47 protein-coding genes (2 of these 47 running past the window's edge) are annotated in these 57,671 nt (G+C 61.2%); 15 read left to right on the forward strand and 32 right to left on the reverse strand.

Annotation, left to right across the window (positions count from 1 at the left end):
- From retS to cpaB, 19 genes are all read right to left on the reverse strand, one after another.
- Positions 1-2,264, reverse strand: the 5' portion of a protein-coding gene (gene retS, locus BLT55_RS24870; protein ID WP_055002054.1) for a hybrid sensor histidine kinase/response regulator RetS. 526 nt of this gene lie to the left of the window's left edge; only the first 2,264 of its 2,790 coding nucleotides appear in the window; the start codon lies at positions 2,262-2,264; the stop codon falls past the left edge of the window.
- Between the two features lie 90 nt (positions 2,265-2,354).
- A complete protein-coding gene (purD, locus tag BLT55_RS24875; RefSeq protein WP_055002053.1) occupies positions 2,355-3,650 on the reverse strand; it encodes a phosphoribosylamine--glycine ligase in 1,296 nt (431 codons plus the stop codon).
- 198 nt (positions 3,651-3,848) lie between these two features.
- Positions 3,849-5,453 (reverse strand): bifunctional phosphoribosylaminoimidazolecarboxamide formyltransferase/IMP cyclohydrolase, encoded by a 1,605-nt coding sequence (gene purH / locus BLT55_RS24880; RefSeq protein WP_055002052.1) that lies wholly within the window; start codon positions 5,451-5,453, stop codon positions 3,849-3,851.
- 82 nt (positions 5,454-5,535) lie between these two features.
- Entirely contained in the window at positions 5,536-5,856 is a 321-nt protein-coding gene (gene fis, locus BLT55_RS24885; protein WP_007250933.1) for a DNA-binding transcriptional regulator Fis, read from the reverse strand.
- Positions 5,853-6,866 (reverse strand): tRNA dihydrouridine synthase DusB, encoded by a 1,014-nt coding sequence (gene dusB, locus BLT55_RS24890; RefSeq protein ID WP_057414805.1) that lies wholly within the window; start codon positions 6,864-6,866, stop codon positions 5,853-5,855. Before dusB ends, fis begins: the two co-directional genes overlap by 4 nt.
- A 318-nt stretch (positions 6,867-7,184) precedes the next feature.
- The gene (locus tag BLT55_RS24895; RefSeq protein WP_055001241.1) at positions 7,185-8,501 is read right to left on the reverse strand and encodes a DUF3426 domain-containing protein; all 1,317 of its coding nucleotides are present in this window, start codon (positions 8,499-8,501) and stop codon (positions 7,185-7,187) included.
- Between the two features lie 24 nt (positions 8,502-8,525).
- Positions 8,526-9,404, reverse strand: a complete 879-nt coding sequence (prmA, locus tag BLT55_RS24900; RefSeq protein ID WP_055001240.1) for a 50S ribosomal protein L11 methyltransferase — start codon at positions 9,402-9,404, stop codon at positions 8,526-8,528.
- A 137-nt stretch (positions 9,405-9,541) separates the two neighbouring features.
- Positions 9,542-10,885 (reverse strand): acetyl-CoA carboxylase biotin carboxylase subunit, encoded by a 1,344-nt coding sequence (gene accC / locus BLT55_RS24905; RefSeq protein WP_002555371.1) that lies wholly within the window; start codon positions 10,883-10,885, stop codon positions 9,542-9,544.
- Positions 10,886-10,902: 17 nt separating this feature from the next.
- Positions 10,903-11,358, reverse strand: coding sequence for an acetyl-CoA carboxylase biotin carboxyl carrier protein (gene accB, locus BLT55_RS24910; RefSeq protein WP_055001239.1), 456 nt, complete (start codon positions 11,356-11,358; stop codon positions 10,903-10,905).
- A gap of 77 nt (positions 11,359-11,435) precedes the next feature.
- Positions 11,436-11,888 (reverse strand): type II 3-dehydroquinate dehydratase, encoded by a 453-nt coding sequence (aroQ, locus tag BLT55_RS24915; protein ID WP_007250928.1) that lies wholly within the window; start codon positions 11,886-11,888, stop codon positions 11,436-11,438.
- A gap of 129 nt (positions 11,889-12,017) precedes the next feature.
- The gene (locus BLT55_RS24920; RefSeq protein WP_259641226.1) at positions 12,018-13,805 is read right to left on the reverse strand and encodes a protein-disulfide reductase DsbD; all 1,788 of its coding nucleotides are present in this window, start codon (positions 13,803-13,805) and stop codon (positions 12,018-12,020) included.
- Between the two features lie 99 nt (positions 13,806-13,904).
- Complete coding sequence (locus BLT55_RS24925) at positions 13,905-14,177, reverse strand: DUF3613 domain-containing protein (protein ID WP_007250926.1); 273 nt, start codon at positions 14,175-14,177, stop codon at positions 13,905-13,907.
- A complete protein-coding gene (locus BLT55_RS24930; protein WP_055001237.1) occupies positions 14,174-14,914 on the reverse strand; it encodes a tetratricopeptide repeat protein in 741 nt (246 codons plus the stop codon). Before BLT55_RS24930 ends, BLT55_RS24925 begins: the two co-directional genes overlap by 4 nt.
- 49 nt (positions 14,915-14,963) lie before the next feature.
- On the reverse strand, positions 14,964-15,848 hold the full coding sequence (locus BLT55_RS24935) for a type II secretion system F family protein (protein ID WP_055001236.1): 885 nt from the start codon (positions 15,846-15,848) through the stop codon (positions 14,964-14,966).
- 1 nt (position 15,849) lies between these two features.
- Positions 15,850-16,734, reverse strand: a complete 885-nt coding sequence (locus BLT55_RS24940) for a type II secretion system F family protein (protein WP_055001235.1) — start codon at positions 16,732-16,734, stop codon at positions 15,850-15,852.
- Between the two features lie 18 nt (positions 16,735-16,752).
- Positions 16,753-18,009 carry a TadA family conjugal transfer-associated ATPase gene (locus BLT55_RS24945; RefSeq protein WP_055001234.1) on the reverse strand — a complete coding sequence of 419 codons (1,257 nt, stop codon included), beginning with the start codon at positions 18,007-18,009 and terminating at the stop codon, positions 16,753-16,755.
- Positions 18,009-19,199, reverse strand: coding sequence for a CpaE/TadZ family protein (locus tag BLT55_RS24950; RefSeq protein ID WP_055001233.1), 1,191 nt, complete (start codon positions 19,197-19,199; stop codon positions 18,009-18,011). Before BLT55_RS24950 ends, BLT55_RS24945 begins: the two co-directional genes overlap by 1 nt.
- A complete protein-coding gene (locus BLT55_RS24955) occupies positions 19,196-20,446 on the reverse strand; it encodes a type II and III secretion system protein family protein (RefSeq protein ID WP_074801066.1) in 1,251 nt (416 codons plus the stop codon). Before BLT55_RS24955 ends, BLT55_RS24950 begins: the two co-directional genes overlap by 4 nt.
- Before the next feature lie 20 nt (positions 20,447-20,466).
- Positions 20,467-21,426, reverse strand: coding sequence for a Flp pilus assembly protein CpaB (gene cpaB / locus BLT55_RS24960; protein ID WP_055000852.1), 960 nt, complete (start codon positions 21,424-21,426; stop codon positions 20,467-20,469).
- Between the two features lie 323 nt (positions 21,427-21,749).
- Here cpaB and BLT55_RS24965 point away from each other — a divergent pair, with 323 nt between their 5' ends.
- Both BLT55_RS24965 and BLT55_RS24970 read left to right on the forward strand, forming a co-directional pair.
- Positions 21,750-21,968 (forward strand): Flp family type IVb pilin, encoded by a 219-nt coding sequence (locus BLT55_RS24965; protein ID WP_055000851.1) that lies wholly within the window; start codon positions 21,750-21,752, stop codon positions 21,966-21,968.
- 43 nt (positions 21,969-22,011) lie between these two features.
- Positions 22,012-22,419: a response regulator gene (locus BLT55_RS24970; RefSeq protein ID WP_055000850.1), complete on the forward strand. Its 408-nt coding sequence runs from the start codon at positions 22,012-22,014 to the stop codon at positions 22,417-22,419.
- 104 nt (positions 22,420-22,523) lie between these two features.
- On the opposite strand, the gene pbpC is transcribed toward BLT55_RS24970, so the two are convergent.
- Positions 22,524-24,872 (reverse strand): peptidoglycan glycosyltransferase PbpC, encoded by a 2,349-nt coding sequence (gene pbpC, locus BLT55_RS24975; RefSeq protein ID WP_055000849.1) that lies wholly within the window; start codon positions 24,870-24,872, stop codon positions 22,524-22,526.
- 95 nt (positions 24,873-24,967) lie between these two features.
- Here pbpC and BLT55_RS24980 point away from each other — a divergent pair, with 95 nt between their 5' ends.
- Positions 24,968-25,261: a hypothetical protein gene (locus BLT55_RS24980; protein WP_002555356.1), complete on the forward strand. Its 294-nt coding sequence runs from the start codon at positions 24,968-24,970 to the stop codon at positions 25,259-25,261.
- Positions 25,262-25,718: 457 nt separating this feature from the next.
- On the opposite strand, the gene BLT55_RS24985 is transcribed toward BLT55_RS24980, so the two are convergent.
- Positions 25,719-30,668, reverse strand: a complete 4,950-nt coding sequence (locus tag BLT55_RS24985) for an alpha-2-macroglobulin family protein (RefSeq protein WP_055002112.1) — start codon at positions 30,666-30,668, stop codon at positions 25,719-25,721.
- Positions 30,669-30,847: 179 nt separating this feature from the next.
- Here BLT55_RS24985 and BLT55_RS24990 point away from each other — a divergent pair, with 179 nt between their 5' ends.
- Complete coding sequence (locus tag BLT55_RS24990; RefSeq protein WP_055002111.1) at positions 30,848-32,188, forward strand: MATE family efflux transporter; 1,341 nt, start codon at positions 30,848-30,850, stop codon at positions 32,186-32,188.
- On the opposite strand, the gene BLT55_RS24995 is transcribed toward BLT55_RS24990, so the two are convergent.
- From BLT55_RS24995 to BLT55_RS25025, 6 genes are all read right to left on the reverse strand, one after another.
- Positions 32,182-33,075, reverse strand: a complete 894-nt coding sequence (locus BLT55_RS24995) for an alpha/beta hydrolase (protein WP_055002110.1) — start codon at positions 33,073-33,075, stop codon at positions 32,182-32,184. The genes BLT55_RS24990 and BLT55_RS24995 overlap by 7 nt on opposite strands.
- Positions 33,076-33,154: 79 nt before the next feature.
- The gene (locus BLT55_RS25000; RefSeq protein WP_055002109.1) at positions 33,155-34,249 is read right to left on the reverse strand and encodes a contractile injection system protein, VgrG/Pvc8 family; all 1,095 of its coding nucleotides are present in this window, start codon (positions 34,247-34,249) and stop codon (positions 33,155-33,157) included.
- 218 nt (positions 34,250-34,467) lie between these two features.
- Complete coding sequence (speA, locus tag BLT55_RS25010; RefSeq protein WP_007250910.1) at positions 34,468-36,381, reverse strand: arginine decarboxylase; 1,914 nt, start codon at positions 36,379-36,381, stop codon at positions 34,468-34,470.
- Positions 36,382-36,469: 88 nt separating this feature from the next.
- On the reverse strand, positions 36,470-36,841 hold the full coding sequence (locus BLT55_RS25015; protein ID WP_007250909.1) for a translation initiation factor Sui1: 372 nt from the start codon (positions 36,839-36,841) through the stop codon (positions 36,470-36,472).
- Positions 36,842-37,094: 253 nt separating this feature from the next.
- Positions 37,095-37,640, reverse strand: a complete 546-nt coding sequence (locus BLT55_RS25020) for an NUDIX hydrolase (protein WP_055002107.1) — start codon at positions 37,638-37,640, stop codon at positions 37,095-37,097.
- A gap of 1 nt (position 37,641) precedes the next feature.
- The gene (locus tag BLT55_RS25025) at positions 37,642-38,721 is read right to left on the reverse strand and encodes a DUF2333 family protein (protein WP_007250907.1); all 1,080 of its coding nucleotides are present in this window, start codon (positions 38,719-38,721) and stop codon (positions 37,642-37,644) included.
- A 272-nt stretch (positions 38,722-38,993) separates the two neighbouring features.
- On the opposite strand from BLT55_RS25025, the gene BLT55_RS25030 reads away from it, so the two are divergent.
- On the forward strand, positions 38,994-40,637 hold the full coding sequence (locus BLT55_RS25030; RefSeq protein ID WP_055002106.1) for a response regulator: 1,644 nt from the start codon (positions 38,994-38,996) through the stop codon (positions 40,635-40,637).
- A gap of 6 nt (positions 40,638-40,643) precedes the next feature.
- On the opposite strand, the gene BLT55_RS25035 is transcribed toward BLT55_RS25030, so the two are convergent.
- Complete coding sequence (locus BLT55_RS25035; RefSeq protein WP_055002105.1) at positions 40,644-41,438, reverse strand: response regulator transcription factor; 795 nt, start codon at positions 41,436-41,438, stop codon at positions 40,644-40,646.
- 145 nt (positions 41,439-41,583) lie between these two features.
- Positions 41,584-42,054 (reverse strand): A24 family peptidase, encoded by a 471-nt coding sequence (locus BLT55_RS25040; RefSeq protein ID WP_055002104.1) that lies wholly within the window; start codon positions 42,052-42,054, stop codon positions 41,584-41,586.
- Positions 42,055-42,136: 82 nt separating this feature from the next.
- Between BLT55_RS25040 and BLT55_RS25045 the strand changes: the two genes are divergently transcribed.
- Together BLT55_RS25045 and BLT55_RS25050 are read left to right on the forward strand one after the other, a co-directional pair.
- Positions 42,137-42,592 (forward strand): TadE/TadG family type IV pilus assembly protein, encoded by a 456-nt coding sequence (locus BLT55_RS25045; RefSeq protein WP_055002103.1) that lies wholly within the window; start codon positions 42,137-42,139, stop codon positions 42,590-42,592.
- Positions 42,582-45,350, forward strand: a complete 2,769-nt coding sequence (locus tag BLT55_RS25050; RefSeq protein WP_055002102.1) for a PAS domain-containing sensor histidine kinase — start codon at positions 42,582-42,584, stop codon at positions 45,348-45,350. The genes BLT55_RS25045 and BLT55_RS25050 overlap by 11 nt, the downstream gene beginning before the upstream one ends.
- Here BLT55_RS25050 and BLT55_RS25055 read toward each other — a convergent pair.
- The 3 genes from BLT55_RS25055 to BLT55_RS25065 form a co-directional block, all read right to left on the reverse strand.
- A complete protein-coding gene (locus BLT55_RS25055; protein WP_055002113.1) occupies positions 45,347-47,377 on the reverse strand; it encodes a pilus assembly protein TadG-related protein in 2,031 nt (676 codons plus the stop codon). The two genes, BLT55_RS25050 and BLT55_RS25055, sit on opposite strands and share 4 nt — an antisense overlap.
- A gap of 102 nt (positions 47,378-47,479) precedes the next feature.
- Positions 47,480-48,796 carry a bifunctional DedA family/phosphatase PAP2 family protein gene (locus BLT55_RS25060; protein WP_055002101.1) on the reverse strand — a complete coding sequence of 439 codons (1,317 nt, stop codon included), beginning with the start codon at positions 48,794-48,796 and terminating at the stop codon, positions 47,480-47,482.
- A gap of 3 nt (positions 48,797-48,799) precedes the next feature.
- Positions 48,800-49,471, reverse strand: coding sequence for a DNA-3-methyladenine glycosylase (locus BLT55_RS25065; protein ID WP_055002100.1), 672 nt, complete (start codon positions 49,469-49,471; stop codon positions 48,800-48,802).
- Positions 49,472-50,114: 643 nt separating this feature from the next.
- Here BLT55_RS25065 and BLT55_RS25070 point away from each other — a divergent pair.
- The 8 genes in view from BLT55_RS25070 to BLT55_RS25105 are tightly spaced (at most 59 nt apart) and all read left to right on the forward strand, a layout consistent with a single transcriptional unit that may run on beyond the window.
- Positions 50,115-51,380: a glutamate-5-semialdehyde dehydrogenase gene (locus BLT55_RS25070; protein ID WP_055000265.1), complete on the forward strand. Its 1,266-nt coding sequence runs from the start codon at positions 50,115-50,117 to the stop codon at positions 51,378-51,380.
- Positions 51,381-51,402: 22 nt separating this feature from the next.
- Positions 51,403-52,062: a nicotinate-nucleotide adenylyltransferase gene (nadD, locus tag BLT55_RS25075; RefSeq protein WP_055000268.1), complete on the forward strand. Its 660-nt coding sequence runs from the start codon at positions 51,403-51,405 to the stop codon at positions 52,060-52,062.
- Between the two features lie 59 nt (positions 52,063-52,121).
- Positions 52,122-52,508 (forward strand): ribosome silencing factor, encoded by a 387-nt coding sequence (gene rsfS / locus BLT55_RS25080; protein WP_007250896.1) that lies wholly within the window; start codon positions 52,122-52,124, stop codon positions 52,506-52,508.
- A 9-nt stretch (positions 52,509-52,517) separates the two neighbouring features.
- On the forward strand, positions 52,518-52,985 hold the full coding sequence (rlmH, locus tag BLT55_RS25085; protein ID WP_003313894.1) for a 23S rRNA (pseudouridine(1915)-N(3))-methyltransferase RlmH: 468 nt from the start codon (positions 52,518-52,520) through the stop codon (positions 52,983-52,985).
- Positions 52,986-53,013: 28 nt separating this feature from the next.
- Positions 53,014-54,909 (forward strand): penicillin-binding protein 2, encoded by a 1,896-nt coding sequence (gene mrdA, locus BLT55_RS25090; RefSeq protein WP_055000264.1) that lies wholly within the window; start codon positions 53,014-53,016, stop codon positions 54,907-54,909.
- Between the two features lie 31 nt (positions 54,910-54,940).
- The gene (gene rodA / locus BLT55_RS25095; protein ID WP_007250893.1) at positions 54,941-56,044 is read left to right on the forward strand and encodes a rod shape-determining protein RodA; all 1,104 of its coding nucleotides are present in this window, start codon (positions 54,941-54,943) and stop codon (positions 56,042-56,044) included.
- Positions 56,045-56,061: 17 nt separating this feature from the next.
- Positions 56,062-57,069, forward strand: coding sequence for a lytic murein transglycosylase B (gene mltB, locus BLT55_RS25100; RefSeq protein WP_007250892.1), 1,008 nt, complete (start codon positions 56,062-56,064; stop codon positions 57,067-57,069).
- Positions 57,069-57,671, forward strand: the 5' portion of a protein-coding gene (locus BLT55_RS25105; RefSeq protein ID WP_007250891.1) for a septal ring lytic transglycosylase RlpA family protein. Its footprint extends 429 nt past the window's final position; only the first 603 of its 1,032 coding nucleotides appear in the window; it begins with the start codon at positions 57,069-57,071; the stop codon falls past the right edge of the window. Before mltB ends, BLT55_RS25105 begins: the two co-directional genes overlap by 1 nt.

Genomic DNA, 57,671 nt, shown 5'->3' on the forward strand with positions numbered 1-57,671 from the left:
GTGTAGCCCGCGACCGGTTTGGCCAGAATGCGCTTGATACCGGAGTTGCGGGCGATGATCTTGCTGGGCGCATTGCTGATGCCGGTGAGCATGATCAGCAGGATGTCGTGATTCAGGCTCGGGTCTTCCTTGATCTTGGCGGCCAGTTGCATGCCGGTCATGCCGGGCATGTTCTGGTCCAGCAGGACCACATCGAAATAGTCACGCAGGTGCGCCTTGGTGCGCAGCAGTGCAAGTGCTTCCTTGCCGGACGCCACGGCACTGACATTCAGGCCCCAGGCGCTGCATTGCTGGACCAGCACCATGCGACAGGTATCATTGTCGTCGACCACCAGCACCCTGGCATCCTTCAACGGGCTGTCCAGGTCGATGGTCGGCTGTTCCAGCAGCTTGGCGTCCAGCGGCAGGGTCAGCCACAGTGTATTGCCTGGGGTGCCGCTGTTCTGGATGCCGAACTCGCCATCCATCAGCACGATCAGCTGGCGGGCAATCACCAGCCCCAAATGGCCGCCCAGCCTGCTGCTGGCGAGGAAGTTTCTGCTGTGCAGCTCGGCATGCAGCAGTTCGTCGCGCTCTTCGTCGGACATCGACTCGCCGCTGTCCTGCACCGCAATGCGCAGGCGAACCGGGCCAGTTTTCGACGTTTCCAGCGCCACTGCCAGCAGGATTTCGCCTTCGTCGGTTTTCTTCAGGGCGTTTTCCAGCAGGCTCAACAGGGTCTGACGCAAGCGGGTCGGATCGCCACTGATGACACGCGGCACCTGCGGCTGGATCAGGCTGATCAGTTCGACCTGCTGCTGTTCTGCCTTGGCGCGGAAAATGTTCAGACAGTCCTCGACCAGCGCGCTGATGTCGAACTGCACGTCGTCGAGCTCGATCTGCCCTGATTCCAGCTTGGTGATGTCGAGAATTTCGTTGATCAGTGTCAGCAGCTCGTTACCGGCGCTGTGGATGGTCTGAACATAATCGCGCTGCTTGACCGACAGCGGCGTGCCAAGCAACAGTTCGGTCATGCCCAGCACGCCATTCATCGGTGTGCGTATCTCATGGCTGATCTTGGCCAGAAATTCTGCCTTGGCATTGATTTCTGCGGTGCTGGCGGCCTGGTCGCGACTGAGGCTGAAGCGGTCTTCAGTGATGCTGCGATGGCGTTCGCTCAGGGCCAGGCTCATCAACAAGCCGCTGATGCAGAATACGCTCAGCAGCGCGAGGATCAGCCATTGTGGCGGGATCAGGCTGAGCCACAACAGGCCTGGCAGCACCACCATGTAACCGATATTGAAGGTGATCATCCCCAGCACGAACAGGCGTGCTGAACGATAGCCTTTCTGCCAGTGCCACACTGACACCGCAAGAATGCTCAGGGTGGTAATCGACACCAGAACGAAGGTAAGGATGTTGATCGGCAGTGTGCTGTCGAACAGTACCAGCAGCGCGCCGAGCCCCATGAGTACGGCGTTGCCCAGCAGCAGCCGATCAAGCTTGCGCACATTGCGGTGGACAAAGAAGTAGTAGGTGTAGATCAAGCCTGCCACCGCAGCCAACAGCAGAGCCAAGTGCGCGCTTGGCGTCTGGGCGATGTGCCATGGATCGATCGGGCGCAGCAGGTTGAGCAACAGCAGGGCGCTGAGCCCGAGCAACGACTCACAGGCCGCCAGCCACAGATTGCTGCGTGAGCGGGTATGCCCATAGCGCGTCAGGTTCTGTACGATCAGCATCGACAGCGCACCGAACAACAGGCCGAACAGAAACGGTTCGGTCTCGTCTGCCGCGCTCTGGATCGCTGACTCCAGCGTGATGCTGGGACGCATTTTCTGGGCAGACACCAGCCTCAGGTAGATATCCAGAGAGGCCGAGCTTTGCGGAATAGGCAACAGAAAATCGTTGGAAGGCAGGCGCTGATCTTCAATGGGCACCTCGTTACCGGTGCGCAGGTGATCGATCAACTGGTCGCCATCCATGACATACATGTCAGCGCTGACAAGGTCTGGCGCGAAGATGCGTAGCAGTTGCTCGTGCTGGGTGGGTTGCAACCGGTAATGCAGCCACACCGCGCCGCTGCGCTCGGTGGCAGCGACACGCTCCAGTTCGGTGGGGCTGAATTGATTCTGATAGCGCGCCGAACGGATTTCATCCAGCGACAGGCTGGCTTTTTCGTCGAGCAGCGTTGACCAGCCTGCGCCATGCTCTGCCTGAGCCGACAGCATGCACAGCAAGGTCAGCAGGCCGACCGTTGAGGCTATGGCAATCCTGAGCCAACGCACTATGAAATCCCTTCGTGAGTGAATGCCTGGTAAAACCGCGCAGCGCAGGATAGCCGGCCAGAGCCTTTGGTCAGGCGCTGGCCGGGTTGATCATTCTTGTTCTTCGCCACGCTCGCGGGCAATGGCACGGTAGCCAATGTCATTACGGTAAAAACAACCTTCCCAATTGACCTTCGATGCCAGCGCGTAGGCATTATTCTGCGCGCTGCCGACACTGTCACCCAGTGCTGTGGCACACAGTACACGACCGCCACTGGTCACGACACGATCATCCTGCAAGGCGGTGCCTGCGTGGAATACCTTGCCTTCCAGTTGCGCAGCGGCATCCAGCCCCTCGATGACGGCACCTTTGGCGTAATCGCCAGGATAACCACCGGCCGCCAGCACGATACCCAGGCTCGGGCGTGGGTCCCATCGGGCTTCGACCTTGTCCAGCGCTTGTGCCAGAGCCGCTTCGATCAGCAACACCAGGCTCGATTGCAGACGCAACATGACCGGCTGGGTTTCCGGATCGCCAAAGCGGCAGTTGAACTCGATCACCTTGGGGTTGCCAGCCTTGTCGATCATCAGACCAGCATAGAGGAAACCGGTGTAAACGTTACCTTCTTCAGCCATGCCACGGACGGTCGGCCAGATGACCAGGTCCATGACCCGTTGATGAACCTCGGCGGTGACCACCGGGGCAGGGGAGTAGGCACCCATGCCGCCCGTGTTCGGGCCGCTATCGCCGTCGCCGACGCGTTTGTGGTCCTGGCTGGTGGCCATTGGCAGCACATTCTTGCCGTCGACCATGACGATGAAGCTGGCTTCTTCGCCATCCAGAAACTCTTCGATTACAACGCGTGAACCGGCATCGCCAAAAGCATTGCCGGCCAGCATGTCGCGTACCGCGTCTTCGGCTTCGGCGAGGGTCATGGCGACGATGACGCCCTTGCCTGCCGCCAGACCGTCGGCCTTGATGACGATCGGCGCGCCTTTTTCACGCAGATACGCCAGTGCAGGCTCGATCTCGGTGAAGTTCTGATAGTCGGCCATCGGGATCTTGTGGCGCGCCAGAAAATCCTTGGTAAATGCCTTGGAGCCTTCCAGCTGCGCAGCGCCGGCCGTCGGGCCGAAGCAATGCAGGCCGCGGCTGCGGAACAGATCGACAACGCCTGCAACCAATGGCACTTCAGGGCCGACGATGGTCAGCGAAACGTTCTGCTCGGCGAAATCCGCCAATTGCTCCATCGCCAGCACGTCGATGTTCACGTTCTCGCACTTGGCTTCAATCGCCGTGCCCGCATTGCCGGGTGCAACGAACACCTTCTGGACACGCGGGTCCTGAGCGACTTTCCAGGCCAGAGCGTGTTCACGACCGCCGCTGCCAATGATCAAAACATTCATTTCAAAAACCTCGATGACGCTGATTCTGGAGTACGCGGTGTGTCTGCAAGGATCAATACCGCAATACGAGGTCGCAATGGCGTTGGTGTATGCAAGGCGGATGGGGCTTCGCTGAGCGGAGTTGCCTCTTGGCAATGAGCATCAGCGGAGCCCCATTCAACGCAGCAGACGCCTGCGGCAGTGCGGCCGTTTTTCTGATTAGTGCCTGAAGTGGCGCATGCCGGTGAACACCATCGCAATGCCGGCTTCGTCTGCCGCGGCAATCACTTCGTTGTCGCGCATCGAGCCGCCCGGCTGGATAACGGCGGTGATGCCGACCTTGGCCGCGTTGTCGATGCCGTCACGGAACGGGAAGAAGGCGTCGGACGCCATCACCGCACCCTGCACCTGCAAGCCGGCATGCTCGGCCTTGATGGCTGCGATGCGTGCGGAGTTCACGCGGCTCATCTGGCCTGCGCCGACGCCGATGGTCTGGCGGTTGCGGGCGTAGACGATGGCATTGGACTTCACGTACTTGGCGACTTTCCAGGCGAAGATCAGGTCATGCATTTCGTGTTCGGTCGGTGCACGCCGGGTGACGACCTTGAGGTCGGCTTCGGTAATCATGCCGATGTCGCGGCTCTGCACCAGCAGACCGCCATTGACACGCTTGTAGTCCCAGGCCGGCAGACGCTCGTTCCACTGGCCGCTGGTCAGCAGGCGCACGTTGGCTTTGCTGGCGATGATGGTGCGTGCTTCGGCGCTGACGCTCGGGGCGATGATCACCTCGACGAACTGACGCTCGACGATGGCCTTGGCGGTTGCCGCATCCAGCTCGCGGTTGAAGGCGATGATGCCGCCAAACGCCGATTCCGAGTCGGTGGCATAGGCCAGTTCGTAAGCCTGGCGGATGCCGCCTTCGTCATCCGGGCAGACTGCAACGCCGCACGGGTTGGCGTGCTTGACGATCACGCAGGCCGGCTTGACGAAGCTCTTGACGCATTCCAGTGCCGCATCGGTGTCGGCCACGTTGTTGAACGACAGCTCTTTGCCCTGCAACTGGGTCGCGGTGGCGATGCCGACTTCGGCAGGTTTGGCTTCAACGTAGAGCGCCGCGCTCTGGTGCGGGTTCTCGCCGTAGCGCATTTCCTGAGCCTTGACGAACTGGGTGTTGAAGGTGCGCGGGAACTGGCTGCGGCCTTCGGTGCTGAGGGTTTCGGCCGTCTGGTCGACGCCGCCCAGGTAGTTGGCGATCATGCCGTCATAGGCGGCGGTGTGCTCGAACGCCTTGAGCATCAGCTCGAAACGCTGCGCGTAGGTCAAGCCACCTGCCTTGAGGCTTTCCAGCACCCGGCCGTAGTCACCGGCGTTGACCACAATAGCGACGTCCTTGTGGTTCTTGGCAGCGGAACGGACCATGGTCGGGCCGCCGATGTCGATGTTTTCAATAGCAGTCGGCAAGTCGCAACCCGGTTTGGAAACCGTGGCTTCGAACGGGTACAGGTTGACCGCGACCAGATCGATCGGCTTGATGCCGTGCTCGTTCATGATGGCGTCGTCGACACCGCGACGGCCCAGAATGCCGCCGTGGATCTTCGGGTGCAGGGTCTTGACCCGGCCGTCCATCATTTCAGCGAAGCCGGTGTAATCGGCCACTTCGACCGCCGCAACGCCGTTGTCCTTGAGCAGCTTGAATGTACCGCCAGTGGAAAGAATCTCGACGCCAAGCGCTTCAAGCTCGCGGGCAAATTCGAGGATTCCTGTCTTGTCGGATACGCTGATCAGAGCGCGGCGGATCGGCAGGCGGGTAGTCTGGTCGGTCATCTCGGTTTCCATCAAAAGCAAAAGAAGTCAGCAAAAAAAACGACCGGGTGCAGGGAGGGCCGCTTTTTCTGTTTTGAATGCTTTAAAGCAGATCGTACTGTTTGAGTTTCTTGCGCAGCGTGCCGCGATTCAGCCCCAGCAGCTCGGAAGCCTTGGTCTGGTTGCCCTTGACGTAGTTCATCACGCTTTCCAGAAGCGGGGCCTCGACTTCCGACAACACCAGGTTGTAGACGTCAGTGACGGATGCGCCTTCGAGGTGGGCGAAATAATTGTGCAACGCCTTCTCGACGCTTCCGCGCAGGGTCTGACCCTCTTCGCTCGGCGTGTTGAGGTGCTGTTTCAAATTGACATTGTCGCTCACAGGGGCTGTTCCACTCACTAAAGTCTCGGTCATCAACGTCATGCGGCCACCTCTTTATCATTCTGGTTATCCGGGCCCTTGCAGCCTTGGCTGAAGAACTCCCGAACGTTGGCGCACTGTGCTTCCGTATCTTCCAAACGATTGAAAAGGGCGCGAAACTCTCTGGCGCCCGGCAGGGTTGCGAGATACCAGCCGACATGCTTGCGCGCGATACGCACACCCATCACGTCGCCATAGAAAACGTGGAGCGCTGCCAGATGCTCAAGCAGAATGCGTTCCACTTCACTCAACTGCAGGGCCGGCAGTGTTTCCCCGGTGCGCAGGTAGTGTTCTATCTCGCGAAAAATCCAGGGGCGCCCCTGGGCGGCCCTGCCAATCAGTAATCCGTCCGCGCCGGTGGCCTGGAGCACGCGCCGGGCCTTTTCCGGTGAATCGATGTCGCCATTGGCAAAGACCGGAATCGACACCGCTTGCTTGATCGTGGCGATGGTGTCGTACTCGGCTTCACCGGTGTAAAGGTCAGCCCGGGTGCGTCCGTGTACCGCCAATGCCTGAATGCCGGCCTGTTCGGCGATTTTCGCCACGGTCAGACCGTTGCGGTTGTCGCGATCCCAGCCCGTGCGGATCTTCAGCGTGACGGGCACATCGACTGCCGCCACCACGGCCTGCAGGATGTCATTGACCAGTTGTTCGTCTTTCAGCAGCGCCGAACCGGCCGCCTTGTTACAGACTTTCTTGGCCGGGCAGCCCATGTTGATGTCGATGATCTGGGCGCCCAGTTCGACATTGGCACGTGCCGCATCGGCCAGCATCTGCGGATCACCCCCGGCGATCTGTACCGAGCGGGGCTCGGGATCGCCTTCGTGGATCATGCGCAGACGCGATTTGCGGCTGTTCCACAGGCTCATGTCACTGGTGACCATTTCCGACACCACCAGCCCCGCACCGAGTTGTCGGCACAGCTGACGGAAAGGCTGGTCGGTGACGCCCGCCATCGGGGCGAGAACCAGGCCGTTGTGCACTGTATATGGGCCGATGCGTACTGCCGACATAGCCTTACCTGTTGTGGAGGCCAAATCATCCGCAGGCCGTGTAAAAAAAACGTTTCACCCGGTCTGCAACGGCCCGTCCAGCCAGCCGCTTGCGCCACCGTCAGATCGAACCGAGAGTTTGAAAAAGGGTTGACATGATACCCGCTCTCGATGACTGGATAAAGGCTGAATTGGATAAAATCTGAACAGCTGTCTTCGGCCCTTGAAGAACGTAATCAAGCGCCGATTCATAGAAAAACTTCGGTGATCATGCTGCGTTCTATAGCGCAAATCAGGCCAGTCAGGGCCGTTAAGGGAGTGGGTTGCGGTAATCGCCTGTCATTCGGGAGAGCGGAAGTTCAGGCTGTAATTCACCGCTTTGGCGCCCGGATCAAGGATGTCCAGCGCAATATGGATCGGCGTCTGCGGCGGCATCTCATCCTTGCCGGCCAGCTCGCCACTCAAGTATTCGCTCGGTTTGAACCGACGACTGGCAATCAACTGGCCGCTGGTGTCGGAAAAACGCAGCTCCAGCAGCGGGAATGGCTGAGAAAACGGTGCGCGGTTGTAGATGATCGCGTCGACCACCAGCGCCCCCTGAAAATCGGGGTGGCTGCGCACCACCAGATTGCTGCTCTTGAGTTGGGCAATGTCGACTTTACTCGGCACCTTGCAGCCAATCTGCGGGCAGATTTCCTGAAACCAGGGGCGGTATTGGTCTTGGCGCGCCAGTTGGTCGAAGTGATACCAGATGTATTGACCCGCCAGACCGGCCAGCGCCAGCACAACCAGCACGATCCAGGCGAGGCGCCGGCCCCAGCGCGGCTTGGGCCGCTGCCAGTCCAGCTGCAAAGGGTCGTCGGTGAGGTCCAGCAATGCCTGATCGCGCACGGCCGGTTCGTTGCGGGCACGTTTGCTGCGCAGATCAGGCTCGGGCTCATGCTCGTCATCCTGATCGTCGTCATCCACTGCGGACCAGCGCTCGGCCTTCTCGACAGGCAGCGCCTTGCGCTGAATGATGACGGGCACGTGTGGCTCGTCATCATCGAGGTCTTTATCCAGCGACAGCGAGGGCTCGGTACGGTCGTTGTCCGACACGGGTTCTGGCTCTTCGGTGGAATCTTGCGAAACGACCTCGGCGTGCAGCTCCGGCAAATGCTCGACGTCGTCGTTGTGCAGCGTGTCGACCCAGGCGGCCTCGTCGGTCTGACGGGTGTCGCGCTTGGCGGTGAGGCTTACCGTGTCGTTATCGGCAGGGCTGGCCGTTTGCTCGAAGGTGTCCGGCCGGCGGGTCTCGCGTTGTTCGAGGCGCGCCAGCTCTTCGTCCAGATTAAGGTTGTCCAGGTCCATTTCGCTGACCTGCCAGATGTCATCGTCGTCCTCGACGGCCTTGGCCTGCGAGGGCTGTGGCGTGAATGCCGGCTGCGGCGTGACGGGCTGTTCAGGCAGCGATTGCTCGGTGACGGCGGGTAGCGGCGCAACCACCGTGCGCCCGGAGTCGTCGATGGCACGCTGTTCCAGCAACTGCCGGGCGGCGTTGAAAACCTGCAGGCAGGCGCCGCAACGCACCACGCCGCGCGCCACGCTCAATTGTGCGTGGCTGACTCGGAAACTGGTTTGGCAGTGCGGGCACTGGGTGACAAAGCTGTCGGTCATGCGGCAGTCCGGTTCAGGCGGCGATTAACGGCGGCGGCCCGTGATGCGTACCCAGCCATCACGGTTTGCGATCGGGTCAAGCTCAAAGTTTTCAGCATAGGCTGCAGCGACTTCTTCGCCCTGTTCGGCGAGAATCCCGGACAGCGCCAAGCGACCACCGGTCTTGACCAGCGTGGTCAGCTGCGGCGCCAGCGACACCAGCGGGCCGGCCAGAATGTTGGCCACCAGCACGTTGGCCTGCTGAGCGGGCAAGTCTTGCGGCAGGTACAGCGGGAAACGTTCGGCTGCGATGTTGTTGCGCCCGGCGTTATCACGCGAGGCTTCCAGCGCCTGCACGTCGATGTCGGTGCCGACTGCCTGGCTGGCACCCAGCAGCAGCGCCGCGATGGCCAGAATGCCCGAGCCGCAACCGAAATCCAGTACGTTGCAGCCTTTGAGGTCCTGACCGTCCAGCCACTCGAGGCACAGGGCGGTGGTCGGGTGCGTGCCGGTGCCGAATGCCAGGCCCGGGTCGAGCAGCAGGTTCACGGCATCCGGTTCCGGCGCAGCGTGCCAGCTGGGTACGATCCACAGGCGCTGGCCAAAGCGCATCGGCTGGAAGTTGTCCATCCAGCTGCGTTCCCAGTCCTGATCCTCGATGACTTCGGCGCTGTGCTCAGGCAGTTCTGCGCCGGTCAGCAGGCTCAAGTGGGCGAGAACCATTTCGGCATTGGTGTCGGCTTCGAACAGCGCCAGCAAGTGGGTGTGCGTCCACAAGGGCGTGGTGTTGAGCTCGGGCTCGAAAATCGGCTGGTCTTCGGCGTCCATGAAGGTCACAGACACGGCACCGACTTCAAGCAGGGCGTCCTCGTAGGTTTCGGCTTGTTCTGGGCTGATGGCGAGACGGACTTGCAGCCAAGGCATGGCGGATTACCTTCGATTCTGAAATAGGTGCGGCTTGCGCGGCCCTTGAGGCCGCAGGAAGCGGGCAAGTTTACTGCTATGCGCTGCAAACAACAAAGCCGCATCACTGCGGCTTTGTCGTTGTGAAACACACTGGCTTATTGATTGGCCAGTTTATGCTCCAGGTAATGGATGTTGACGCCGCCTTCGCAGAAGCCTTCATCACGGGTCAGATCACGGTGAAGCGGGATGTTGGTCTTGATCCCGTCGACCACGATTTCATCCAGGGCATTGCGCATGCGTGCCATGGCTTCTTCGCGAGTCGCGCCCCAGGTGATCACTTTGCCGATCAGCGAGTCGTAGTTCGACGGCACTTTGTAACCGCTGTACAGGTGCGAATCGACCCGCACGCCATTACCGCCCGGCGCATGGAAATGCTTGACCAGACCCGGGCTCGGAACGAAGGTTTTCGGGTCTTCAGCGTTGATCCGGCATTCCAGCGCATGACCCTTGATGACCACGTCATCCTGGGTGTACGACAGTTTGTTGCCGGCGGCGATGCTGAGCATCTCCTTGACGATGTCGATACCGGTGACCATTTCCGAAACCGGATGCTCCACCTGAACACGGGTGTTCATTTCGATGAAGTAGAAACGACCGTTCTCGTACAGGAACTCGAAAGTCCCCGCGCCGCGATAACCGATGTCGATACATGCCTTGACGCAGGCGGCCAGTACATCAGCGCGTGCCTGTTCGTCGATGAACGGTGCCGGTGCTTCTTCCAGAACTTTCTGGTGACGACGTTGCAGCGAGCAATCGCGGTCGCCCAGATGAATCGCCTGACCCTGGCCATCGGAAATGACCTGGACTTCCACGTGACGCGGGTTGGTCAGGTATTTTTCCAGATAGACCATCGGGTTGCTGAACCAGGCGGCCGCTTCGGCGCGGGTCTGGGAAGCGGCCTCGATCAGGTCCTCTTCACGATGAACCACACGCATGCCGCGACCACCACCGCCACCGGCGGCCTTGATGATCACCGGATAACCGACTTCGCGACCGATGCGCAGCGCAGTCGCTTCGTCTTCCGGCAGCGGGCCGTCAGAACCCGGAACGGTAGGCACATTGGCCAGCTTCATGGCGTCCTTGGCAGAAACCTTGTCGCCCATCAGGCGAATGGTGTCTGCTTTCGGGCCGATGAAGGCAAAGCCGGATTTTTCGACCTGTTCGGCGAAATCGGCATTTTCCGCGAGGAAACCGTAGCCAGGGTGAATCGCCGTGGCGCCGGTCACTTCGGCAGCGGAAATGATCGCCGGAATGTTCAGGTAAGACAGGTTGGCCGGTGCCGGACCGATGCAGACGGTTTCGTCTGCCAGGCCCAGGTGCATCAGCTCGCGATCTGCCGTGGAGTGTACAGCGACGGTCTTGATGCCCAGTTCTTTACAGGCACGCAAGATGCGCAAGGCAATTTCGCCGCGGTTGGCGATCAGAACTTTTTCCAACATCGCAGGCTCTCCCCGGTTCAAACGATAGTGAACAGCGGCTGGTCAAACTCAACCGGCTGACCGTTTTCTACCAGGATGGATTCGATCACACCGCTGGCTTCTGCCGTGATGTGGTTCATCATTTTCATCGCTTCGACGATGCAGATGGTGTCGCCTTTCTTGACGGTCTGGCCGACTTCGACGAATGCTGGCGAAGTAGGCGCCGGGGTACGGTAGAACGTACCGACCATTGGCGACTTGACCACAAAACCGTTCAGCTTGGGAGCCGATGGCGCTTCTGGCGCAGCCGGAGCGGCGGCAGGTGCCGGGGCTGCTACCGGAGCAGCCACTGGAGCAGGAGCGTAGTAGGGCTGTGCCGGGGTCTTGCTGTGGCGGCTGATCCGTACAGACTCTTCGCCTTCACGAATTTCCAGCTCGTCAATGCCGGACTCTTCCAGCAATTCGATCAGTTTCTTGACTTTGCGAATATCCATTAATCAACTCCCAAGGTTCTGTAAGGGCATTTTGCCGGCTGCTTCAGGCCGCGTGGTCAGCTTCAAGGCTGAACGCGTCACGGCCTGGCATTGGCGGCCAGTTGTTCCAGAGCGGCTTCCAGGGCCAGACGGTATCCACTGGCGCCCAGGCCGCAGATCACTCCTACCGCGACGTCTGAAAAGTAGGAGTGATGACGGAAAGGTTCGCGTTTGTGCACGTTCGACAAGTGCACTTCGATGAATGGGATGCTCACTCCCATCAGCGCGTCACGTATTGCGACGCTTGTATGCGTAAAAGCAGCCGGATTGATCAAAATAAAATCCACACCCTCGTCACGGGCAGCGTGAATCCGGTCGATCAGTTCATATTCGGCATTGCTTTGCAGGTACATCAGATGGTGACCGGCATCGCGTGCGCGCTGCTCTAGGTCCTGGTTGATCTGTGGCAGGGTAATGGTGCCGTAGACCCCGGGTTCCCGAGTACCGAGCAGGTTCAGGTTGGGCCCGTGAAGGACCAGGATAGTCGCCATTGCGTGTTCCTTTTGTTGTCTGCGAGCGGGTTACGCCCGGCGACTATGCCGGAAGGGCAATGGACTGTCCAGTTAACTACAGTAGCCAGCACGATGAGCGATATTCGCGCAAAGTTTGTGACTCACCGTTTAGTTTTGGTCATTTGCTCTATTCAGACGCTCGATCATGCCTGCCACGTCTATTTCGCCGACGACGCGTACGTTTTGCAGTTCTTCGCCGTTTTTCGCGAAAAAAAGCATCGCGGGCGGGCCGAAGAGTTTGTAACGGTCGAGCAAAGCGCGTTGTTCTGCGTTGCTTTGCGTCATGTCGAAACGGATCAGGCTATAGCCTGCCAGCCCGGCGACGACACCCGGGTCAGGCAGGACTTCGTGTTCGATGACCTTGCAACTGATGCACCAGTCGGCATACCAGTCGAGCAGCAGGGGCTTGCCGGCGTTGCGGGCTTCTTGCAGCACACGGTCCAGCTCGGCCGAGGTGGTGATCGTCTGCCATTGCGCAGAAGCCGTGGACGCTGCTGTCCCGTTGTTTGCAGGGGCGTACTCGCGGCCCAGCGGGCGCATGGGGTCGGTTTGCCCGGACAGCGCGCCGTACCAGCAGGCCAGCGCGTAGACCAGCAGCGCCAGCCCGAGCAGTTGGGCGAGTTTTTGCCGGGTGGTTTTTTCGGTGAATTCCAGTGCGCCCAGAAACAGCGCTACGCCAGCCGACAGCAGGCCGACCAGCAGCAGGGTGATCTGCCCCGGCAGCACGCGGCTGAGCAGGCCGATGGCCAATGCCAGGAGTAGCACGCCAATGGCATTCTTCACAGTGACCAGCCATGGCCCGCTTTTCGGCAGCCAGGTGGCGCCGCCCGTGGCGATCAACAGCAATGGCGCGCCCATTCCCAGCCCCAGGGCAAACAGTTTCAGCCCGCCACCGACGGCGTCGCCGCTGGCGCTGATGTACAGCAGCGCGCCCGCCAGCGGAGCGGAAACGCAAGGCGAGACCAGCAGGCTGGAAACCACGCCCAGCACCGCCGCGCCCCACAGTGACCCGCCTTCGGTTTTGCCGGCGATACGGTCCAGACGCGAGCTGATCGCTTGCGGCAGACGCAGTTCGAACGCGCCGAACATGGCGATGGCGAAAATCACGAAGAACGCCGAGAAAGGCACCAGAACCCAGGCCGATTGCAATCGTGCCTGGAGATTCAAGCCTGCACCGAATACACCCATCAGCGCGCCCAGCAGCGCAAAACAGGCCGCCATCGGCAGCACATACGCGAGGGACAGGCTCAAGCCGCGCAAGCCGCCGACGTGGCCGCGCAGGACCACGCCGGACAGAATCGGCAGCATCGGCAATACACACGGCGTAAAGGTCAGACCCACACCGGCGAAGAAAAACAATGCCAGCTCTTTCCAGCTCCAGGTGGCTGCGGTGGCCGGTGCGGACAGGTTGGCGGTCGGGCTGGCCGCCACGTCGCCGATGCTCAGGCGCTCGGTCTCAGGCGGATAGCACAAGCCTTTGTCGGCGCAGCCCTGATAGGTGACGACCAGGGTGAAGGGGCGCTGTTCTCCGGGCTTGCGTGGCAAGTCGATATCGAGAATGCCGTGATAGACCTCGACGTCGCCGAAGTACTCGTCATGCTTCTGTTCGCCCTTGGGCAATTGCGCTTCGCCCAGGCCGATATCTGCGGGCTCGGTGCGGAACTGGAAGCGATGCCGATACAGATAATAGCCTTCGGTGGCGACCAGGCGCAGCTTGATCGACTCCGGCGTGGTATCGATCAGGCTCAACTGAAACGCCTGACGAACGGGCAGAAAATCTTTGCTGTTATCCAGCGAGGTGCCGCCCAGCGTCGATGCGGGACGGCTGTCCAGCAGGCCCGCAGCGGAAACGGGCAGGGCCAGGATCAGTAATATCAGGCAAAGCAAACGGCGCATGGCAATCTCGAATCTCGAAAGTCCGCGCATGATAACGGAGTGCTTCCCGGCCTGCTGAGCTGTGGTTTGTAAGGGGCGGTTTCAGGGCGTCTGGCTGGGCTATTTGCCATCCGAGGAAAAACTGCCGCCCGCGTCCCGCTCATAGAATTCCGGGATGTTGTATTTGTAGGTCTCAAGCCAGCGTTGCAGGCTCAGGTCGCGTTCCGTGGACGTATTGGCCTGCGGCGTTGGCGACGCTGCCTTGCCGCTGGCCTGTAGTTGCAGCCAGGTCTCGGCCTGGGTTGGCGCGGGGGGCGACGACTCACCGTTGTCGGCCCAGCCGTTTCCTGCAATCACCAGTGAGGTGATGCCTGCCAGCACGATGCGTTTCATGGCTGTACCTCGGGTGTCGGGCGATGTGGTTGTCCGGCCAGGCGTGCGACAGGTCTGGCGGGTGGCGAGGCAGTGGCGGGGTTTTTCCTGAGTTGTTCGGCGCGTGCCTGGGCATCGGTGATCTGCTCTGGCGTCAGGCCCGCGCGGGATGCGAGCTCGGCAGCCTGTGTCCACTTGTTCTGATAAATCAGTAGCGTGGCCAGATTCATCGCTGCCAGTGAGTCGGACTGTTTGAGCTCCATGGCCGTCAGGAATTGAAAGCGTGCCTGCTCCAGTTGCAGCTGATTGAGGTACACCACACCCAGGTCGTTACGGATCTTTTCGTCGGTCGGTTGCAGTTTGCTGGCCCTGAGCAAATGTTGCTGAGCCAGCACATTGTCGCCTCGCGCCGCGGCCAACTGGCCCAGGCCATGTTCACCCTGCGCGGCGCGGCACGTGCCCAACAGGCTGCGATACAATGGCTCGGCTTCATTGCTGCCCAGCAGGCGCAACACCCGGGCCTTGCGCAGACGCACTTCGCCAAGGCTGTCCGGCAACCCTTCGAGATTGGCCAGGCTGGCATGCAGGCGGCCTTCATCGGCCATGTTCTGCGCGAGATTCAGGGCGAACTCCTGATCGGAGGTTAGCTTGGGGCATTCGCTGGCGTGTAGCGAAGACGTTGGCGTCCACAGTGCCCGCCCGTCGCTGGCACACCCGCTCAGCGTGAGGATGCAAAGCATCGCAATGGCTGTTTTCATCAAACCTTTTTCCTCCTTGTGTGGGCGACGCAGCGACAACGCACGCTGATCAGCCGCCCAGAGCGCGACTGATGGCGATGAATCCGGGACCGGCCAGAACGATCAGCAGGGCCGGAAACAGGAACGCCATCATCACCATCGACATTTTGGCCGACAGCTTGGAGATGTATTCCTGCAAGCGGGTCAGGCGCCGGTCGTCGATCAGTTGTTTGAGCGTCAGCAGCGATTTCAGGGCACCGCCGCCCTGATGGATCAGTTGATTGAGGATCACGCAGGTATCGCTCAACTCGTCGACTGCCAGCAGGGCAGCGGTTTTGCGCAGTTCTTCACCTAGCTCCAGCCCGGAATCGACGCGCGTCAGAACCACGCGGATTTCATCGGACAACACCGGCAGCAGCTCTTTGCCCTCGCTGCTCAGCACGCGCAAGGCCTGTTCGACCGCCATGCCGGATTCGAAGAGGATGCGCAGCAGCGGAATGAACGTGGAAATTTCGAGCACCACCTGTTTCTGGCGACGTTTGGCGGCCACCGCCAGCACTCTCTTGGGCAGCAGATAACCGACCCCCAGCGCAAACACCGGCGCGATCAATGGCTGCTCGATATTCTTGAAAAACAGCAACTGGACCAGCGCGACCACACACATCAAACCGACAGGCACGCCGATCTGGCAGGCGGCGAACAGCGAACGTTTGCTGGCGCGGCGCCAGCCAATGCGGTTGAGCAGTATCTGGGTTTCCGAATCAAGGCTGATGCTGCGCTGGCCGACGTGCGTGTCACCCAGCAGTCGCAGCAGGCTGCCGAATCGACTTTCGCGCAGCACAATGCCGCGCAGGCGTTGCTCGACCAGACGCTCGTCGCGACGTCTGCGAGCGATGCCGGACAGCAGAAGAAATGCGGCGGCGGTGAGCATCAAGGCGCTGAACAGCAGATCCATTTCAAATGCTCCTCAGCATGCGCCACAACTTCAGACAGCCCAGCAGTTGCAGGCCAAACGCCATGCTCAGCATGATTCGCCCGCTGCCGTCGTTCCACATGTGCAATAAATAGTCGGGGTTCACGACCATGAAATAACCGGCCATTCCCACCGGCAGCAGCCCCAGTACCAGCGCGGTCATGCGCGTTTCGCCGGTCATGGCGCGCAGTTGGCGACCGGCCTGCTCGCGCTCGCGAATCAGCCTGATCAGGTTTTCCATCAGTTCGCTGGCGTTGCCGCCATAACGATGGTTGACCCGCAGGCCCAGGGCAAACAGGTGAAACTCGTCGCTTTCGTACAGTTCGGCAAAATCCCGGGCGGCGTCCGGCAGGCTGACCCCCAGTTGCACGTTGCGCTCGATGCGGCTCATGCCGTCCTTGAGCGGCTGGTCTGCGGCTGCGATGCCGTAAAGCACCGCGTCGGACAGGGTTCTGCCTGATTTGAGACTGCGCACGCTGTGGTCGAGCAATTGCGGCAGTTGCTCGATCATGCGCCGCACGCGCACCCGATAGCGCCACGAAACGAACAGGCGCAGCATCAAGGGCACGCCAAGTAGCGCGCAGACTGCGCCGATGCCGCCGCCCAGTCCGTAACCGATCAGGACCACCAGCGCATACAGCGTCAGCGCCAGCCCCACGCGTTCGGTCGGATGGCCCAGTCCGGCGCGGATAAACGCGCGGTCGAGCCTGGCCCAGCCGGGTTTCTCGACGACCGGCGCGACCTGCCCGGCGGTCAGGCGCTGCCTGACCCGCTCGCTGGCTTCCTGATTGAGCGCCAGATAGAACAGGCGGATGGACGCCATCAATTGCAGCACGGAAATCAGGCCCAGTATCAGCGATGCCGTCATGCTGCCTCCCTGGCCAAATCAGTAGCCCGGCCGCAGTTTGTCACCGGCCGCGTGCGTCGCTTCACGCATGAAACCGACTCCGGTGCGCCGGTCCAGACGAAACAGCGTGTTGGTGACATAAATGTCGTCGCGCACCCCGACCACCTCCACCACTTCGCTGACGCAGCGTCGGCCGTCCGGCAGGCGGGCCAGCTGGATGATCACGTCCAGTGCCGCGCAAACCATTTGCCGCAGGGTTTTCTCGGGGATCAGGCGTCCGGTCAAGCCGACCAGGGTTTCCAGGCGCAACAGTGCGTCCTGCGCATTGTTGGCGTGGACAGTGCTCATCGAGCCGTCATGGCCGGTGTTCATCGCCGTCAGCACGTCCAGCACTTCGACGCCACGAATCTCGCCGAGGATGATGCGGTCCGGGCGCATCCGCAGCGAGTTGCGAATCAGGTCGCTGGCGCGTACTTCGCCATGCCCTTCGGCGTTCGGCGGGCGGGTTTCCAGACGAACCACGTGCGGGTGGCTGAGTTGCAGCTCGGCCACGTCTTCGATGGTCACCAGCCGCTGATGACTGTCGATCAACTGGCTCAGGACGTTGAGCATGGTGGTTTTGCCGGTGCCGGTGCCGCCGCTGACCAGAATGTTGCAACGCTTGCCGACCGCTTCCTGAAAGAACTCGAAGATCGGCTGGTCGATGGTCTGCATCGCCACCAGATCGGCGCTTTTGAGCATGTCCTTGCGAAACTTCCGGATCGACAGGCAAGGGCCGTCCAGCGCGATGGGCGGAATGATGGCGTTGACCCGGCTGCCGTCGGGCAGGCGTGCGTCGACCATGGGCGAAGACTCGTCCAGCCGCCGGCCCATCGGGGCGAGAATGCGCTGCATCACGCGTTCTACATGGTGCGAGTCCATGAAACGCAGGTCGGTGTGATGCAGCACACCATCGCGCTCGACGAACACTTTGCTCGGCCCGTTGACCAGGATTTCCGTGACTGAAGTGTCGCGCAGCAGCACTTCCAGCGGCCCGAAGCCGGTCAGCTCGTCGACCAGTTCTTCAGCCAGGCGCTCCATTTCGTAACGGGAAATGGCCACCCGCAGGCGTGCGACGTACTCGGCAACCTTGTCGATGACAAATTGCGCCAGCGCCGGTCGTGATCCTTCGAGCAGGTTTTTGCCGCTCTCTTCGATACCGTCGATGATGTAGCGGTGCAATACCAGTTTCAGGCCTTGCCCGTCATCGCCCTGACCTGGCGAACGTGAAGACACGCCAAACAGTTTTTCCGCCACTATTTATTCCCCCACAGTCGTGCGAGCCAGCCTTTGTCGGATTTTTCCTGAGCCTCTGAATGGCGCGCGAGGTGTTCGCCCAGACGCCGCACGCCGGTGCACAAGGCGTCGCGCGACGCCAGTTCGAACAGCGTGATGCCCTGATTCTTGGCGTTGAGGCGCAGTTCTGCGGCGAGCGGCAGCACCGCAAGCACCTGCAGGCCGAAGGTCTTGCCCAGGGTTTCCGAATTGGGCGCGACCGAGCGCAGGTAGCGGTCCACGAGCAGGCTGGCGTGCTGCATTTTCATGCCTTTCTCGCGCCAGTTATTGAGTACCGTCAGGTTGCGGCGGCAGCCCAGAACGCTCTGATCGGTGTACCACAGCAGTTGATCGCAGTGGCTGACCAGCGAGCGCAGTGCTTCGTTGTCCGGTTGGCCCACGAGGTTGACGATAACGTGCTGGAAGTGCTGGCGCAGCGCGCTCAGCAGCATGTACAGCTCGGCGGCGCTGGACTGTTCCAGATGATCATCGGCTTCGGCGTAGGCCAGAATGCGCAGGCCGCTCTCGCTGGTGGTGAAGGCACTGTCGATCAGCGTTGCGTCCAGCCTGCGCAAATGGCGCAAGGCATCGCCGAAGCTGAACGTGGATTCCAGGCCGAGCAACGACAGGCTGTCGCCGCGCGGCACGCCCATGTCCAGCAGCAGCGTGCGTTGCCCGGTCTTGTGCACCACCATCGCCAGGTGCGTCGCGATCAGTGCGCCGTCATCATCGCTCTGCGCGCCATACAGCACCGACAGGCCGCTCATGTTCGGGTTTGGTGTCACGGCGGGCAGGCGCTTGCTCAGGCGCCGGACCAGCCCGGCGACCTCGCTGGAGCGCGAGCCATAGGCGACGAAATCCCGCGCCCCCGCGCGCATGGCGTTGAGCACCAACTGGTTGTCCATGCCGTCGCCCAGCGCCACGATGGCCAGCATCGGCTTGGCTTCCAGTGCGCTTTCGATCAGCGCGCTCTGAGTCATCAGGTGCTCGCGGTCCAGGCCGACGAACACCACGCTGGCAAAGGTCACGTCGACCAGCGCCAGCAAATCGTCGAGGCTGCCGGTGCCAGCGCTGACTACCTGGCCAAGCGAACCCAGCGCGCTCTGCAGCCACTCCAGGTCGGTGTTGTTGCGGGTGATTGCCAGAAACGTCTGGCTCAGCGCCTGGCTCATTGGGATAACCCGCTGCGCCGGTCGAAATCGCCGCTTTCCAGGAAATACAGGCGCGGAAAGCTCGGGTCGTAATTGCGCAGACCTTCGCCCGGCAGCGAGGGCAACTGGGCGTTGGCGGCCAGGGGTTGTACCAGATGCGGGGTGACAATCATCAGCAGTTCACGCTCGTCACGCTGGATCTGCGAGCTGCGAAAAAAAGCGCCAAGAATCGGGATGTCGCCCAGCCCGGGAAACTTGTCCACCGAGCCACTGTTGCTGGAACTGATCAGCCCGCTGACCACGAAGCTTTCCCCGTCGGCCAGCGCGATGCTGGTGTCGGTGCGGCGGATATTGAGCGCGGGCACGGTGGTTCCAGCGATGGTGATACCGGCAGAGAAGTCCAGCTCGCTGACCTCCGGCGCGACCTTGAGCAGAATCCGGTCGCGTCCTACCACTGTCGGCGTCAGGGTCAGACGCACGCCGAATTCCTTGTACTCGATGGAAATGCCGTTGCCTTCACCATTGGGTACGGGCACCGGGAACTCGCCGCCAGCCAGAAAGCTCGCGCTCTGGCCGTTGAGCGCGACCAGGCTGGGACGCGCCAGTGTGTAGGCGTAGCCGCTGTTTTCCATGGCGTTAAGCATGCCCAGCACCTTGCTGCTGCCGCCGCCCCAGACGATATTGAAATTGCTGTTGTTCAACGGAATGCTCGGCCGGGTTGCGCTCACGGTGCCGGGTGTGACGTTGACGCCCGGCACCGTGCCAGGCGCGCCGAACAGAAAGTTGTTCGAGCCTTTACCGAAGATCGACGTGCTGGCTTCCTTGAGTTTGCTGCGGCTGACCTCGACGAAGCGGATGTCGGTCTGCACTTGACTGGGCAACTGTGCGTCGCCGGACGGCACGGATGCCGTCTCGACCATCGACGCAGTCGCCCGCCCACGGACGAACACCATGCTCTGGCGCGGCGCGCTGGAACAGGCGGTCCAGACCATCAGGCTGGTGGTGCCCTGGGCGACGCCGGTCAGCAGAAAGCCATCGTTGCCGCTCACGTGTACGTCGGCAATTTTCGGGTCGCCTACGGCGATACGCGTGATCGCCACTGGTGAGCTGATGTTCTGCTGAATCCCCTGATCGATTTCCACCGCCGCTGGCATCGCAGCGAGCGTGCTGCAACTGCCCGGCGCGGCCCAGACTGAGTCCATGGACAGGGCGGTCAACAGGACGACCAGCCACCTGCTTTTTTTAACTGGCACGAAACAGCAGCTCATCAAATGCAATCCTTGCTCTGTCAGGGAGTTTGTTGCGTGATCTGGTTACCGCGTATGACTTCGACGGGGCGCGATGTGCGTGAGGCTGCACCGGGAGTCGAGGCGCTGGCCGGGCTCAGGCTCAGTTGGCGAAAGCTGACCAACTGACGACTGGCTGAATCCAGCCGCTCGGCGACGTCGCGACGGCTGCCGTCGCCAGCCCAGTAATCCTGCAGATTGCCTTCGTCAGCGCTGCGCACGGCCAGGCGTAATACGCCGGTTTGCGAGGCCAGCATCAGGCGCCCCAGCAAAGCCTCCGGCACGGCCACCGAGACGGTCCGCGCGCTGCTGCGGCGCTGCTCCTGCTGGAGGCGTTCGTCAGCGGTGACGTGCTGCACCGGCTTGCCGTTGCGATCCGGGCCGAGCAATTCGCCGACACTGAGCACGCGCAGGGCAGGTACCACCACTTGGGTGGAGCGAACGGGGTTGGCAGTGTCTTCCGCCAGATAGAGCAGCACGTCGACGTAGTCGCCGGGGCTGAGTTGCCCGGACGCGCCGATCACTTCATCCACTTGCAACGCCAAGGCGCGCTCATGCGGGCGGATCATTCGCGCCAGCGTGCCGCCCGCCTCGAAGTTGCTCTCGCTGAGCCAGGTTCCGGCGTTCAGCGTTCGCCAGCTGCTGCGGCCCACCAGTTTATCGATGGTGTCAAAGCTTCCGGGCGGCGCTACCTTGAGGCGCTCAATCACTAGATCTTCCGGTGTGATCGGCGTGTAGGCAGGGACGTCCCGAGCGACCACCACGACATCGTGGCGCAACGCGTCCTCGACGGGCGGTGTCGGAACGGCTTGGGGGGGTAATTCAGCGGTGACGGTGGGGGCCGGCGCAGGAACGGCAGCAGGCTCTTCAGCCGGCCTGCCGACCACGATTCCCAGATACCCGGCGATCAACGCGCCCAGCAAAAACAGTACAGCGAGCACCATGGTGATACGACTGCTCATGGCAACTTTCCCTTTGTCATCGCGAGACAATCTCGAACCGGTGCGTCAACTTCGCAATAAGGCAACGGTGAACGGCATACAGGCTTTTGTGTGACGTTAGCTCATTGTTGCAAAAGCGCCATAGTGCTTTGGTCTGAAAGGGTTTTTGGATCGATGGGGTTGTGCTGGAAGTGTCTGTTTCGGGGGGCTTTGCCGGGGCTATAACTTTCCGGTTAATGCTTTTTTGCGATTGTGGGTTTGGGGTTTGGGGACAATGCTGAGGGTGCAGACGGTTTCGCATGTGTCGTGCATGTTCGCGCCTTGAAGGCGCAAGGAGAAATGAGATGTTCCTTACCAAGGTTTATGTGGGTGCCTATACCCGGATCAGTTGTTTACTGAAGGACCGTGAGGCGGCTTCGGGTATCGAGTATGCGTTGATCGCTGCAATGGTTGCTGTTGCAATCGTTGCGTTTGTGCCGGATATAAGTAAGAACGTGGCTACAATTTTTACAAAGCTTCAAAATGCATTGGTTACTACTAGCGCGACGCCAGCCGCAGGGTAGTTTATGATCGTGCTTCTGAGCTCATCCCTATTGAGATAACTACATGGCTGTCCATCCCACCCGCCAGCAATTGCTTCTGGTTGACGACGAAGAGGACGCGAACGAGGAGCTGGCGGAACTGCTCGAAGGCGAGGGGTTCTGCTGCTTCACGGCGTCCTCCGTCAAGATGGCCCTGCATCAGTTGACGATCCACCCGGACATTGCGTTGGTTATCACCGATCTGCGGATGCCGGAGGAGAGCGGCATCCAGCTGATTCGTCACTTGCGCGACCACACCTCCCGCCAGCACCTGCCCGTCATCGTGACCTCTGGCCATGCCGACATGGACGACGTCAGCGACCTGCTGCGCCTGCACGTGCTCGATCTGTTCCGCAAACCCATCTACCACGTCCGCCTGCTGGAAACCCTCAATAACCTGTTCCCCGAGCCGAAGATCTTTCAGGTTCAGTAACGGCTGGCCATCTCTCTGTTTCTGTGGGACCGGACCGGGCAACGCTTCGCTTGTCCGCGATCTGCCGGGAACCGGCAGTGAAACATGCCGCCGCGCTAGCCCAATCACTCCACCACACTGAATTCAACCCTCGCCGTCTGGCCGCTTTCGTCCAAAACGCTCAATTGATAGCGACCCGGCTTGTTCAGGGTCGGGGTGAAGTCTTGCTGGGTGTCGGTGTCGGCCAGTGGTGCGCCATCAATGAACCACCAGCGTCGTCCGCTGCCACCCAGCGCCGTGAGGTTCAGGCGCAGCGCCTGGCGGCTGGAGGCGGGCAGGCGCAGGTTGTCACCTTCGCGCACGCCGACGATGCTCAGTGGCGGCGCGAGGTTCAGGTTTTGTGGCGGGCAGTCCGGGTCGGCGGGCGGCAGGCGTGTTTCGCGGCGTTCCGCCTTGGGCAGCCAAGGTTCCAGTGGCGCGGGCCAGAGGGCGATCTCCTGCGACTGGGCATCCGGGCAACGGCTGCCGACCCGCAAGCCCTTGGCATTGACCCATATACGCTCCTGCAAACCCAGCCCGAGCGGTTGATCGGCCGCTTGCAGGGTCGGCGGCGTGGTGCCGTCCAGTGTCCAGGCGAAGCGCTGGCGGCGGCAATTGGGGTCGCTCTTGCTCATCGGCTGACCCAGCGGCCAGCAGATCGCCGCCACCCCGACATTCGACGGTACCGCCTGAACCGGCGCAGCAATCCCGCGCTGGCTGTCGCGATTGACCAGCACATCGTGCACCTGCAGCATCAGCGGCGCAGCCGAGGCCAGCCCGAACTGCCCTGGCACCGGCGTACCGTCCGGCCTGCCTATCCACACACCGACCAGAAAACGCGGCCCGACGCCAATCGCCCAGGCATCGCGAAAACCATAACTGGTGCCGGTCTTCCAGGCCAGTTGCGGGCGCTGCACCAGCTCTGCACGCGGATCGATGTCCGGCCGCGATTGACCGCTGAGAATACGCCGGATAATCCACGCCGCCCCCGGTGACATCATCCGCCGCTCGCGCAGCCGGTCCTGTGGTTGCAGTCGCACATCGGCGCTGCGTCCTCCTCGGGCAAAGGCGCTGTAGCCGGTCACCAGATCTTCCAGCCGACTGCCCGCGCCGCCCAGAATCAGCGCCAGATTCGGCTCGGCCAAGGGAGGCAGGGTCAGCGGCACGCCGCCATTGCGCAGTTCGGCGGCAAAGCGTTTCGGGCCGTAAACCTCAAGCAGCTGCACGGCAGGCAGGTTGAGGGACATCGACAGCGCGGAGCTGGCGGCGACCGGCCCGCCGAAACCGGTCGAAAAGTTGCCCGGCCGATAATCGCCATAGCGACGCGGCACGTCCTGCATCAGCGATTCGGAGTGAATCAGCCCGGCGTCCATCGCCATACCATAGAGGAACGGCTTGAGCGTCGAGCCCGGCGAACGCAGTGCGGTGACCATGTCCACATGGCCAAAACGTTTGGCATCGCTGATGTCCACCGAGCCTACGTAGGCGCGCACCGCCATGTTTTCTGCTTCAACCACCAGAATCGCTGCGGAGGTACGCTCCGGCAATCGCGCCCGCCAGCCCATCAACAGGTCTTCCATGCGCCGTTGCAGCGAGGCATCCAGTGTGGTGCGGATCAATGGCGGGCTGTTCGGCCGATTCAGGCGTCGGGCCAGCAGTGGCGCAAGGCTCGGTTCCTGACGCGGTGCCAGCCACAACGGCTCTTCCAGTGCTTCGTCGACGCTGCCCTGCGGCCACACCTTGAACTCGGCCAGCCGCTTGAGCACCTTGTCGCGGGCCAGTTGCGCACGCTGCGGATGACGATCAGGCCGCAAACGGCTCGGCGCCTGCGGCAATACCGCCAACAACGCGGCTTCAGCGCGGGTCAGGTTTTGCGGGGACTTGCCCAGATAGGCCCAACTGGCGGCGGCCACCCCTTGCAGCGTGCCGCCAAACGGCGCGCGATTGAGGTACAGGTCAAGGATCTGTTCTTTCGATAGGTGCCACTCAAGCTGCAAGGTGCGCCACACCTGGCGAAACTTGCCGGGCAGGGTGCGCGAATGTGGGTCAAGCAGCCGCGCAACCTGCATCGACAGCGTGCTGCCGCCGGACACCACGCGGGTCCCGCTGAGGTTCTGCCAACTGGCGCGCACCAGCGCCAGCGGGTTGATGCCCGGATGGCTGTAGAACCAGCGATCTTCGTAGGTCAGCAGCGCTTCGAGGTAATACGGCGATACCTGAGCGTGCGTAACCGGGTAGCGCCACACGCCATTGGCGTCGGCGAAACGCCAGAGCGGCGTGCCGTCTTCGGCGAGCACGACACGGGCCAGATCGTCCTTGGGCAGTGGTAACGGCCAAATGCGATCAGCCAGCCAGAGCAGGGCGATGAGCAGCAAAATACCGCCTGCCAGCCATTTGATTTTTTGCACGAGGCGCAGAAGAAATTCAGGTTTCAACGCAAAGAGCCTTTATGATCCACGGAACCTGGCGCCCCTGGCGATAGCCAAAGCGGACAGATCATTTTCTTCACGACCCCAATCAGGACGTACATATGCAGGTAGAAGGCTTTTTTGAATGGCTCGGGCAGGCCATCGGCGCGGTGATTCGTTTCTTCGTCGACGGTCTGGCGTGGTTGTTCAACGGGTTTACCCATGCCGGGGGAAATTTTGTCGACGGCCTGTCGCGCACGCTCGGTATGGACACCTCGCTGATCAGCATCGTCGCACTGATCATCGGCCTGATGCTGCTGTACTCGGCCGTCCGCGCGTTCATGCGTGCGTCAATCATTCTCGGGATCATCTGGCTGGCGCTGGGCCTCTGGTTGCTGAGCTGGATTATTCATTGATGGGCTAACTTCGCCTCCCTGTGGGAGCGGACCGGGCGACGCGTCGCTTATTCAAGAAGCCTCCATTTCAGGCAGTACATTTTCAGCGGATGTACGCTTTCCCTGTGGGAGCGAACTTGTTCGCGAAGGCTTTATTCCGGACGATACATCTTAAGGGGATGCACCGGCCTCTTCGCTTGTTCGAGAAAGCTTTATTTCAGGCGACAGATCTTCAGCGGATGTACGCTGTCCCTGTGGGAGCGAACTTGTTCGCGAAGGCTTTATTCCGGACGATACATCTCAAGCGGATGCACCGGCCTCTTCGCGAACAAGTTCGCTCCCACAGAACCGCGTCGTGTCAGACCATTTCGGGTAAAAGGCGACCGAAGGCTCCATGCCGGACGGCACATCTTCAGCGGATGCACCGGCCTCTTCGCTCCCACAAGATCGCATTCCAAGCAAGCAAAGCAGTCAGTGATCACTTGCCTTTGACCACCATCTGCGCTGGCGCATCACCCAGGGCCTGCCAGTTCGGGCGGTACATCGATTCCACTTGTGGCGGCGGTACGCGGTAGGTGCCGGGTGTAACGGCTCGCGCCAGATACAGCAAGTGCACGCTGTTGCCGCCGTCGATGTCCAGCGCGGCCACGTAGCGGTCGCCGCGATATTCCTGATGCTTGATCCCGGCGTTCTGCATCGATTCACGGATGGTTTTCACCTCTTCGCTGGCGTCTTCCAGGCTGGCCGAGCTTTGCGCGAGGTTCTGGTTTTCCAGTTCCAGACCTGCGGGCAGCAAGTCCACCACCAAGGCGTCCGGAACGCGCTGTTTGGCAGCGATCTCCAGATGCACCAGCACCAGTTGCCCGGTTTTCAACGCGCCGACATTCAACGGCGCGCCGCTCAGGGTCAGGTATTCGCGCCGGATGCTCAGGTTTTCACCACCGGCCGCAGGCGGCTGGGTCGGATAGCCAGAGACGGTCAGCTGCTGATAGAGCGGCTCGCTGCCCTGATTGTGAACGGTAAGCGGCGAGCCCAGCACGGTGCCGTCCAGCTTGAGGCCCGGCTGCTTGTTGCTCAGCTCGCGGGTTTCGGTGCCGCTGGCGATGCTCGCGGTCCAGTCCTTCTCCGGTTTGCTCAACAGGTTGCGACCGGCAAGGAACAGTGAATTGCTTTCCTGAGTGGACAGGTAGCGACTGGCAGCCACTTCATCCGCCAGGGCAAACAGGCGCTCGTCACGCTTGTCCTTGGCCAGGTCGTTTTCTTCCAGCAACGCCAGAATCAGCGCCTGATCACGCAGCGAACTGCCATAATCGGCCAGCCATTCGTTCTTGCGACCGACCGCCAGGCCGGCGGTCAGGGCCAGATCGGCGCGCGGTTTGTCGCCCATCTTCTCCAGCGCCACGGCCAGTTGTACCAATGGCAGGCCGGAGCGCGCATCGCTGCGACGGTCGAACAGGCTGCGCAATGCCGCCAGCGGAGCCTGTTGACTGCGTGCCAGCACCAGCCCGGCGTAAGCCTGTACGGCAAAGCGCGTATGTTCGGCGTTCTGGCTGTAATTGACCTGAATCTGGCCAGCATCCTGCAAGTAGCGCAGCAAGCGTTCGTTGGCTTTCTTCAGCGCGTCCGGCGGCACGGCGAAGCCTTGATCGCGGGCGCGCAGCAGGAAGTCGGTGACGTAGGCGGTCAGCCAGTATTCTTCGTCGCCATCCGAGCCCCACAGGCCGAAGCTGCCGTTGTAGCGCTGCATGCCCAGCAAGCGCTCGATCCCGATTTCGACTTTGCGCTTGCGTTCGGCATCCGGCTCGCCGCTCAGGCCCAGGCGCTTTAGAGTTTCGGCGTCGGCATACAGCGAGGGATACAGACCGCTGGCGGTCTGCTCCAGGCAGCCGTAAGGGTAAGCTTTCAGCGCGCGAATCTGTTCGCCGAGGTTCAGCGGCGGACGGCTCGACAGCGACAGCAGCGCTTCACGTCCCGCAGGCTCGAACGCCTCCAGCGCGCCGTCCGGCAGGCTCCAGGTCTGATCGTTGAGGGTGGCGCGGTAATGCTTGAGCATCGCCGGGTAGGCAGGGCGCACGCCTACGGTCCATTCGCGGGTGAACGCAGGCAGGTTTTCGCCCGGCAGGTCCAAGCCTTCCACCAGCACCTTGATCTTGCCCTGACCCAGCCCGCCCTGCGCCAGCACCGGCACTTTCAAGGTGACGCGCTGGCCCTGTTTGAGCTGCAAGGGCTTGCTCTGATCGCCGCCCGGAATGCTCAACTGGCCTTCCGCGCTGATTTTCACGTCCAGCTTCTGCGCTGAACCCGAGAGGTTGGAAATGTCCAGCGCGACGCTGGTCTGGTCGCCGCCGGCCAGAAAGCGTGGCGTCGACAGTTCGGCAATGATCGGCGCGGCAACCACGGTTTTCGCCTCGGCCATGCCGTAGCGCTCGTCGGTCCAGGCCTGCGCCATGATGCGCAGTTCGCCATTGAAGTCCGGAATGTCGACGCTGACTTCGCCTTCGCCCGCATCATTGAGCGTCACTGGAGCACTCTGCTGCGCGACGATGGTAACGCTGGTGTCCGGACGTTTGCCGCCCTTGGCCAGCGCATCGCCACCGAACGCCATGCTCGCCAGACGACCCTGACCGGCTTCGATCAACTGGCCATAGATATCCAGTTGGTCAGCACCGTATTGCTTGCGCCCGAACAGGCTGGCAAACGGGTCGGGCGTGGCGTAGCGGGTGATATTGAGGATGCCGACGTCCACCGCCGACACCAGCACATGGACCTGCTTTGGCACGCTTCCGTCGGCATTTTTGGCAGCAACCTTGAGCGTGAGTGGCTGTTTGGGACGCATTTTTTCCGGCGCGGTGACGGTCAGCGCCAGCTTGCGTGGCGCGCGGTCCAGCGGCAGGTGCAGCACGCCCACGGCACGTTTCGGTGTGATATTGGCCTTGCGTTCGCCGGGACGAATCACCAGCGCGGTGACGTACAAGTCGTGACGCGCCCATTGTTTGTCGAGCGGGATTTCATATGACTTGCCTTCGGCCGGCACGTCGATTTCCTTCCACCACAGCGGACCTTCGCTGGACTCGATCAGCAGATAGCCCTTGCCTGCGGCTGGCGGCGTGACGGTGACCGTTGCCGTGTCACCGTCGTTGTAAGCAGGCTTGTCCAGCGCCAGTTTGACCTGATCCGGCCTGACTGCGCCGCCGTCGGTGTTGTCCTGCCAGCGATAACCGGCCCAGAAACGCAGGCTGCTGATCATGCCCGTGGCAGGGTCTTCCACTTCGACGCGGTACGGGCCCCACTCCACCGGGAAGCTAATCCTGGCCGTGGAGTCCTTGGAGATGTTGAGGGTTTCCTCGTTCAGGTTGAGGAATTTCTCATTGAAGTGGTAGCTCCAGCCGTCATCGGCCGAGTAGTTCCAGTAGTAGTCGCGGCGCTCACGGATCAAACGGACCTTGACGTTGTCGGCGGCCAGTTTGTTGCCAGCGGCATCGGCCATGACGATTTCGAACTCGGCCGGGCCGTCGCCATTGGTTTGCGCTTCGCCTTTGCTGGCCTCATCGTCGTAATCATCGCCACCGGTGCTGCTGCCGAACAGCGCGCGCACGCCGGGCAGTTGCTCGGCCGGCCAGATCGGCTGCACCAGACGACGAGTGATCGGACGCCCTCCGGACTCTTGCAGGCTGGCTTGCAGAATCAGTTGCAGCGGCGACTTGGCGGCGGCCCATTCGGTTTTCACCGAGAGCGTCGTGTGGCCTTCGGCATCGAGGGTGACGGGCTCGAGCTCCAGGTCGTGCTTGAGGTCTGCTTCGGTGATCGAACCGAACTGGTAGCCCGGCAATTTGGCCACTGCTTCGCGCAACGGACGCACATACACCTGACCGGTCAGGCTGTTGCCCGAAGCGGGCGCGCCGTACAGATAGCGGCCAGTGATGTCGAACTGCGGGTCGTCGGCCGGTGCGACCGGCGTATCGCTGCCTTTGAGCTCCAGTGCCAGACGCTCGGGCAGGAAGTCTTCGACCTTGAATTCGTAAAGCTGCGGTTTGCCGTCGCCTAGGTCGAACACCAGTTGCCAGCGCCCGGTTGGCGCTTCTTCGGCAGGCTGCAATTGATATTGGTAAAAACCGCTGCTGTCGGCTTCCCAGACGAATTTGCGGCTGACCTGATCGTCAGGACGGCGCACTTCGACAGTGATCGGTTGCGGTTTGACGTGCTTGCCGTCGCTGTCACGCAGCAGTCCGTTGAGCAGCACGGTTTCGCCGGGGCGATACAGGTCACGCGGGCCGAAAATGAAGAATTGCAGCGGATGCGCCTGCGGGCCGGAGATGTCGAACTCGGCCAGGTCCAGCGCCGAGCTGTTGAGGCGCAGCATGCTGGTCTGTTCATCCTTGTGCGCCAGAACGACCGCCGCTTTGGCGGGCAGCGGCAATTGCGCATGGCCATCGCTGTCGGTCTTGCCTTGGGCGACTACTTTGCCGTTGTCGTCATAGACATCGACGCTCACGTCACCGAGGGCTTTGCCATCTTCCAGCGCCTGTGTGAAAACGTCCAGGCGATTGCTGTAACGGTGCACCGACAAGCCGATATTGCTGAGGGTGAACAGGGTGGCGGGTTGCGTGTAGCTGTAAGTGCCTGACGCGCGCATCACCGCCAGATAAACGCCCGGTTGTTGCAGCGCTTTGATGCCGGCAATCGGCAGCAGTACGGTTTCGCGGGTGTTACGGGCCGGCTTGAGGTCGAATCGGCCGCTGTAGACCAGATCGGCCATGGGCAGCAGCTCTTCAGAACTGTAGCTGGACAGGCTCGACGCGCCGTCCCATTGGGCGAGGAAGTTCGGCATCGAATCGGGTTTGACCCGGAAGAATTCGACATCCACTTTGTCGACGTTCAGGGCGATGAACGGCAGGCCCTCAGCCAGGCGCGTCGGCAACAGGCTGCCCCGGCTGGCGAAGCCGACAGTCGCTTGCAGGTCGCGGGTTTCCAGGCGGCTGATGTATTCGGCGGCCAGCTTGGCCTTGTTGACGGCTTGCAGCCCGGCGTCGACGGTCAGCACCAGTTTGCGCTGCGGCTCGAGGTGACGCAGACGCAGCTCCATGAGGTTGTCCGACAGCTCCCAGGCACCGTCGACCTTGCCGTTCTTGCTGTCCACCAGATGAAGTTTGTCGCCGAAGTTCTGCTCCGGGTCCAGCGGCACCGAGAAGCTCACCGAGAGCGTGCTGGCGCCGTCAACCTGGATTTCCGAGACGTCGATGACCGTCAGCTCGCGCCCTGCATAGCGCTTGCTCAGCGCGGCGAGGTCCACGGCGGGTTTGGGCCGGGCCTGGGTAACCGCTGCCTGAGTCGCGGGGGCGGTGCCCGCCGCAGGTGTGTCTGGCGTCGAGGAATCGCAGGCACTCAGCAGCGCAAGCGCGCACGCCAGAAACAATCCTTTGTTCAACATGTGGGCACTCATCGGCAACGGTAGAGAGGAGGCGACTATATAACAGTCGAGGTGACAAGTATTACTGTCAGATTGAACAGCGTGCGCCCGGACGCATTTGGGGTAAGGGGCGTCGCACGATAGTTAAACTGCATAGCCCTCGCGCTGTGGCTACAATGCCCGCCTTGTCGGGGGTTCTCATGTCTACGTTGCTCACTGATTGGCGTCACCGCTCAACCCATCGGCGTGTCTGGGCGCTGGCGGCGCCGATGATTTTGTCGAACATTTCCGTACCGCTGGTGGCGCTGGTCGACAGTGCGGTGATTGGCCATTTGCCGCATGCGCATCAGTTGGGTGCCGTGGCGGTAGGGGCGACGCTGTATACCTTTCTCGCCTGGGCGATGGGGTTTCTGCGCATGGGCACCACCGGGTTTGCCGCGCAGGCGGCGGGGCGCAGTGACAGCGCGGCGCTGCGGCGGATTCTGTTGCAGGGGCTGTTGCTGGCCGGGGGACTGGCATTATTGCTGGGCGTGATCGCCTTGCCGTTCAGCCATCTGGCGCTGGCGATGATGCAGCCGTCTGCCGACTTGCAACAGATGACCCTGGACTTTTTCCACACTCGATTATTCGGCCTGCCTGCGGCGCTGGCCAGTTATGCGCTGGTCGGCTGGTTTCTCGGCACGCAGAACGCCCGGGCACCGCTGGCGATCCTGCTGGTCACCAATGTGGTCAACATCGTGCTGAATCTGTGGTTCGTGATGGAGCTGGACTGGGGCGTTATTGGCTCGGCCCGCGCGTCGGTGCTGGCGGAATGGACCGGCGTGGTGCTCGGCCTGCTGCTGGCGCGCAAGACTTTGCGCGCCTGGCCCGGACAGATTGTCTGGTCGGCGCTGAAGCTATGGAGCAACTGGCGGCCGTTGCTGGCGGTCAATCGCGATATCTTTCTGCGCACGCTGGCGCTTCAATCGGTCATGTTTCTGATTACCGTGCAGGGCGCTCGGCTCGGTGATGCAACGGTCGCGGCCAACGCATTGCTGCTTAACGGCCTGCTGTTGACGGCTCATGCACTGGACGGGCTGGCGCATGCGGTCGAAGCGCTTTGCGGCCATGCCATCGGGGCGCGTGACCGCGACACGCTGCGTCGTTCACTGGTGGTGGCAGGCGGCTGGTCGCTGATTGCCAGCGTGGGGTTTGCGCTGTTGTTTCTGGCGGGCGGGCATTGGTTCGTCAGCCTGCAGACCGACATTCCCGAGGTTCGTGAAACGGCGATCACCTACCTGCCGTATCTGGCGTTGATGCCGTTGCTCGCGGTCTGGAGCTATCTGCTCGACGGGCTGTTCATCGGCGCCACGCGGGCCCGCGAAATGCGCAACGCGATGCTGATCAGCGCGGCAGGCATCGCGCCGGTTGCGTGGCTGGCTTCCAGCCATGGCAATCACGCGCTATGGCTGACCTTTCTGGCGTTTACCCTGCTGCGCGGCTTGAGCCTGGGCGCCATTGCCTGGCGCCTGACACGTAGCGATGGCTGGTTCACTCACTGAGCCGATGCTTTCGCGGCCGGGTGCCTGTGCGGCGTGTTGTTGACGAACATTTCAACCTCGTCCGCAACCGGTGCCAGGCTGCTCAACACTTTGGCGAACGCACCGACCAGCGTGCCGTGATTGGTGCGCGAGAAATACACGTCACGCGCCGGTACACCTGCTGCTCGCAGCTTCTGCGCCAGGCCGCCGGTGTTGCGCTCGGGGTTGACCACTGTGTCGTTGCGCGAGGCCATCAGCAGCGCCGGTGGTGCGCTGGCGCTCACGTACTTGACGGGCTGCGACTCCGGAGGCGAGTTCGGGTAGAAGAACACCGGTCTCACTTCCTCTTCCTCTATGGGCAAGAAGTCGTAAGGCCCGGCCAGCCCGATCCAGCCGCTGAGAATCGACGGCGACAATCCTTCACGCGCCAGCCAGCGAGGATCGAGGGCCAGCATCGCCGCGTTGTAGGCGCCCGCACTGTGACCCATCACAAACAGGCGTTCGGGATCGCCGCCGTAGGTTTTGATGTGTTTGTACGTCCAGGCCACCGCCTGGGCCGAGTCTTCGAGAAAGCCTGGGTAGCGTACTTGCGGGTACAGCCGGTAGTCGGCAATGACAGCGACGATGCCACGTGCCGCCAGTGCCTGGCCGACAAACGCGTAGTCAGCCCTGGAACCTCTTCTCCAGCTTCCGCCATAGAAAAACACCACCACCGGCGCATTGGCCGGTTTCGATTTCGGCGTGTAGATGTCCAGCATGTTGCGCGGGTCCGGACCGTAGCTCAGGCCGGAAACATGATCGACGGGGCCGTTCGGGTTCAAGTTGTTCAGCACCCTCAAGGGCGAACAGCCAGCCAGTGCAGCAAGTAATACTCCGCCTAGCAGTGTCAGTAAAATCGTTCGGGTCATGGTTCGGGCTCTGACAGATCATTCGGATAGGGCTGAGACTACCATAATAGCCCCCGGTTGCCGCAGTGTTACCGCTACGTCAGGCAGAGGCATCCGGATCACCTGCCGGGTCATTTGTCTGGCGGGCAAAGCTGATACGCGGGCTGCTCAGCTCGACGGCGTAGTGATCGATCCGCAGCGTGCTTTGCCCGGTTTCCACGGTCAGTTCGCTGCCTTCGCCAATCGCTATGCAGGTGCCATCTTGCAGGTGCAGGTGTCTTTGAGCCTCCGAAAGGGTCTGCCAGTCGAGGTGCATGTGGACGTTGTCGGCGTCGTGAGTGTCGGGTGATTCAAAAACGGCCAGTGGATCGTGACTCGGATTCTGAAGACAGGCGGTGATCAGCGGCGGTTGTGAGTCATCCTCGGTAAAGCTCACCAGCACCGGCACGCCACCCAGGCATTCGAAGTCCAGCCCCGGCGCAAGGTTCAGCCAGCATCCGCCTGTATGAGCGTGCAGGTCCCATTCGAGCTGCACCTGCACCCGGCCCGAGGCATCGCGCCTGGCTTTTTCGCCGCCAGGGCCCACGAGCCAGCCCCGTTGCAGTTGTGCAATCAGCGGGCGGGGCGGTAACGCTCGCGCGGTGACGCGGGTGTCCGCGAAGATCAGATGATGGTGTCTTCGTGAGTGAACGAAGTAAGAGTGGATGTTTTCTTCTGCACACAGGCGCTGCACCAGTTGCAGGTCGGATTCCTGATACTGCACGCAGCACTCGCGTTCGCGGCACTCTGTCTGCAGGTCAAAGCGATAACTGTTTTTCAAACCATGTTCTTCCAGCACCTGAGCGATGATGCGTGGCGCAGTCATGTGCTGGAAGAGGCGTGAGTTGTAACGCAAAGCCAGGCAGCTCAGCCGGGGCCCCATGGTCAGCGTGTAGCACGCCGGGCCGGGGTGGTAATGGCTGCGGGTCGCGCTGTGGATCTGCCCGTGAAAACCCGGCTCGTCGCCCGGGTTCAGGTAGGCCGACTTGAACATCAGGCTGGCGAGATCCAGGTCGAAGCCGTCGCCGAGAATCTCTATTTCAAACACAAATGGCTGGCTGATTGCCTCTGTGGGATTGAAGGATATGACGTCAAAGCAGCGTTGCAGTCGGGCGATTTCCAGACGAAAGAACGGCGCGCTGGCTGGGTCGGGCATGAAGGTGTCTCGGCGGGAATGCGGTCGCGGATTCTGGCGGAGAAGGCAGGTGGCGCAGGGCTTGATCAGGCAGAAAAGGACATTGCCTACAGAGGGATGGGGCTTGGGATTACGCAGGTCGGGTTGGTGTCATCAGGCGCGTGTCTGGTTTGGCCTACGACGGGAACAAGATTCTCGTTCCCCTGCGGGAACGAGAAATGATGAGCCCGTGAATACCGTCAGGAAGACAGGTACGAAGAGCGCGTCAGGCCCAGGCGCAGGGCGTCGAGGAAGTAGGTGCGTTCGCGCGGGGTGATCTTGGCGCTGGCGACTTTGTCCCGGTAATGGGTCATCAGTTCTTCCGGCGACAAGTGCACGTAGCGCAGCATGTCTTCGATGGTGTCGTGGGTTTCGATACCGGCGTGATACACGCTGCCATCCGGGTTCTGATAGATGTTCACCGAATCGGTGTCGCCGAACAGGTTGTGCATGTCGCCCAGAATTTCCTGATAGGCGCCTACCAGGAAGATCCCCAGCAAATAGTCTTCGCCTTCGTTCAGCGAGTGCACCGGCATGCTGGTCTCGATGCTCTGCTCGTCGACGTATTGCTTGATCTTGCCGTCGGAGTCGCAGGTCAGGTCTTGCAGCACGGCGCGGCGTACCGGTTCTTCGCCCAGACGATGCAGCGGCAGAATCGGCAGCACCTGGCCGATGGCCCAGGTATCCGGCAGGCTCTGGAACACCGAGAAGTTGCAGATGTACTTGTCGGCCAGCTTGTCGTTGAGTTCATCGAGCACCTGACGGTGCGAGCGTTGACGCGCTTTCAGCGAGTTGTACAGGCGGCGGCAGACGGCGAAGTAGCATTGTTCGCCCAGCGCTTTCTCCGCGAGGCTGATCTTGCCGTCGGCGTACTGGGTGGCGATGTCGCTCATGTAGTGCGTCGCGCGCCAGTAGGTTTCGGTGACCATTTCGATGTCGGTCGGGCCCAGCAGGTCAACCAGCCATTGCACGGTTTCCGGCAGGCTTTCCTTGTCAGCGATTTCCGGGACTTCGTCGTTGTGTTTCTCGACGTCGGTCACCTGAACCACCAGCATGGCGTGGTGCGCGGTCAGCGAGCGGCCGCTTTCCGAGAAAATGTGCGGGTGCGGCAGACCCTGCGCGTCGCAGAATTCCTTGAGCATGCCGACCACGACGCCGGCGTAATCGTCCATGTCGTAGTTGATCGAGCTGGCGTTGCGCGAGTGCGTGCCGTCGTAATCGACGCCCAGACCGCCGCCGACGTCGATGTAATCCACCGGCAGACCGAGTTTGCGCAGTTCGCCGTAATAGCGGATCGCTTCCTTGAAACCATGCTGGTAGTCCGCTAGGTTGGCGATCTGCGAGCCCATGTGGAAGTGCAGCAGGCGGATGCCTTGATCGAGACCGGCCTTGCGGAAGCGCTCGACCACCGACAGCAATTGCGCGGCAGACAAGCCGAACTTGGATTTCTCGCCACCGGTGTCAGCCCATTTGCTCGACGCCAGAGACGACAGGCGCACACGCAGGCCGACTTGTGGGGCGACTTTCAGCTCGGCGGCTTCTTCGATGACCAGCTCGACTTCGGATTCTTTCTCGATGACGATGAACACGTTGTGACCGAGCTTCTGGCCCATCAGCGCCAGACGGATGAACTCGCGGTCCTTGTAACCGTTGCAGACGATGGTGCCGCCTTTCGGCGCCAGTGCCAGCACGGCCATCAGTTCGGGCTTGGAACCGGCTTCCAGACCGATGGACACGTTCTGTGTGGCGATGATGTTTTCCACCACCGCTTCCTGCTGGTTGACCTTGATCGGGTACAGCGCGGTGTACTGACTCTGGTAGTCCAGGCGCGCAATGTTGCTGTCGAAGGCACCGGTCAGCTGACGCACGCGGTCTTGCAGGATGTCGGGGAAGCGCACCAGTAATGGCAGCGACAGGCCGCTCTTGCGCAGATTGTCGACCTGCTCGTAAAGATCGATCGGCGAGCTGCCGGGCCCGTTGGGGCGAACTTCAACGCGACCCGCTTCGTTGATTGCAAAATAACCCGCGCCCCAATGGCGAATACCATAAACGCTGCGGCTGTCCGCAACGGTCCATTGGCTACCATCGTCTTTGCGTGTGCGTCGTACGGACATCGAAGTCCCCTATAAAGAAGTCGTAGCGCCAGCCATTAGCCAGCTGGACGCAGTGTAATGAGTTGAAATGACGATTTGATTCGCGGGTTCAGCCGCCGGACTTCTTGGCCTTGAAGCCTTTTCTGGTCAGTTCAGCGATCAGCAGTTCGACATGATCGCCCTGAATCTCGATCACGCCGTCCTTGAGCGATCCGCCTGTGCCGCAGCGTTGCTTTAGGGCTTTGGCCAGCTCTTTGAGCGGCTCTTCGGCCAGCGGCACGCCGCTGATGGTGGTGACTGTCTTGCCGCCACGGCCTTTGCTCTCGCGGCGCACACGGGCTATGCCGTCGCCTTCCGGAATGGCCGTCTGCTTGCAGGTGCAGTCAGCAACGGGTTGGCGACAATCGGGGCAATGACGCCCTGCGTCGGTTGAAAACACCAAGCCACCCAAGGCAGCGAGAGAAGCGGCTTTTTTAGCCACGCAAAATCCTCTTGTTGAGGACCGAAGACCGGTCGGGCTCGCACGAGCCGTCGACCGCGAAGCCCCACTCTGGCAGGGGCAGCGCTACTGCGGCGGCAGTGCCGACACAGTTTGAAAAAGGTCGCGCAGTGTAACGGCAAACAGGCCTGTTGCTAAGGGGCTGGACGTGCCAATTTACTGAACGCTTGCTTACCGAACACCCGCTTTTGCGAACCGGGGCTTTACTGGACGGGTGGCTTCCTGAACGGGTGAGTTACTGAAAATGTGCGGCCTGTTCCAGGTAGCGTTTCAGCGCTGCCAGTGAGTCAGGGCAGTAAGGGTTCTGCTCTGCCTGACGCAACACGTCGTCGACCGGCATGAAGCGCGCTTCTAGCACCTCTTCGGGCTGCAGTGTCAGCGGCCCGTCCCACACCGCCGAGAACACCGCGCACCACAGCCGATTACCCGGCTGATCAAAGAAAAACCGTTCGTGTGCCTGCAACGGCACGCCGCTCACCCCCAGCTCTTCTTCAAGCTCGCGAGCGGCAGATTCGGCATAGCTTTCATCCGCCTGCACCATCCCGCCTGCGGCCACATCCCAGAAACCTGGATAAATCGCCTTGCTCAGGGTGCGCCGGTGTACACACAGTTCGCCTGCGCTGTTGAACAGCAGGATGTAGGTGCCACGCCCGATCAGGCCTTGTTCGCGCAGCTCGGCGCGAACCCGGGAGCCCAGCAATTGATCCTGCTCGTCGACCCAAGCGATCTGCTCGGCGTCGGAGGCGGCGCGATGCGCGGCCTCGTTCGAGGGAATGGCCATATCAGCCCTGATTCAGCAACTGACGCAGGTCGATCACCGCAGCGTTAGCCCGGGAAATGTAGTTGGCCATGACCAGCGAGTGGTTGGCGAACATACCAAACGGGCTGCCGTTGAGAATGACCGGGCTCCACATCGGTTCCTGCGAGGCCTCTAGCTCACGAATGATCTGACGCACGCTGACCGTCGCATTCTTCTTGGCCAGCACGTCAGCGAAGTCGACTTCGATGGCGCGCAACAAGTGCGACAGCGCCCAGGCCTGACCGCGTGCTTCGTAGAACACGTTGTCGATCTGCAACCACGGGGTTTCGACGATTTCCTCATCGACCTGCGGCACTTCGCCCGGTTTGACCGAGATGTTGCTCTCGGTTTTCAGCGTGCTGTTCAGCTTGACCCGACCGACACTGGCCGACAGCCGTTGCGACAGCGAACCCAGGCGGGTGCCTACATCGCCCAGCCAGTTGTTCAGGTTGTCGGCACGCGCATAGAACAGCGCGCCTTTCTGGTTCGGATCGGACAAACGGGCCTGATAGCGGCTCAAGGCCTTGATGCCTTCGGCGTATTGCGACTCGCTGGAAGGGAACAGCCAGGTGTCGTCCTTCACGTTGAACAGTGGCTCGGCACGGGCCAGATCGCCGTCTTCGGCCGACTGCGATTGCGAGCGGGCAAAGTCTTTACGCAGCGCACGGCTCAGGTCGCGGACCTGTACCAGTACGCCGTATTCCCAACTTGGAATATTGTCCAGCCATACACCCGGTGGCATTTTGTCATTCAGCAGGTAGCCACCCGGCTTGTTCAGCAGGGTGCCGGCCACGCTTTTCAAGGTTTCGACGGTGGTGTAGCCGATGACCATCTGCTTGCCTTCACGCTCGGCAGCGGCTTGTGCGTTTTGTTGCACCGGGAACAGAGCGGGCTCGCGGCTCCAGTACCAGCCGACCAGCAACGCGACCAACAGATAAATCAAGACCAAGGCGCCCAGCGCGCGGCTATAGAACAGGTTACCCAGGTAACCTCGGCGTCTGGCCGATGAGGTATCAGCGGTGCGCTCGCCCGGGCTGCCTGCGCGGTTCTTCCAATCCAGCATGGTAGGGTCCTTTCGATCTTGAGTTGAATGCTTCACGAATCGTTCGACCGCAAGCTTAGTGGGCAGTTGCAAGCTTCAAGCATAAGCCGAACGCTTCTGACTTGCAGCTTATAGCTTATAGCCTCCATCTATCAGTCGATTGATTTTGAGTGATGGCTATGCGCCATTGTTTTGTTGTCAAATAAGTGACTTACGGCGCGCTGGCGTCGTATGGGAGGTGCTAGCATAGCGCTATCAGCCGTACCGCTCAGCAACATCACAGTAGCCTGAATATGACAGAGCCCGAAGATCCCAGTCGCGATCGTTTGAAGCATCATTTTGCCCAACGGGTCATTCATCAGGCACGTCAGATTCTTGAGACGTGGCAACGCCTGCAAAAAGCCGAATGGTCGCTGGCCGACATGGCCGAACTCAACGAGTCGACCCTGCGCTTGCTGCGTTTTGCCGAGCGCTTCGAGCAGGCCGAGCATGTTGCGTTGGCGACCGAAATCGGCCAGGCGCTGGACGCCGTCGAAGCCAACCGCGGGCGCCTCAACAGCAGTGCCATTACCGAGCTCAATCGCCTGATGCAGCGCTTGTCACGGACCGGGCTCAGGCACGGCGACAGGCTGGAACACACCGCACTGCCGCCGCTGCGTAAACCGGTTTATGTCGTGCTTCAGGATGATGAACGCGCCGAGCGGTTGGCCAAACAACTGGAGTTTTTCGGTCTGGCGGCGCTGTCCTTGCACAGCGTTTCCGACTTCCAGTCCGCGATGGCGCAGCGGCATCCGGCAGCGATTGTCATGGATGTCGATTTCGGTGGCACCGGCCAGGGGCTGAAACTGGCCTCCCAAGCTCAGGAAGGGCTGGAGCACAAGCTTCCGTTGCTGTTTTTCAGCCTGCACGAAACCGATACACCCACCCGGCTGGCCGCCGTACGTGCGGGGGGTGAGGAGTTTTTGACCGGGGCGCTGGAAGCGTCGAGCCTGCTGGAGAAGATCGAAGTTCTGACCTGCGTGGCTCAATATGAGCCGTACAAGGTGCTGATCATCGATGACTCGCGTGCTCAGGCGATGCACACCGAGCGCGTGCTGAATGCTGCCGGTATCGTGACGCGGGTATTGATCGACCCGATTCAGGCGATGGCCGAGCTGGCCGAGTTTCAACCTGACCTGATCATTCTCGACATGTACATGCCGGGCTGCACCGGGACCGAGCTGGCCAAAGTCATTCGGCACAACGACCGTTACGTCAGCGTGCCGATCATCTACCTGTCGGCCGAAGACGATCAAGACAAGCAGCTTGACGCCATGAGCGAGGGCGGCGACGACTTTCTCACCAAGCCGATCAAGCCGCGCCATCTGATCACCACTGTTCGCAACCGTGCCGCCAGGGCCCGCAGCCTGAAAGCGCGGATGGTCCGCGACAGCCTGACCGGGCTCTACAATCACACGCACATCCTGCAACTGCTGGAAGACTGCAGCTTTCGCTCGCGCCGTGAAAACAAGCCGCTGTGCTTTGCCATGCTCGATATCGATCACTTCAAGAAGGTCAATGACAGCCACGGCCACCCGATGGGCGACCGTGTGATCAAAAGCCTGGCGTTGTTTCTCAAGCAGCGCTTGCGCAAGACTGACTTTATCGGCCGTTATGGTGGCGAAGAGTTTGCGGTGGTCATGCCGGACACCGACATTCACAGCGCGCATAAAGTGCTCGACGAGATTCGCCACCGTTTCGCTGAAATTCATTACCCCGCGCAGCCGGTCGACCTGTTTTGCACCTTCAGCGCCGGGGTGGTCTGCCTTGGCCCTCATGACGACAGCCTGAGCCTCGCGTCCCAGGCCGATATCGCGCTATACCGTGCCAAGCATGCCGGTCGCAATCAGGTGCACTCGACGTTGTCAGATGCGCCTTACCATGTGGTAAAGGCTTGATTCGTTTCAGTCGTGATTCTCGGTCGCGCGCTGCCGTCCGGCGGATTTGCTGGGCGAAAACGCCAGTGCCAGTTGCGTGCGATTGTGCATGTGAGTCAGGCGCAGCACTTGCGACACGTAGAGTTTGACGGTGTTTTCGGTAATCCCCAGTTCACAGGCAATCTGATAGTTGGTCAGCCCGGTGCTGACCAGTTTTGCCACATCCACCTGACGCGGTGAAAGTTTGGCCAGCGCCATGGTTACCGGCGTATTGCCTTGCGCAACGTTGCGCGCTTTGGGCTCGGCGGGCGGTGGGGTTCGGGTGTTGTCCAGATTCTGATAAAGGTCATCGATCGATGCCGCCAGGTGCTGGAGCTTTTCATTGAGAAGGCCCAGCTGTTTGCGGTTCTTCTGCCGCTCATCCAGCGCGATCAACTGGAGTTTCACACCTTCCAGCAGGTCCTGCAGGTCGACCGGTTTCTGGTAATAATCGGCGATGCCTGCGCGCAGGGCTTTGATCACGTCCTTTTTTTCGGCCCGCCCGGTCAGCATGATGGCCTCGAACAGGTGCGTCTTGCCGCCGATCTGCTTCATGGCTTCGACCATCTCGATGCCGTTCATGCCGGGCATTTCCAGGTCGCAGAGGACGATTCCGATGCTGCTGTCATGGCTGAACTGTTCGATGGCTTCCAGGCTCGAGTGACAGCGCACGCAATGAAAGTCATTGCTCTCCAGATATTCACTGAGTTCTTCAACGACCAGAGGCTGGTCATCGACCACCAGAACTTTTGTAATCGGTAATGTATTCACATGCGACTCCATGCTGTAGTACCTCGATAACAAATCGAGGGCTTTATCCATTCAGCAAACACAATGGGGTAATTTTCGAGCGTGACGTGTTTCACAGCGTTTATTCAAACGTAGCTGCACTTTCTGATTATGTACATAGCATTAACTGTTCATTCGACTAGTGGATCAATACTGCAGTGGTTAACAGTCCGGCCAATAAAAACGGCGAGAAAGGATGTTTATCTGGCGCTGCCGGGTTCATATACCGATAACGTTGCGTAAACCCTTGGTGAATAAGGTGCCAGGCGCTGCGCCCGACGATCAACCACGTCAGCATCGCAATGCCCGCGCCAATAAACGTGCACAACACATACGTACTGTTTGCTGCAAGGGCCAGTGCCGCCAACAGCTTGACGTCGCCCGCGCCCAGCCTGCCCAGTGCATAGCCGGGTAGCGTCAAGCCCAGAGCAATCAGCAGCGCCAGAGCGGCGTCGGCAGGTTCAGCGCCCAGCCAGGTCTGGCCATAAACGAACAGGTATCCCGCCGCCAGGGCCATTGCGCCAAGTGTCAGCCGGTTGGAGATTTCCTTTTTTCGAGCGTCCTGCTCGGCACATACGGCAAACCACACAAGTAAGCAAAATAATTTCATCAATCAAACCACATACTGTTTTACCTTTGCCGGAAAGAATCTATGCTGTTTTCAGGTAGCAAGTGTCAGGGTAGACGTCGATATGAAAACAGTCTTGCATCGTTCTTCTGCACGCAAACAGCGGGGCGCTGCCGCTATTGAATTCGCGGCCGTGTTCGTGATTTTTTTTGCTGTGTTCTATGGCATGGTGAGTTATAGCCTGCCGTTGCTCATGATGCAGTCTTTCAATGCGGCCGCCAGTGAAGCGGTGCGTCGAAGTGTTGCGCTCAGTCCGGCCATTGCCAACTACGACACCCTGCTGCGCAGCCAGGCTCAGAGCGTGGTCATGACGCAACTGGCGTGGATGCCGGCAGCGCTGGGCTTCAATCCTGCCTACACCAGCGTGACCTACAGCGCTGGCGTACTGACGGTGACTATCCAGTACCCCAAGACCCGTCTGACCCAAGTGTTGCCGCTGTTGACGCTTCCGGGCATCGGTGAGGTCCCGCGCTTGCCGAATAACCTTACTGCACAAGCGAGCCTGCAACTTGCCCCTTGAAAAAAACCGCCTGAGCCGTTGGCTGGGCCGTGGCGAAGCGCCGCCCGGGCCGCAGAGTGTGCCGTCGAGCAGCGAGCCTGATCCGATTGGTGCCGACCTCTACCTGCTGCTCGATGACGAGGGGCGGGTGCAGAGCATCAGTGCGCATCTGCTGACGCGGCTGGGCATCGCCGCGCCAATGGCAGCGACGCAACGATTGATGAACCTGCTGTTGCCTAACAGCGCGCTGGTCATCGAGGGCGTGCCGCACGACTGGCTGGGGCACATGCTCGACCTGGATTTCAAAAGTGCCGATGCGCACACGTTGCACGCGCGTGGCTGGGTGCAGGCGCATGGCAAGGGCTGGCTGCTGCAATTGCTCGATATCAGCGACTTGATGGAAGAGGCCAGCGCCGCACGCAGTCGTCAGCAGTGTCTGCGCTTTGCCGGGCAGATGGCCGAGCGAGTACGGGTCTGCAATGTAGAGCGGCTGACCGCCGTGGTGACCGAACAACTGGAAGAGCTGGCGCAGCTCTGGCGAATCCCGTGCGTCGCGCTGGTGTTGCCGGAAATCAGCGGCGTCGGCTGGCGTGTCTACTGTCAATACAGCGCCCACACCGCGCCGGAGCTGTGGCAGGTCGGGCAGCGCCTGGGCAGCGCCCTGGACCAGTTCGACGCCAACAGCGCGCATCAACTGAAGTTTGGCAGCGACGCGGGTCATGCCGGTCTGCAAAGTGCTTTCGGCAACGCCAATGGCTTTCTGATCCCGCACAGTCGGGACAACGTGGCCAAGGCCTGGCTGATGTTCGGCTTTTATGACCCTCAGCAGCAGTCGCCGGATCTGGGCGAGCGCGAATGGCTGAACCTGTGCTCGGCGCTGGCCGGGCCTGTGCTGTTTCGCCTGTCCGAGCAACATAACCGACACCACGTCGAGCGTCTGGCGGTGCTGCAGGACCTGCTCGGCACTGGCTGGTGGGAGCTGCTGCCCGACAGCGACGAAATCCTGCTCGCCCCGCAGCTGGCGCGTAATCTGCGTGTCGGCGACCGGATCGAAAGCCTGTCGCGTACAGACTGGCTGGCGCTGATTCATCCGGCAGATCGGCAGGAATTGTCCAGCCGCCTGGCCCGGCTGCGCGACAAAGGCACGCCGATGCTGCTGTGCGTGCGTCTGGCGCAGAGCGACCCGGCCCAGGAAACCCTGTGGTTTCGGATTCAGGGGCAGGCGCTGGTCAGTGGTCAAGTGCAGCGGGTGCTCGGCTTCATGCTCGACGTCAGCGACATCAAGAACCAGGAAACCGAAGCGGCCGCCGCGCACGCCCGGCTGGACAACCTGATCGCCAGTTCGCCCGCGGTGATCTACGTGCAGCGTTACGATCAGGGCAATCTGGAACCGACTTTTTTCAGTGACAGCCTAACTCCGCTGCTGGGCTGGACGCTTGCTGACTGCGTCGACGGTCAGTTGGCTGAGTACATTCACCCCGAAGACCGCGACATCTGGTTCGAGCGTACTCGCCAGTTGCTGCGCGAAGGCTTCGTCAGCCGACGTTATCGGCTCCGTGACCGGCAGGGTGATTATCACTGGCTGCTGGACGAGGCGCGGCTATTGCGCGATGACCTGGGTATCCCGGTAGAAGCCGTCGGTCTGTGGCTGGATGTGACCGAGGCAACGCTGGCGGCGGAGCAGGTGCGCAAGAGCGAAGAGCGTTACCGGATTCTGGTCGAGGATTCTCCGGCGATGATCTGTCGCTACACGCCGGACCTGGTGCTCAGCTTCGGCAACCGGCCACTGGCCAACTACATGGAATGCACCCCGGAACAGCTGACCGGGATCAATCTGGGCGACTGGCTCTCCGATGAACAGCGCGAAGCGTTTATCAGGCGCATCGGGCTGTTGACCCCGGAGTCGCCGTTGAGCACCGAAGAAATCTGCATCGAGCTGCCCGGTCGTGAATATGCCTGGTGGGTGTGGGCGGATCGAGGTGTGTTCGACGAACAGGGCAAGCTGGTCGAGATTCAGGCGGTGGGGCGCGACAACACCGATGTGCGGCGCTCGCGCATGCAGCTGAACCAGAGCGCCAAGATGGCGACCCTGGGCGAAATGGCCACCGGCCTGGCGCATGAGATCAACCAGCCGCTGAATGTCATGCGCATGGCGGTGGTCAACGTGCTCAAGCGTCTGGGCCGCGGCGACGTGGATATCGACTACCTCACCGAAAAGCTTAACCGCATCGACTCTCAGGTGCAGCGTGCGGCGCGGGTGGTCGACCACATGCGCGTGTTCGGTCGGCGCTCCGAGATCGAGGAGCAACTGTTCGATCCGGTTCAGGCGGTGGAAGGCACGATCTCGATGTTGACCGAAGGCATGAAAGGCAAAGGCGTGCAGTTGCGGGTCGGGAGCATGATCGAAGGCGTGCAGGTGCGCGGGCATGTCGATCAGCTGGAGCAGGTGCTGATCAACCTGATGGTCAATGCACGCGATGCGCTGTTGTCACGCCGGGAAAAAGACCGCAGTTTCGAACCGTGGATCAGCGTTGAAGCCGAGCGCGATGAAAATATCATCCGCCTGGTGGTGCAGGACAACGGCGGTGGTATCGATCCGCGCTTGCTGGAACGCATCTTCGAGCCGTTTTTCACCACCAAACCGATGGGCGTCGGCACGGGGCTGGGGTTGTCGGTCAGCTACGGCATTGTCGACCAGATGGGCGGCCAACTGACCGTCAGCAACGTTGACGAAGGCGCACGCTTCCGCATCGAATTGCCGATCTACAACGCCGATTAAATCACCAGCGTCGCCTGGCCGAGGTTGCAGCTCAGATTGGCGCCGACATCGGCAGCCCCCAGGTTCAGGCCCAGCGACTCGAACAACGGGTCGACCACCGAAGTCAGCAAGCGGGTGAGCGTGTCGTCGACGATGGTATCCAGCGCTACAGTCAGGCTGCTCAGCAGGGTCGCCGTGCCAGTGATGAGATTGCCGAGCACATTACTGGTCGCCGGTTTGTAGACATTCACCTTCACGCTGGACACCGTGCCGTTGAGCAACGTGCTTGGTTTGGTGTGCGCAACGCCGGTCTGGAAATACGGGGCGTTGCTGATTTCCGGCAGATTGGGCGAACTGAAGGTCGTACTGACCACCGACGAGCTGCCCAGCGCTGACTGGCTGACTGTGTCGAATGTAAGGCCGATGCCGCCACCGCCGAAGGCGACGCGAGGTCCACAGGTCCCTAAAGTAGGGAGCCCTAGCAGCTTCTGGCAGGTCATGGTGCCGATATCGAGTACTGGTAGAGGGAGGGCGGTCACTGCCGCCGGATCAGTGCTGGTCGGAAATGCATTCGCAGGTTCTATCCAGCCGACTTTCGCGCTGAGCAAGGCGGCGTCGGTTTTGACGCTGAGGGTTTTGTTGGTATTGCTAGCGCAGGTGAAACCGGTGACATAACTGTCGCCACTCGCCAGCGACAGGCTCAGGTCGATTCTGGGGCCGGATGCGCCGGCCGTCAGAAATTTGGGGTCGGCGACTACGCAACTGGTCAGCCCGAGTGCGCAAGTGGTAGCGCCCAGAGTGCCGGAAATATTCAGACTTAATGCAGTACTGAGAATCGGCGTCAGGCTGCCGACCACCGAGCTGGCGGTATTGACCAGCGACGTGATCGTGCCCAGCACCGGCAGATTGATCGAGACCAGCGCCCGCATCTGCGCGGTACGCACGTAAATCCGGTTGGCGCCGGTTTTGGGGTTGCTCGGGTCGATCTTGCTCGGGTCGCCAATGGCTGAAAGCTGCGGCGGCTCGATCACCTGAATGCGCGTCGTGACCTGTGCCAGGTTACCGACATTGATCTGCGCGGCGCTGGAAATACCGGTTTTGTCATTGGCCAGTTGCGCAATACCCTGCACGAGGTCCATCAGACGCAGATTGGCACTCAATGCCGCGATATCCGGTGCGCCCTGGATCGACAGCAAATCGCCCAATACCACCGTGGTCGCCCCGGACGCCAGCTTCAAGGCTTGCAAACCTGCAATGGTCGCGGTGCCGCCCAATGTCGCGCCTGGGTCCAGCACATTGATTGCGCTCTGAATCAACTGGCTGACTGACACCGAGGTGCTAAGCACACTGCTGTAGCCGATGGCCGTCAGATTGAGGTCGGTCTTGAGTCGGTTCAGGTAGCTGAGCAGGCTGAGATCGGTATTGGCGAGACCTTGCCAGTTGGCCACGCTGAGGTTCAGCGTGCCGCCGAGCAGGCTGCCAATGACCGGGTTGAGGATCGCCGCGCGGGTGCTGTCGATGGTGACCGTTGCGCTGCGGATGGTCAGGGCCGCCAGTGGCGAGGCGCTGGCGGCGACGGCTTTGGCGCTGAGCGGAACATTCTGTGGCGTTGCCGGGCCGCCGAACAAGGCTCCGATGCCTGCTGCAATACTGCGTGGCACAGGGTGCGTGGCGACCACCTCGATGGCCAGCGCCTGGGTCTGGTCGACACTGAACGTTCGCTGGCTCAGAGCGTTCAACACCAGCGTGCCGCAGCGGATTGTCAGCGTGCGACTGTCGCTGCCGGGGGTGAAGCCATTGCGGATGGCGCTTTGCCTGGCAAAGTCCGCAGCGCTGGAGGTGCCGCTGCATGTGCCTCGGCGTCCGGCCGCTTCCAGCGCGGCAATGTCCGCAACCCGCTGCAGCGAGCGTTTCTCCAGATAAAGCCGGCCGCTGTCAACCACGACCAGCGTGCACAACAGCGCCAGCCCCAGCGTCAGCGCCGCCATCAGGCCGATTGCACCGCGTTGCCGATGCTGTGTTGCGGTATAGCGATTCAGGCGAGACATCAGCACTCCTTCGGCAACGCCGTCGCTCACTCTCCTGTGTGAGGGGAGTGTAGACAATGCCTCGAAGGCGCGCTGACAAGCTGTCAGCTTCGCCGTTTACGTTTAGTATTGATAGCGCAGCACCGCATGCGACAGCGCGCGCACGGCAAATATGCCGAGCAGGGCAGTCATCGCCGGAACGATCAGCCACCAGACCCGCACTGACATTGCGCTCAGCGATTGCTTGCGCTGGAAGAACGCCAGGCTGGCCGCGCAGACGCAGAACGCCAAAAGCATGCCGGCCAGAATATCGGTCGGCCAGTGAACGCCCAGGTACACCCGTGACAAGGCAATCGCCAGCGCCGGAATGCCGCAGACCAGCATCCAGGTCAGGCGCAAACGCACCGGCTGGCCACGGCCCGCCAGCACCGCGAGGGTCATGAACAGCGCGAACGCCGCAGAACTGTGCCCGCTGGGCATGCTGTAGGAGGTAATCGGGTCGAGCAGAACTTCCGGGCGCGCGCGGGCGAAGAACGTTTTCAGCGTACCGTTCGCGATGGCCGTACCCAGTGTGACGGTCAGCGCAAAGGCTGCGTGGCGCCACTGTTGGGCAACTGCCAGCACGATGATCAGCAAGGACGCCGCCAGCAACTGAGCCTTGAAGTCGCCGATACTGGTGACGAACAGCACGATGTTCTGCGCGGCTTCGCTGCGGTGCTCCTGGACCAGCGTCATCAAACCGTTGTCGAAATCAGCCAGGTAGGGCCAGCCAATGAACAGCGCCGCCACCAGTATCAGGCTGAGTGCGGAAATCACTTTGGTGGCGTAACGCTTCTGGCGAATGCTGCTCTGAATGCTCAAACCGAACAGAATCGCCAGCCCGGCACCGACCACCGCGGCCTCGGGCCAGAAACCATCCGGCAGCGGTAGGCGAATGGCTGCACCGGCGGCCCAGCCCGGCATCAGGTAGGCAATCGACCAGCCTGCGGCCGCCAGCACGCTGACCGCTACAAAGCGTGGCAGCGGCATGTCGCACATACCGGCGATCATCGGCAGCATGGGCCGCAGCGGGCCGATGAAGCGGCCGACCAGCAGGCTGGCAATCCCGTAGCGATGGAAATAGGTCTCGGCCCCGGCCATCCATTCCGGGTGGGTGCGCAGGCCCGGCAACTGGCGAATGTTCTGGTGGAAACGACGGCCGATGAAGTACGACACCGCGTCCCCGAGCAGCCCGCCCAGAAAGCCCAGCAGCAGCACTTCGCTCAACGGCAGAATGCCGCTGCCGGCCAGCGCGGCAATGGCAAACATGATCACGGTGCCCGGCACGACAATCCCGACAATCGCGACACATTCGGTAAATGCCACCACAAAGATCGCGACAGCTACCCAGGAGGGGTTGGCCGTCAACCAGCCGGTCATGCCACTGAGCAGGTCGCCCATGGGTCAGTTTCCTTGATCGAGAAGTAAGTAGTCGCGGCCTTCGACCTGGCCGCGTCTGAGAGGGTTCCGTGTGCAGAATCGTGCGTAACCGGCGTCCACGAAGCGATACAGCAAATGCTCGTCGCGGCCGGTGGGGATGCCCAGTCGGGTGGTCTGAATGATGCGCTCGGGCGCCTGGTCGACGTCCTCGACCAGCAGTTTTTGCGGATCGAAGCGCTTTGCGTCCCAGACCGGGACTTTGAGGCCCAGCGCCTTGCACAGCAGCGTCTGGCCGGCACAGAGGCATTGCGCCGGGCGAATCTGGCCGCTGGCGTCGGGATTGTTCAATTGCATCTGTGCCAAGGCGTTCTCGTCGCTGATCGCGTCGGTCCACGGGAATGCCGACTTGATCAGCACCGCGTTGCCTGGCCCTTCGGCGCTGAAATTCAGCGAGTCGCCGCCGCGCGCGTAATACATATAGATGTGGCCGCCTTCGAGGAACAGCGCCCTGCGTTTCTCCGTGTAGCCGAGCGACGCGTGGCTGCCTTTCTCTGCGCAGTAATAGGCTTCGGTCTCGATGATTCGCGCCGCCAGCCACAACTCGCCGACCTTGTGGCGGATGACCTTGCCCAGCAGGTCGCGCGCCAGCAATTGGGCATCACGCTGGAAAAAACTGTCCAGAAGAGCAACGGGCATAGCAGCAGGCATAGATAAGACAGGTACGTTGAAAAGGTGATCGATCATAGCAAGCGCAACTTTAATTGCAGCTGAATGTGTCGGTATTGGCGACTTTGTTGTTTCTGAAAATGACTGAATCATGACAAGCCGGTTAACCCGCGCGAGCGCTTTGTGCGTGCGTCTCCCTGCGACGCCGGTCGCGACACTGCAAAGGCTGAGCGCTCATCGTTCTACATGAGTCCTGAAAAGCTCGGAAAATGGGCCGTTCAGGCTTCTGCCTGCAAGGCGTGGGAGCGTCGCCCGGTCGCTCCCACGCCCTTCGGCCTTCGGCCAGAATCAGTAGCGGACTTGTGTTTAACGCCAAATGATCTGGCCCACAACGAGGCTTCTGCCCGCAGGGCGTGGGAGCGGACTTGTCCGCGAACTGCCGGGAACCGGCAGCAAAACCGCGGACAAGCGAAGTGTCGCCCGGCCTGCTCCCACGGCCTCGGCCAGAATCAATAGCGGACTTGTGTGTAGCGATGAGTGCTGAGCGTGATGAGCGTTGGTCTGCGCAAGAAATCTGCGCACTGTTATCGACCATCCGCCTGTCTGCGCTGTCGTTCGTGCCCCACGACAGCTATAATCGGCCGCTTTCCTCTTTGCCAAGACCTCTGAGACCATGACCGAGTCCGTTCTTGACTACATGACCCGCCTGGGTCGCGCCGCCCGCGAAGCATCGCGCGTGATCGGTCGTGCCAGCACTGCGCAGAAGAACCGCGCCCTGCTCGCCACAGCTTCTGCGCTGGATGCCGCTCGCGATGAGCTGTCTGCCGCCAACGCGCTGGACCTGGCCAACGGGCAGGCCAGCGGGCTCGAGCCGGCCATGCTGGAACGTCTGGCCCTGACCCCCGCACGCATCGACAGCATGATCGTCGGGTTGCGTCAGGTCGCCAGCCTCGCCGACCCGGTCGGCGCGATCCGCGACATGAGCTATCGGCCGTCGGGTATTCAGGTTGGCAAGATGCGCGTGCCGTTGGGCGTGGTAGGCATCATCTACGAGTCGCGTCCGAACGTGACCATCGACGCCGCCAGCCTGTGCCTGAAGTCCGGTAACGCGACCATTTTGCGTGGCGGCTCCGAGGCGATTCACTCCAATCGCGCCATTGCGGCCTGCATTGAGCGCGGTCTGGCCGAGGCCGGTTTGCCTGCGGCCGTGGTGCAAGTGGTGGAAACCACCGACCGTGCAGCGGTTGGCGCGCTGATCACCATGCCCGAGTACGTGGACGTTATCGTCCCGCGCGGCGGCAAGGGCCTGATCGAGCGGGTCAGCCGTGATGCGCGGGTGCCGGTCATCAAGCATCTGGACGGTATTTGCCACGTGTATGTCAGCGCGCACGCCGACCTGTCCAAGGCACAGAAAATCGCCTTCAACGCCAAGACCTATCGTTACGGTATCTGCGGCGCGATGGAAACCCTGCTGGTCGATCAGACCATCGCTGCTGATTTCCTGCCGCCGATGGCAGCGCAGTTTCGCGAGAAGGGTGTCGAGTTGCGCGGTTGTGAACGCACCCGCGAGCTGATCGACGTCATTGCCGCGACCGAAGAAGACTGGCACGCCGAGTACCTGGCGGCGATCTTGTCGATTCGTTTCGTCAGCGGGCTGGACGAAGCCATCGAGCACATCAATCACTATGGCTCGCATCACAGTGATGCCATCGTTTCCGAGCATCAGAGCCAGATTCGCCGCTTCATGGCCGAGGTCGACTCCAGTTCGGTCATGATCAACGCACCGACCAGCTTCGCTGACGGGTTCGAATACGGATTGGGTGCCGAGATCGGCATTTCTACTGATAAGCTGCACGCCCGCGGCCCGGTCGGGCTGGAAGGCCTGACCTGCGAGAAGTACATCGTGATCGGCGACGGTCAATTGCGCGGGCAAGCCTGACTTGAGCGAGCCCGAGGCTGTGCTGCCCAGACGTATCGGCATGCTCGGCGGGACGTTCGACCCGGTTCATATCGGTCACTTGCGCGGTGCGCTGGAAGTGGCCGAACTGCTGGAACTCGATGAGTTGCGCCTGACGCCCAGCGCCAGGCCTCCGCATCGTGACATGCCGAGCGTTACCGCTCAGGACCGTCTGGCGATGGTCCGCAGTGCGGTGGCCGGTGTGTCGCCCTTGACGGTGGATGACCGTGAACTGAAACGGGACAAACCGTCGTATACCCTCGACACACTGGAATCGATGCGTGCAGAACTCGCGCCTCAGGACCAGTTGTTCCTGTTGCTGGGTTGGGATGCCTTTTGCGGGCTGCCGACCTGGCACCGGTGGGAAGAACTGCTGGAGCACTGCCATATCGTGGTGCTGCAACGCCCGGACGCGGACAGCGAGTCGCCGGATGCCATGCGCAACCTGCTGGCGGCACGCGCCGTCAGCGATCCGAAGGCCCTGAAAGGGCCGGGCGGACAGATTACATTCGTCTGGCAGACGCCTTTATCGGTGTCTGCCACCCAGATCCGTCAACTGCTGGCCAGCGGTAAGTCGGTACGTTTTCTGGTGCCAGACGCGGTACTGGCCTATATCGATGTGCACGGGCTTTACCGTGCGCCGAACACAGATGGGTTGCCCTGAAACGCTTTTATCGACAAGCGTCTGGGCGGTCCCACACATACGAGCTGAATGAGTTTTATATGACAAAGCAAAAAATGAGCAGTGAAGAAGTCGTCAAGGTTGCCGTTGCAGCCCTCGAAGAGATCAAGGGTGCCGACATCCTGACCATCGACGTGCGCGACAAGACCAGCATCGCCGATTACATGCTGATCTGCACCGGTACTTCCAACCGCCAGCTGAACGCACTGGTCGACAGCGTCCGTGACAAGGTCAAGGCTGCCGGTCTGAAGTCCCTGAGCGAAGAAGGCAAGGGCGACAGTGACTGGGTGCTGCTCGACCTGGGCGACGTGATCGTGCACGTGATGACTGCCGCCGCACGCCAGTTCTACGACCTTGAGCGTCTGTGGCAGGGTGCCGAGCAAAGCCGTGCTGCCAGCGCTGCGCATCACACCCCAGGCCACGAATAAGGCATCACGGTGCGTTTGCGTCTGATCGCGGTGGGTTCACGCATGCCCAAGTGGGTTGAGGAAGGCTGGCACGAGTACGCCAAGCGTATGCCATCCGAACTCGCCCTCGAACTGGTGGAAATTCCGCTCAATACCCGTGGCAAGAACGCCGATGTTGCGCGCTTTATCCGTCAGGAAGGCGAAGCGATGCTGGCGAAAGTGCAGCCGGGCGAGCGGATTGTCACGCTGGAAGTGCAGGGCAAACCCTGGAGCACCGAACAGTTGGCGGTCGAACTCGATCGCTGGCGTCTCGATGCGCGCACGGTCAACCTGATGGTGGGCGGCCCGGAGGGGTTGGCACCTGAGGTCTGTGCCCGCAGCGAGCAACGCTGGTCGCTGTCACCGCTGACCTTGCCGCACCCGCTGGTGCGCATCCTGATTGGCGAGCAAATGTATCGCGCCTGGACAGTCCTGTCCGGGCACCCTTATCACAAGTAGCATCGTCCTTACTGTGAACACGGCCTAAATGTCTCAACCGATCCGCCTCAAAGACCACGAAAAAGACGCACGTCTGGTACGCGGCAGGGTCGTGTTCGGTGCTGTGGCGGTCGTGTTGCTGGTGTGTGTGCTGATCGCCAGGCTTTATTACCTGCAAGTCATTCAGTACGACTATCACTCCACGCTCTCGGAAAACAACCGTGTTCACGTGCAACCGATTCCGCCCAGTCGTGGCCTGATCTACGACCGCAACGGCGTCGTGGTGGCTGACAACCGGCCCAGCTTCAGCCTGACCATGACGCGTGAGCGCTCTGGCGAATGGTCCAGCGTGCTCGACACCATCGTCGACATTTTGCAGCTCACCCCCGATGACCGGATCATTTTCGAAAAGCGCATGAAGCAGGGGCGTCGGCCCTTCGAACCGGTGCCGATCCTGTTCGAGTTGAGCGAAGAGCAGATCGCCCTGATCGCCGTCAATCAGTTCCGCCTGCCGGGCGTCGACGTGGTTGCGCAGTTGGTGCGTCATTACCCGCAAGGGCCGCATTTTGCGCATTCGGTCGGCTATATGGGGCGGATCAACGAAAAAGAGCTCAAAAGCCTCGATCCGATCAATTACAGCGGCACCCACCATATCGGCAAGACCGGTATCGAGCGTTTTTACGAGCCCGAACTGCATGGTCAGGTCGGCTACGAAGAGGTCGAGACCAACGCCCGTGGCCGCGTGTTGCGCGTGCTCAAACGCACGGACCCGATCCCCGGCAAGGACATTGTCCTGAGCCTAGACATCAATCTGCAGGAAGCCGCCGAAGCTGCGCTGGGCGGGCGCCGGGGTGCTGTTGTGGCGCTTGAACCGAGTACCGGTGAAGTGCTGGCGATGGTCAGTGCGCCCAGTTTCGATCCGAACCTTTTTGTGACCGGCATCAGCTTCAAGGCGTATGCCGAGCTGCGCGACTCCATCGACCGGCCGCTGTTCAACCGTATCCTGCGCGGCCTTTATCCGCCGGGCTCGACCATCAAGCCTGCGGTGGCAATTGCGGCGCTGGATGCCGGCGTCGTGACGCCCGCTACGCGGGTCTTCGACCCAGGCTATTACCAACTGCCCAATTACGATCACAAGTACCGTAACTGGAACCGGACCGGTGATGGCTGGGTGGACCTAGACACGGCGATCATGCGCTCAAATGACACGTACTTCTACGATCTTGCGCACAAGCTGGGCATCGACCGGCTGGCGACCTACATGAACAAGTTCGGCATTGGCGAAAAGGTCTCGCTGGACATGTTCGAGGAGTCGCCCGGTTTGATGCCATCGCGGGACTGGAAGCGCGCGACCCGCCGTCAGGCCTGGTTCCCGGGCGAAACGCTCATTCTCGGGATCGGTCAGGGCTATATGCAGGCCACGCCGCTGCAACTGGCGCAGGCCACTGCGCTGGTGGCCAACAAAGGTGTATGGAACCGGCCGCACCTGGCCCGAACCATCGAGGGCAAGCCGCCGGTGGACGAGAACCCGATGCCGAACATCGTGCTGCGTGATCCGGCCAACTGGGCGCGGGTCAACCACGGCATGCAGGAAGTAATGCACGGCGCACGCGGTACGGCGCGCAAGGCGGCAATCGGTGCGCAATACCGGATTGCCGGCAAGAGCGGTACGGCGCAAGTCGTGGCGATCAAGCAAGGCGAGAAATATGACCGTACCAAGGTCCAGGAGCGCCATCGCGACCACGCCTTGTTCGTCGGCTTCGCGCCGGCCGACAACCCGAAAATCGTGGTGGCCGTGATGGTCGAGAACGGCGAGTCCGGCTCCGGCGTCGCGGCGCCGGTCGTGCGTCAGGTCATGGACGCGTGGCTGCTCGACGAAAATGGCCATCTCAAGCCTGAGTATGCCGGTTCCCAGAATCTGGAGGCTGCGGCCCGTGAAGAGTAATTTTGACCGCATCCTGTCCAGCGAAGACGTGATGCGCCGCCGCGCCACGTTTCTGCAGCGCATTCATATCGACGGTCCTTTGCTGATTCTGTTGCTGACGCTGGCAGCGGGCAGCCTGTTCGTGCTGTATTCGGCCAGTGGCAAGAACTGGGATCTGCTGATCAAGCAGGCCAGTTCGTTCGGCATCGGTCTGGTGGCGATGGTGGTGATCGCGCAACTGGAGCCGCGATTCATGGCGCGCTGGGTGCCGGTGCTGTACGTCATCGGCGTTTTGTTGCTGGTGGTGGTGGACGTCATGGGCCACAACGCCATGGGCGCGACCCGCTGGATCAATATTCCCGGCGTGATCCGCTTCCAGCCCTCAGAATTCCTCAAGATCATCATGCCGGCGACCATCGCCTGGTATCTGTCCAAACGCACGCTGCCGCCGCATCTCAAGCACGTCGCGGTCAGTCTGGCGTTGATCGGCGTGCCGTTCGTGCTGATCGTGCGCCAGCCCGATCTCGGTACTTCGTTGCTGATTCTGGCTTCCGGTGCGTTCGTGCTGTTCATGGCCGGCCTGCGCTGGCGCTGGATTCTCAGCGTGCTGGCGGCTGCCGTACCTGCGGCGGTCGCCATGTGGTTCTTCTTCATGCATGACTATCAGAAGCAGCGCGTGCTGACGTTCCTCGATCCGGAAAGCGATCCGCTGGGCACCGGCTGGAACATCATTCAGTCCAAGGCCGCCATCGGTTCGGGCGGGGTGTTCGGCAAGGGCTGGCTGTTGGGTACTCAGTCGCATCTGGACTTTCTGCCGGAAAGCCACACCGACTTCATTATTGCGGTGCTGGGCGAAGAGTTCGGGCTGGTGGGTATTTGCGCGCTGCTGATCATCTATATGCTGCTGATCGGTCGCGGGCTGGTGATCACCGCGCAGGCACAGACGCTATTCGGCAAATTGCTGGCCGGCGCGCTGACCATGACGTTTTTTGTTTACGTTTTCGTCAACATCGGTATGGTCAGTGGCCTGATGCCGGTGGTGGGCGTGCCGCTGCCCTTCATTAGCTACGGCGGAACTTCGCTGGTGACGCTACTGTCAGCGTTTGGAGTTTTGATGTCGATCCATACACATCGTAAATGGATTGCACAGGTTTGATTAAGGTGAACTATTCAATGCAAGCAGTGCTTAACTGGGCTCGATATGCTCCAGTGGTCGGTCTGGTAGGCATCCTCGGCTCAGTGCAGGAAGTGCTCGCCGGTGACTATGAGGGTTCGCCTCAAGTCGCTGAATTCGTCGGTGAACTGACCCGCGATCACGGTTTTGCCGGTGAGCAACTGATGAGCCTGTTTCGTGAGGTCGAGCGCAAGCAGGCCATTCTCGATGCGATTTCCCGCCCGGCCGAACGGGTCAAGCAGTGGAAGGATTATCGGCCGATGTTCATCACCGACGCGCGCATCGCCCGCGGTGTCGACTTCTGGCGTCAGCACGAAGCGGCACTGACGCGTGCCGAGCAGGAATACGGTGTGCCAGCGCAGATCATAGTGTCGATTATCGGCGTGGAAACCTTTTTCGGCCGTAACACCGGTAATTACCGGGTGATCGATGCGCTTTCGACACTCGGCTTCGATTACCCGCCACGCGCGCCGTTCTTCCGCAAGGAACTGCGTGAGTTCCTGCTGCTGGCGCGCGAGCAGCAGGTTGACCCGCTGACGCTCAAAGGCTCGTATGCCGGTGCGATGGGGCTGCCGCAGTTCATGCCGAGCAGCTTTCGCGCGTATGCCGTGGATTTCGACGGCGACGGTCACATCAATATCTGGACCGACCCGGACGATGCCATCGGCAGTGTCGCCAGTTATTTCAAACGACACGGATGGGTGGCCGGTCAGCCAGTCGTCAGCCGCGCCACGGCACGCGGTGACCGCGTCGATGAAGGTTTGAGCCCGGCGCTCGACCCGGTAATGTCGGTTGGGGAGTTGCGAGGGTTGGGCTGGGCAAGTCATGATGCGCTGCGCGATGACATGCCGGTGACGGCGTTCCGTCTTGATGGCGATAATGGTCCTGAATACTGGCTGGGTCTGAACAATTTTTATGCAATTACCCGTTATAACCGCAGTGTGATGTACGCCATGGCCGTGTATCAGCTGTCTGAATCGTTGGTTCAAGCTCGAGGCGTCAAGTAATGCGGGCATTGCCGATTCTTCAATCATTCAAGCTTCTGGCGTTGACTGGCCTGGCTGTGCTGGTTGCCAGCTGTTCGTCGCCATCGCGCACGACGACCTCCACGCAGGCGCCGAAAGGCGGGGCCGTGGTGCGCTCGATGCCGGGGCTGGACGTGAACCGGGCCCACAAGGACGGCGCGCCGTGGTGGGATGTGGACGTTTCGCGTATCCCGGATGCGACGCCGACCCTGCATACCGGTGCCTACAAGGCCAACCCGTACACCGTGCTGGGCAAGACCTATTTCCCGATGAGCGATTCCAAGCGTTACGTCGCTTCGGGCACTGCTTCGTGGTACGGCACCAAGTTTCATGGTCAAAACACCGCCAACGGCGAAGTGTATGACCTGTACGGCATGAGCGCCGCGCACAAGACCCTGCCGTTGCCCAGCTACGTCAAAGTGACCAACCTGGACAACAACCGCACCGTCATCCTGCGCGTCAACGACCGTGGCCCGTTCTATTCGGACCGCATTATCGACCTGTCGTATGCCGCCGCCAAAAAGCTGGGTTACGCCGAAACCGGCACCGCCCGGGTCAAGGTCGAAGGCATCGACCCGCAGGAA

The sequence above is a fragment of the Pseudomonas cannabina genome, assembly GCF_900100365.1.
Lineage (GTDB): Bacteria > Pseudomonadota > Gammaproteobacteria > Pseudomonadales > Pseudomonadaceae > Aquipseudomonas > Aquipseudomonas cannabina.

Bases quoted from the DNA above. Each gene is read 5' to 3' on its own strand.
- purD (WP_055002053.1), bottom strand. From the start codon at position 3,650: ATGAATGTTTTGATCATTGGCAGCGGCGGTCGTGAACACGCTCTGGCC.
- purH (WP_055002052.1), bottom strand. From the start codon at position 5,453: ATGACCGACCAGACTACCCGCCTGCCGATCCGCCGCGCTCTGATCAGC.
- fis (WP_007250933.1), bottom strand. From the start codon at position 5,856: ATGACGTTGATGACCGAGACTTTAGTGAGTGGAACAGCCCCTGTGAGC.
- dusB (WP_057414805.1), bottom strand. From the start codon at position 6,866: ATGTCGGCAGTACGCATCGGCCCATATACAGTGCACAACGGCCTGGTT.
- BLT55_RS24895 (WP_055001241.1), bottom strand. From the start codon at position 8,501: ATGACCGACAGCTTTGTCACCCAGTGCCCGCACTGCCAAACCAGTTTC.
- prmA (WP_055001240.1), bottom strand. From the start codon at position 9,404: ATGCCTTGGCTGCAAGTCCGTCTCGCCATCAGCCCAGAACAAGCCGAA.
- accC (WP_002555371.1), bottom strand. From the start codon at position 10,885: ATGTTGGAAAAAGTTCTGATCGCCAACCGCGGCGAAATTGCCTTGCGC.
- accB (WP_055001239.1), bottom strand. From the start codon at position 11,358: ATGGATATTCGCAAAGTCAAGAAACTGATCGAATTGCTGGAAGAGTCC.
- aroQ (WP_007250928.1), bottom strand. From the start codon at position 11,888: ATGGCGACTATCCTGGTCCTTCACGGGCCCAACCTGAACCTGCTCGGT.
- BLT55_RS24920 (WP_259641226.1), bottom strand. From the start codon at position 13,805: ATGCGCCGTTTGCTTTGCCTGATATTACTGATCCTGGCCCTGCCCGTT.
- BLT55_RS24925 (WP_007250926.1), bottom strand. From the start codon at position 14,177: ATGAAACGCATCGTGCTGGCAGGCATCACCTCACTGGTGATTGCAGGA.
- BLT55_RS24930 (WP_055001237.1), bottom strand. From the start codon at position 14,914: ATGAAAACAGCCATTGCGATGCTTTGCATCCTCACGCTGAGCGGGTGT.
- BLT55_RS24935 (WP_055001236.1), bottom strand. From the start codon at position 15,848: ATGGATCTGCTGTTCAGCGCCTTGATGCTCACCGCCGCCGCATTTCTT.
- BLT55_RS24940 (WP_055001235.1), bottom strand. From the start codon at position 16,734: ATGACGGCATCGCTGATACTGGGCCTGATTTCCGTGCTGCAATTGATG.
- BLT55_RS24950 (WP_055001233.1), bottom strand. From the start codon at position 19,199: ATGAGCCAGGCGCTGAGCCAGACGTTTCTGGCAATCACCCGCAACAAC.
- BLT55_RS24955 (WP_074801066.1), bottom strand. From the start codon at position 20,446: ATGAGCTGCTGTTTCGTGCCAGTTAAAAAAAGCAGGTGGCTGGTCGTC.
- cpaB (WP_055000852.1), bottom strand. From the start codon at position 21,426: ATGAGCAGTCGTATCACCATGGTGCTCGCTGTACTGTTTTTGCTGGGC.
- BLT55_RS24965 (WP_055000851.1), top strand. From the start codon at position 21,750: ATGTTCCTTACCAAGGTTTATGTGGGTGCCTATACCCGGATCAGTTGT.
- BLT55_RS24970 (WP_055000850.1), top strand. From the start codon at position 22,012: ATGGCTGTCCATCCCACCCGCCAGCAATTGCTTCTGGTTGACGACGAA.
- BLT55_RS24980 (WP_002555356.1), top strand. From the start codon at position 24,968: ATGCAGGTAGAAGGCTTTTTTGAATGGCTCGGGCAGGCCATCGGCGCG.
- BLT55_RS24985 (WP_055002112.1), bottom strand. From the start codon at position 30,668: ATGTTGAACAAAGGATTGTTTCTGGCGTGCGCGCTTGCGCTGCTGAGT.
- BLT55_RS24990 (WP_055002111.1), top strand. From the start codon at position 30,848: ATGTCTACGTTGCTCACTGATTGGCGTCACCGCTCAACCCATCGGCGT.
- BLT55_RS24995 (WP_055002110.1), bottom strand. From the start codon at position 33,075: ATGACCCGAACGATTTTACTGACACTGCTAGGCGGAGTATTACTTGCT.
- BLT55_RS25000 (WP_055002109.1), bottom strand. From the start codon at position 34,249: ATGCCCGACCCAGCCAGCGCGCCGTTCTTTCGTCTGGAAATCGCCCGA.
- speA (WP_007250910.1), bottom strand. From the start codon at position 36,381: ATGTCCGTACGACGCACACGCAAAGACGATGGTAGCCAATGGACCGTT.
- BLT55_RS25020 (WP_055002107.1), bottom strand. From the start codon at position 37,640: ATGGCCATTCCCTCGAACGAGGCCGCGCATCGCGCCGCCTCCGACGCC.
- BLT55_RS25025 (WP_007250907.1), bottom strand. From the start codon at position 38,721: ATGCTGGATTGGAAGAACCGCGCAGGCAGCCCGGGCGAGCGCACCGCT.
- BLT55_RS25030 (WP_055002106.1), top strand. From the start codon at position 38,994: ATGACAGAGCCCGAAGATCCCAGTCGCGATCGTTTGAAGCATCATTTT.
- BLT55_RS25035 (WP_055002105.1), bottom strand. From the start codon at position 41,438: ATGGAGTCGCATGTGAATACATTACCGATTACAAAAGTTCTGGTGGTC.
- BLT55_RS25040 (WP_055002104.1), bottom strand. From the start codon at position 42,054: ATGAAATTATTTTGCTTACTTGTGTGGTTTGCCGTATGTGCCGAGCAG.
- BLT55_RS25045 (WP_055002103.1), top strand. From the start codon at position 42,137: ATGAAAACAGTCTTGCATCGTTCTTCTGCACGCAAACAGCGGGGCGCT.
- BLT55_RS25055 (WP_055002113.1), bottom strand. From the start codon at position 47,377: ATGTCTCGCCTGAATCGCTATACCGCAACACAGCATCGGCAACGCGGT.
- BLT55_RS25060 (WP_055002101.1), bottom strand. From the start codon at position 48,796: ATGGGCGACCTGCTCAGTGGCATGACCGGCTGGTTGACGGCCAACCCC.
- BLT55_RS25065 (WP_055002100.1), bottom strand. From the start codon at position 49,471: ATGCCCGTTGCTCTTCTGGACAGTTTTTTCCAGCGTGATGCCCAATTG.
- BLT55_RS25070 (WP_055000265.1), top strand. From the start codon at position 50,115: ATGACCGAGTCCGTTCTTGACTACATGACCCGCCTGGGTCGCGCCGCC.
- rsfS (WP_007250896.1), top strand. From the start codon at position 52,122: ATGACAAAGCAAAAAATGAGCAGTGAAGAAGTCGTCAAGGTTGCCGTT.
- mrdA (WP_055000264.1), top strand. From the start codon at position 53,014: ATGTCTCAACCGATCCGCCTCAAAGACCACGAAAAAGACGCACGTCTG.
- rodA (WP_007250893.1), top strand. From the start codon at position 54,941: ATGCGCCGCCGCGCCACGTTTCTGCAGCGCATTCATATCGACGGTCCT.
- mltB (WP_007250892.1), top strand. From the start codon at position 56,062: ATGCAAGCAGTGCTTAACTGGGCTCGATATGCTCCAGTGGTCGGTCTG.